At 68.9% G+C, this 52,936-nt stretch carries 54 protein-coding genes and 7 pseudogenes (1 of these 61 only partly in view); 30 read left to right on the forward strand and 31 right to left on the reverse strand.

Annotation, left to right across the window (positions count from 1 at the left end):
* The 3 genes from ACIQ6R_RS35375 to ACIQ6R_RS35385 all read left to right on the forward strand — a co-directional run.
* Positions 1-817, forward strand: partial view of an alpha/beta hydrolase family protein gene (locus tag ACIQ6R_RS35375; protein ID WP_404225995.1) — the 3' portion only. Its footprint begins 611 nt before the window's first position; 817 of the gene's 1,428 nt are visible here — the last part of the coding sequence; the start codon falls outside the window, past its left edge; it ends in the stop codon at positions 815-817.
* Positions 818-1,231: 414 nt separating this feature from the next.
* Positions 1,232-1,426 (forward strand): hypothetical protein, encoded by a 195-nt coding sequence (locus ACIQ6R_RS35380; RefSeq protein ID WP_404225997.1) that lies wholly within the window; start codon positions 1,232-1,234, stop codon positions 1,424-1,426.
* A 96-nt stretch (positions 1,427-1,522) separates the two neighbouring features.
* Positions 1,523-2,032, forward strand: coding sequence for a topology modulation protein (locus tag ACIQ6R_RS35385; RefSeq protein WP_404225999.1), 510 nt, complete (start codon positions 1,523-1,525; stop codon positions 2,030-2,032).
* A 452-nt stretch (positions 2,033-2,484) separates the two neighbouring features.
* Here ACIQ6R_RS35385 and ACIQ6R_RS35390 read toward each other — a convergent pair whose 3' ends face one another.
* The 7 genes and pseudogenes from ACIQ6R_RS35390 to ACIQ6R_RS35420 all read right to left on the reverse strand — a co-directional run.
* Positions 2,485-2,607 (reverse strand): hypothetical protein, encoded by a 123-nt coding sequence (locus tag ACIQ6R_RS35390; protein WP_404226001.1) that lies wholly within the window; start codon positions 2,605-2,607, stop codon positions 2,485-2,487.
* Positions 2,608-2,873: 266 nt separating this feature from the next.
* Positions 2,874-3,125 carry a pyridoxamine 5'-phosphate oxidase family protein gene (locus tag ACIQ6R_RS35395; RefSeq protein WP_404226003.1) on the reverse strand — a complete coding sequence of 84 codons (252 nt, stop codon included), beginning with the start codon at positions 3,123-3,125 and terminating at the stop codon, positions 2,874-2,876.
* Positions 3,126-3,195: 70 nt separating this feature from the next.
* Positions 3,196-3,405 carry a 4-oxalocrotonate tautomerase family protein gene (locus tag ACIQ6R_RS35400; RefSeq protein ID WP_404226005.1) on the reverse strand — a complete coding sequence of 70 codons (210 nt, stop codon included), beginning with the start codon at positions 3,403-3,405 and terminating at the stop codon, positions 3,196-3,198.
* Between the two features lie 45 nt (positions 3,406-3,450).
* Complete coding sequence (locus ACIQ6R_RS35405; protein ID WP_404226007.1) at positions 3,451-4,356, reverse strand: SDR family NAD(P)-dependent oxidoreductase; 906 nt, start codon at positions 4,354-4,356, stop codon at positions 3,451-3,453.
* Positions 4,353-4,562: a hypothetical protein gene (locus ACIQ6R_RS35410; protein ID WP_404226009.1), complete on the reverse strand. Its 210-nt coding sequence runs from the start codon at positions 4,560-4,562 to the stop codon at positions 4,353-4,355. The genes ACIQ6R_RS35405 and ACIQ6R_RS35410 overlap by 4 nt, the downstream gene beginning before the upstream one ends.
* Positions 4,563-5,916: 1,354 nt before the next feature.
* Positions 5,917-7,197 (reverse strand): nucleotide disphospho-sugar-binding domain-containing protein, encoded by a 1,281-nt coding sequence (locus ACIQ6R_RS35415; protein ID WP_404226011.1) that lies wholly within the window; start codon positions 7,195-7,197, stop codon positions 5,917-5,919.
* Positions 7,198-7,551: 354 nt separating this feature from the next.
* Positions 7,552-8,124 (reverse strand): annotated as a pseudogene (locus tag ACIQ6R_RS35420) (transposase family protein); the annotation flags it as partial.
* Between the two features lie 21 nt (positions 8,125-8,145).
* Here ACIQ6R_RS35420 and ACIQ6R_RS35425 point away from each other — a divergent pair.
* The 4 genes and pseudogenes from ACIQ6R_RS35425 to ACIQ6R_RS35440 form a co-directional block, all read left to right on the forward strand.
* Positions 8,146-8,525, forward strand: a pseudogene (locus ACIQ6R_RS35425) (transposase); the annotation flags it as partial.
* A gap of 88 nt (positions 8,526-8,613) precedes the next feature.
* On the forward strand, positions 8,614-9,075 hold the full coding sequence (locus ACIQ6R_RS35430; protein ID WP_404226013.1) for a replication-relaxation family protein: 462 nt from the start codon (positions 8,614-8,616) through the stop codon (positions 9,073-9,075).
* 161 nt (positions 9,076-9,236) lie between these two features.
* Positions 9,237-9,539, forward strand: coding sequence for a hypothetical protein (locus ACIQ6R_RS35435; RefSeq protein WP_404226015.1), 303 nt, complete (start codon positions 9,237-9,239; stop codon positions 9,537-9,539).
* A gap of 254 nt (positions 9,540-9,793) precedes the next feature.
* Positions 9,794-10,432 carry an HAD family hydrolase gene (locus ACIQ6R_RS35440; RefSeq protein WP_404226017.1) on the forward strand — a complete coding sequence of 213 codons (639 nt, stop codon included), beginning with the start codon at positions 9,794-9,796 and terminating at the stop codon, positions 10,430-10,432.
* A gap of 52 nt (positions 10,433-10,484) precedes the next feature.
* Here ACIQ6R_RS35440 and istB read toward each other — a convergent pair.
* Positions 10,485-11,280: pseudogene (gene istB, locus ACIQ6R_RS35445) on the reverse strand (IS21-like element helper ATPase IstB).
* Positions 11,277-12,928, reverse strand: a pseudogene (gene istA / locus ACIQ6R_RS35450) (IS21 family transposase). Before istA ends, istB begins: the two co-directional pseudogenes overlap by 4 nt.
* A 338-nt stretch (positions 12,929-13,266) precedes the next feature.
* On the opposite strand from istA, the gene ACIQ6R_RS35455 reads away from it, so the two are divergent.
* Together ACIQ6R_RS35455 and ACIQ6R_RS35460 are read left to right on the forward strand one after the other, a co-directional pair.
* Positions 13,267-14,793: an ISL3 family transposase gene (locus ACIQ6R_RS35455; protein WP_404226083.1), complete on the forward strand. Its 1,527-nt coding sequence runs from the start codon at positions 13,267-13,269 to the stop codon at positions 14,791-14,793.
* Positions 14,794-14,854: 61 nt separating this feature from the next.
* Complete coding sequence (locus tag ACIQ6R_RS35460) at positions 14,855-15,271, forward strand: DUF4259 domain-containing protein (protein WP_404226019.1); 417 nt, start codon at positions 14,855-14,857, stop codon at positions 15,269-15,271.
* A gap of 402 nt (positions 15,272-15,673) precedes the next feature.
* Here the strand turns inward: ACIQ6R_RS35460 and ACIQ6R_RS35465 are convergent, their stop codons facing one another.
* From ACIQ6R_RS35465 to ACIQ6R_RS35475, 3 genes are all read right to left on the reverse strand, one after another.
* A complete protein-coding gene (locus ACIQ6R_RS35465; protein ID WP_404186920.1) occupies positions 15,674-16,633 on the reverse strand; it encodes a sporulation-delaying protein SdpB family protein in 960 nt (319 codons plus the stop codon).
* Positions 16,630-17,229: an SdpA family antimicrobial peptide system protein gene (locus tag ACIQ6R_RS35470; RefSeq protein ID WP_404186921.1), complete on the reverse strand. Its 600-nt coding sequence runs from the start codon at positions 17,227-17,229 to the stop codon at positions 16,630-16,632. The genes ACIQ6R_RS35465 and ACIQ6R_RS35470 overlap by 4 nt, the downstream gene beginning before the upstream one ends.
* Before the next feature lie 117 nt (positions 17,230-17,346).
* Positions 17,347-18,003, reverse strand: a complete 657-nt coding sequence (locus tag ACIQ6R_RS35475) for a sporulation delaying protein family toxin (RefSeq protein WP_404226021.1) — start codon at positions 18,001-18,003, stop codon at positions 17,347-17,349.
* A gap of 247 nt (positions 18,004-18,250) precedes the next feature.
* Here ACIQ6R_RS35475 and ACIQ6R_RS35480 point away from each other — a divergent pair, with 247 nt between their 5' ends.
* The 3 genes from ACIQ6R_RS35480 to ACIQ6R_RS35490 are packed head-to-tail and all read left to right on the forward strand — an operon-like array spanning position 18,251 to position 19,549.
* Positions 18,251-18,712, forward strand: coding sequence for a DUF1648 domain-containing protein (locus ACIQ6R_RS35480; RefSeq protein WP_404186923.1), 462 nt, complete (start codon positions 18,251-18,253; stop codon positions 18,710-18,712).
* Positions 18,685-19,194, forward strand: coding sequence for a hypothetical protein (locus ACIQ6R_RS35485; RefSeq protein ID WP_404186924.1), 510 nt, complete (start codon positions 18,685-18,687; stop codon positions 19,192-19,194). The genes ACIQ6R_RS35480 and ACIQ6R_RS35485 overlap by 28 nt, the downstream gene beginning before the upstream one ends.
* Position 19,195: 1 nt before the next feature.
* Positions 19,196-19,549, forward strand: a complete 354-nt coding sequence (locus tag ACIQ6R_RS35490; protein ID WP_404226023.1) for a GntR family transcriptional regulator — start codon at positions 19,196-19,198, stop codon at positions 19,547-19,549.
* Between the two features lie 1,183 nt (positions 19,550-20,732).
* On the opposite strand, the pseudogene ACIQ6R_RS35495 reads toward ACIQ6R_RS35490, so the two are convergent.
* The 5 genes and pseudogenes from ACIQ6R_RS35495 to ACIQ6R_RS35515 all read right to left on the reverse strand — a co-directional run.
* A pseudogene (locus ACIQ6R_RS35495) lies at positions 20,733-20,888 on the reverse strand (GNAT family N-acetyltransferase); the annotation flags it as partial.
* Positions 20,889-20,896: 8 nt separating this feature from the next.
* The gene (locus ACIQ6R_RS35500; protein ID WP_404226024.1) at positions 20,897-21,685 is read right to left on the reverse strand and encodes a class I SAM-dependent methyltransferase; all 789 of its coding nucleotides are present in this window, start codon (positions 21,683-21,685) and stop codon (positions 20,897-20,899) included.
* Positions 21,686-21,991: 306 nt separating this feature from the next.
* Entirely contained in the window at positions 21,992-23,272 is a 1,281-nt protein-coding gene (locus ACIQ6R_RS35505) for an MFS transporter (protein ID WP_404226026.1), read from the reverse strand.
* 329 nt (positions 23,273-23,601) lie between these two features.
* A complete protein-coding gene (locus tag ACIQ6R_RS35510; protein WP_404226084.1) occupies positions 23,602-24,372 on the reverse strand; it encodes a transposase in 771 nt (256 codons plus the stop codon).
* Positions 24,373-24,412: 40 nt separating this feature from the next.
* Positions 24,413-25,009: a hypothetical protein gene (locus tag ACIQ6R_RS35515; RefSeq protein ID WP_404226027.1), complete on the reverse strand. Its 597-nt coding sequence runs from the start codon at positions 25,007-25,009 to the stop codon at positions 24,413-24,415.
* A 144-nt stretch (positions 25,010-25,153) separates the two neighbouring features.
* Between ACIQ6R_RS35515 and ACIQ6R_RS35520 the strand changes: the two genes are divergently transcribed.
* On the forward strand, positions 25,154-25,669 hold the full coding sequence (locus ACIQ6R_RS35520) for a winged helix-turn-helix domain-containing protein (RefSeq protein ID WP_404226029.1): 516 nt from the start codon (positions 25,154-25,156) through the stop codon (positions 25,667-25,669).
* Positions 25,666-26,241: a transposase gene (locus tag ACIQ6R_RS35525; protein WP_404226030.1), complete on the forward strand. Its 576-nt coding sequence runs from the start codon at positions 25,666-25,668 to the stop codon at positions 26,239-26,241. The genes ACIQ6R_RS35520 and ACIQ6R_RS35525 overlap by 4 nt, the downstream gene beginning before the upstream one ends.
* A gap of 8 nt (positions 26,242-26,249) precedes the next feature.
* Here ACIQ6R_RS35525 and ACIQ6R_RS35530 read toward each other — a convergent pair whose 3' ends face one another.
* Complete coding sequence (locus ACIQ6R_RS35530) at positions 26,250-26,795, reverse strand: hypothetical protein (protein ID WP_404226032.1); 546 nt, start codon at positions 26,793-26,795, stop codon at positions 26,250-26,252.
* Positions 26,796-27,040: 245 nt separating this feature from the next.
* Between ACIQ6R_RS35530 and ACIQ6R_RS35535 the strand changes: the two genes are divergently transcribed.
* Positions 27,041-27,505, forward strand: a complete 465-nt coding sequence (locus tag ACIQ6R_RS35535) for a hypothetical protein (protein WP_404226034.1) — start codon at positions 27,041-27,043, stop codon at positions 27,503-27,505.
* A 496-nt stretch (positions 27,506-28,001) separates the two neighbouring features.
* Here the strand turns inward: ACIQ6R_RS35535 and ACIQ6R_RS35540 are convergent, their stop codons facing one another.
* Positions 28,002-28,481 (reverse strand): hypothetical protein, encoded by a 480-nt coding sequence (locus tag ACIQ6R_RS35540; RefSeq protein WP_404226036.1) that lies wholly within the window; start codon positions 28,479-28,481, stop codon positions 28,002-28,004.
* Between the two features lie 376 nt (positions 28,482-28,857).
* On the opposite strand from ACIQ6R_RS35540, the gene ACIQ6R_RS35545 reads away from it, so the two are divergent.
* From ACIQ6R_RS35545 to ACIQ6R_RS35555, 3 genes are all read left to right on the forward strand, one after another.
* The gene (locus tag ACIQ6R_RS35545; RefSeq protein WP_404226038.1) at positions 28,858-29,295 is read left to right on the forward strand and encodes a transposase family protein; all 438 of its coding nucleotides are present in this window, start codon (positions 28,858-28,860) and stop codon (positions 29,293-29,295) included.
* A 252-nt stretch (positions 29,296-29,547) separates the two neighbouring features.
* The gene (locus ACIQ6R_RS35550; protein WP_404226040.1) at positions 29,548-29,784 is read left to right on the forward strand and encodes a hypothetical protein; all 237 of its coding nucleotides are present in this window, start codon (positions 29,548-29,550) and stop codon (positions 29,782-29,784) included.
* Positions 29,785-29,786: 2 nt separating this feature from the next.
* Positions 29,787-30,032 (forward strand): hypothetical protein, encoded by a 246-nt coding sequence (locus ACIQ6R_RS35555; protein ID WP_404226042.1) that lies wholly within the window; start codon positions 29,787-29,789, stop codon positions 30,030-30,032.
* Here the strand turns inward: ACIQ6R_RS35555 and ACIQ6R_RS35560 are convergent.
* The gene (locus tag ACIQ6R_RS35560) at positions 30,004-30,627 is read right to left on the reverse strand and encodes a hypothetical protein (RefSeq protein ID WP_404226044.1); all 624 of its coding nucleotides are present in this window, start codon (positions 30,625-30,627) and stop codon (positions 30,004-30,006) included. The genes ACIQ6R_RS35555 and ACIQ6R_RS35560 overlap by 29 nt on opposite strands.
* A gap of 47 nt (positions 30,628-30,674) precedes the next feature.
* Entirely contained in the window at positions 30,675-31,019 is a 345-nt protein-coding gene (locus ACIQ6R_RS35565) for a hypothetical protein (protein ID WP_404226046.1), read from the reverse strand.
* 195 nt (positions 31,020-31,214) lie between these two features.
* On the opposite strand from ACIQ6R_RS35565, the gene ACIQ6R_RS35570 reads away from it, so the two are divergent.
* Positions 31,215-31,364, forward strand: coding sequence for a hypothetical protein (locus tag ACIQ6R_RS35570; RefSeq protein WP_404226048.1), 150 nt, complete (start codon positions 31,215-31,217; stop codon positions 31,362-31,364).
* Positions 31,365-32,121: 757 nt separating this feature from the next.
* Here ACIQ6R_RS35570 and ACIQ6R_RS35575 read toward each other — a convergent pair.
* The 5 genes and pseudogenes from ACIQ6R_RS35575 to ACIQ6R_RS35595 form a co-directional block, all read right to left on the reverse strand.
* Positions 32,122-32,729 (reverse strand): annotated as a pseudogene (locus ACIQ6R_RS35575) (DUF1524 domain-containing protein).
* Positions 32,730-33,104: 375 nt separating this feature from the next.
* Positions 33,105-33,632 (reverse strand): hypothetical protein, encoded by a 528-nt coding sequence (locus ACIQ6R_RS35580; protein ID WP_404226049.1) that lies wholly within the window; start codon positions 33,630-33,632, stop codon positions 33,105-33,107.
* A gap of 148 nt (positions 33,633-33,780) precedes the next feature.
* Complete coding sequence (locus ACIQ6R_RS35585; RefSeq protein WP_404226050.1) at positions 33,781-34,350, reverse strand: DinB family protein; 570 nt, start codon at positions 34,348-34,350, stop codon at positions 33,781-33,783.
* 62 nt (positions 34,351-34,412) lie between these two features.
* Entirely contained in the window at positions 34,413-34,835 is a 423-nt protein-coding gene (locus ACIQ6R_RS35590; protein WP_404226051.1) for a DUF6192 family protein, read from the reverse strand.
* Between the two features lie 1,000 nt (positions 34,836-35,835).
* Positions 35,836-36,150 carry a hypothetical protein gene (locus ACIQ6R_RS35595; RefSeq protein ID WP_404226052.1) on the reverse strand — a complete coding sequence of 105 codons (315 nt, stop codon included), beginning with the start codon at positions 36,148-36,150 and terminating at the stop codon, positions 35,836-35,838.
* A gap of 611 nt (positions 36,151-36,761) precedes the next feature.
* Between ACIQ6R_RS35595 and ACIQ6R_RS35600 the strand changes: the two genes are divergently transcribed.
* The 7 genes and pseudogenes from ACIQ6R_RS35600 to ACIQ6R_RS35630 all read left to right on the forward strand — a co-directional run bounded on the left by ACIQ6R_RS35600 (position 36,762) and on the right by ACIQ6R_RS35630 (position 42,923).
* Positions 36,762-40,010, forward strand: a complete 3,249-nt coding sequence (locus tag ACIQ6R_RS35600) for an RHS repeat-associated core domain-containing protein (RefSeq protein ID WP_404226053.1) — start codon at positions 36,762-36,764, stop codon at positions 40,008-40,010.
* 133 nt (positions 40,011-40,143) lie between these two features.
* Positions 40,144-40,341 carry a hypothetical protein gene (locus ACIQ6R_RS35605; RefSeq protein ID WP_404226055.1) on the forward strand — a complete coding sequence of 66 codons (198 nt, stop codon included), beginning with the start codon at positions 40,144-40,146 and terminating at the stop codon, positions 40,339-40,341.
* 21 nt (positions 40,342-40,362) lie between these two features.
* Positions 40,363-40,926, forward strand: a complete 564-nt coding sequence (gene mobF / locus ACIQ6R_RS35610) for a MobF family relaxase (protein WP_404226057.1) — start codon at positions 40,363-40,365, stop codon at positions 40,924-40,926.
* Between the two features lie 2 nt (positions 40,927-40,928).
* Positions 40,929-41,171, forward strand: a pseudogene (locus ACIQ6R_RS35615) (relaxase domain-containing protein); the annotation flags it as partial.
* A 175-nt stretch (positions 41,172-41,346) separates the two neighbouring features.
* A complete protein-coding gene (locus ACIQ6R_RS35620) occupies positions 41,347-41,787 on the forward strand; it encodes a hypothetical protein (RefSeq protein ID WP_404226060.1) in 441 nt (146 codons plus the stop codon).
* 171 nt (positions 41,788-41,958) lie between these two features.
* A complete protein-coding gene (locus tag ACIQ6R_RS35625; protein WP_404226061.1) occupies positions 41,959-42,276 on the forward strand; it encodes a hypothetical protein in 318 nt (105 codons plus the stop codon).
* Between the two features lie 428 nt (positions 42,277-42,704).
* Complete coding sequence (locus ACIQ6R_RS35630; protein WP_404226063.1) at positions 42,705-42,923, forward strand: helix-turn-helix domain-containing protein; 219 nt, start codon at positions 42,705-42,707, stop codon at positions 42,921-42,923.
* A 374-nt stretch (positions 42,924-43,297) separates the two neighbouring features.
* Here the strand turns inward: ACIQ6R_RS35630 and ACIQ6R_RS35635 are convergent, their stop codons facing one another.
* Entirely contained in the window at positions 43,298-43,954 is a 657-nt protein-coding gene (locus ACIQ6R_RS35635) for a hypothetical protein (protein ID WP_404226065.1), read from the reverse strand.
* 600 nt (positions 43,955-44,554) lie between these two features.
* Here ACIQ6R_RS35635 and ACIQ6R_RS35640 point away from each other — a divergent pair.
* Genes ACIQ6R_RS35640 through ACIQ6R_RS35650 form a run of 3 tightly spaced genes read left to right on the forward strand, consistent with a single transcriptional unit; the run spans position 44,555 to position 46,033 of the window.
* Entirely contained in the window at positions 44,555-44,755 is a 201-nt protein-coding gene (locus ACIQ6R_RS35640; protein ID WP_404226067.1) for a hypothetical protein, read from the forward strand.
* A 2-nt stretch (positions 44,756-44,757) separates the two neighbouring features.
* Positions 44,758-45,399, forward strand: a complete 642-nt coding sequence (locus tag ACIQ6R_RS35645) for a sigma-70 family RNA polymerase sigma factor (protein WP_404226069.1) — start codon at positions 44,758-44,760, stop codon at positions 45,397-45,399.
* A gap of 4 nt (positions 45,400-45,403) precedes the next feature.
* Positions 45,404-46,033: a hypothetical protein gene (locus ACIQ6R_RS35650; protein ID WP_404226070.1), complete on the forward strand. Its 630-nt coding sequence runs from the start codon at positions 45,404-45,406 to the stop codon at positions 46,031-46,033.
* A 668-nt stretch (positions 46,034-46,701) separates the two neighbouring features.
* Here ACIQ6R_RS35650 and ACIQ6R_RS35655 read toward each other — a convergent pair.
* The 4 genes from ACIQ6R_RS35655 to ACIQ6R_RS35670 all read right to left on the reverse strand — a co-directional run bounded on the left by ACIQ6R_RS35655 (position 46,702) and on the right by ACIQ6R_RS35670 (position 52,041).
* Positions 46,702-46,938, reverse strand: coding sequence for a hypothetical protein (locus ACIQ6R_RS35655; RefSeq protein WP_404226072.1), 237 nt, complete (start codon positions 46,936-46,938; stop codon positions 46,702-46,704).
* A 1,011-nt stretch (positions 46,939-47,949) separates the two neighbouring features.
* Positions 47,950-50,808, reverse strand: coding sequence for a Helicase associated domain protein (locus ACIQ6R_RS35660; protein ID WP_404226073.1), 2,859 nt, complete (start codon positions 50,806-50,808; stop codon positions 47,950-47,952).
* Positions 50,805-51,296, reverse strand: a complete 492-nt coding sequence (locus ACIQ6R_RS35665) for a hypothetical protein (protein WP_404226074.1) — start codon at positions 51,294-51,296, stop codon at positions 50,805-50,807. Before ACIQ6R_RS35665 ends, ACIQ6R_RS35660 begins: the two co-directional genes overlap by 4 nt.
* Complete coding sequence (locus ACIQ6R_RS35670) at positions 51,286-52,041, reverse strand: ankyrin repeat domain-containing protein (protein ID WP_404226076.1); 756 nt, start codon at positions 52,039-52,041, stop codon at positions 51,286-51,288. The genes ACIQ6R_RS35665 and ACIQ6R_RS35670 overlap by 11 nt, the downstream gene beginning before the upstream one ends.
* 185 nt (positions 52,042-52,226) lie before the next feature.
* On the opposite strand from ACIQ6R_RS35670, the gene ACIQ6R_RS35675 reads away from it, so the two are divergent.
* Entirely contained in the window at positions 52,227-52,526 is a 300-nt protein-coding gene (locus ACIQ6R_RS35675) for a hypothetical protein (protein ID WP_404226078.1), read from the forward strand.
* Positions 52,527-52,936: the final 410 nt, after the last annotated feature.

Genomic DNA, 52,936 nt, shown 5'->3' on the forward strand with positions numbered 1-52,936 from the left:
CGCAGTCGCCGGCGCGCCGGTGGCAGACGGCAACGAACGTTTTCCGGTCGTGCTGTTCTCCCCAGGACTGGGGGGCGTGCGCACCCAGAATTCGGCATGGGCGGAGGAACTGGCCAGCCACGGCTATGTCGTCGCAGCCCTCGACCACCCCTATGACTCCGCCGCCGTCGTCCTCGCCGACGGCCGGACCGTCCGTACGGAGGTGACCGCGACGGGCGACGCCGACCGTGACGAGGAGAAGGCCGTGCAGTGGACCGAGGTCCGGGCCGCCGATCTGAGCTTCGTCCACACCCAGCTGGACCGCGTCGCGCGAGGCGAGATCCCGGGGCCCGTGGGCGGTCGGATGGACACCGGCAGAGTGGCCGCCACCGGCCATTCCCTCGGCGGAGCCGCCGCCTTGCAGGCGGCTCGCCAGGACGCTCGCTTCGACGCCGTGATCGACCTGGACGGCTTTCCGCACGACCCCGCCCCGACACGGTTCCCGCAACCGGTGCTGGCGCTGACCCAGGACACCGGCCGGGACATCGACCCGGACTACCTTCCGCGCCTCACGCGCGTACTCGGCCTGAGTGGCTCGACCAGCTACCGGCTCGCCGTGCCCGGCTCCGCGCACCTGACGTTCACGGACGCGCCGCTCTTCCTGCCCCCGGTGGAGTCGATCGTCGGATCACGCGGCCGTACCGACGGACCGCGCATCACCGCCGCCGCGTCCCTGGCCTTCCTCGATGCCACGCTGCGCGGTCGGCCGGGGGACCTCGTCACCGTTCTGGGAACGCTGGGAGAGCTGGGCGTGTACGTGCCGCGCGGCGGTACCTGAGGACCGCGGGTGCCTCGTCGCCGTGCAGCGGCGCATGGAGAGCGACCGACCGCGCTCGACCGGCTCCGGTCCGGGCCCGGTCGGCGCAGCGCCTGAAGCGGCTCGGAGACGACCGGGACGAGCCCCTCGACCGCTTCTTCGCCCCGGCCGCCGCCCGCGTCGAGCACCTGGTCGCCGGGAAGTGGACGAAGACCGGCCGCTGGCCGCACGTCCGCTTCGCGGGCCGGATCCCGTTCGAGGACGCCGTCGGCGTCTACGGCCGGTCCCTGGCCACGGTGCTCATGCTGCCCGAGCGGTACGCCGCGGTCGGGCAGATGACCCAGCGCATCTTCGAGGCCGTGCTCGCCGGATGCCTGCCGCTGGCCCCGGCCGGATATCCGCTTCGCCGACCGGTTCGTCCTGAAGGAGCTGGTCGTGCGCTCAGGCGGCGACGTGCTCGAACCCCTCTCCTACCTGCGCGAGATCGCCGGCACCGAGCAGCACGCCGCCCTGATCGCCTCATGTGTGGGCCCGCTGCGCCTGTTCGGCCTGTGCAAGCAGGTCAACACCCTGGAGTCCGTCCTGCACGGCCTCCTCCAGGCCACCGCGACCGAGCGGGGAGCTGCCTGATGCAGACCGCTCGATCGACCACGGCGCGCGGATCCTCCGGGCGCGTCCCGGAGGATGGGTCCGCCGGACACCCGAACCTCTCTACGCCGGAGCACCATGAAGAAGGTCGCCATCGTCGGCTGCGGAGGCAGCGGCAAATCCCACGTGGCCCGCGAACTGGGCAGGATCCTCGACGCCCCGGTGACGCACCTGGACGCCGCGTTCTACGACGACGAGTGGAACGCGTTGGCCATGGACAAGTTCACCGACGTCCAGCGCGAGCTGGTCGCGCAGCCGCGGTGGGTGATCGACGGCAACTACAACTCGACGCTGCAGGTACGGCTCGAAGCCCGCGACACCGTGGTCCTGATGGACGTGTCGACCGCGGCGGCGCTGTACGGGATCTTCTCCCGGCAGATCCGGCACGGCGCGGGGTACAAGGGCAACGGGGTGCACAACCGCATCCACTGGGGCGTGATCAAGTATGTCGCCACGTACCGGCGCAAGATGCGGGCCCGCGTGATGGCGAAGATCGAGGAGTTCGGCTCCGGCGCCGATGTGGTGCTGCCGGCCAACCGGCGTCAGACGCGCCGCTGGCTGCGGAAGGTCGCCGCCGAGCAGTCCTGACCGGCCCGCGCCCCCGGCAAGGGGGTGTGGCATGAACGAGCCCAACCCGTTCCTGGACCCCGTCCGGCAGCCGGAGCTGTACGGACACGCCTCGCGGCTGGCCGGGCGGACCAGCGCCCTGATGCGCGCCAAGACCGCCGGACACCCGGTGCCCGAGACCATCGTCAGCCTGGTGCAGACCCATCACGCCCGGCCGGACCGGCTCGGCGCGGCGCGGTGCTCGACATCGGATGCGGCCGCGGCACGAGCAGCCTCACTCTCGCCGAGCAGCTCCGGCTGGTCCCCACGATCGCCGGTCTGGCGAGCCGGTGATGGTCGTCCATGTCGCGCCCCGCGCGGGGAAGTTCACTCACGTTCCTGTCGGCAGATGACACTCGAAGGCCAGCCGGTGCGGCCAGGAACCACTCCCGGGGCGCCATCCATTACGAGCGGCGCGACCAGATTGGTCGGGGCTACCGATGGGCCGCCGTCAGGCGGCCGCCGAAGATGATGTCGAAGGCGTTCAGCGCGGTCTTCCGGCGCATCGTCCAGCGGTGACGTCCCTCGCCGCTCGGGTCCGGGCTCATCAGCGCCATGAGACGCTCTTCATTGCCGCCCTCTCGGAAGGGGAAGTGGCCCTCTCAGGGCCTGGCGACTGCGGGCGTCGACACTCTCGATCGCCATCCCGAGCCACCCGAAGAGTGGGCCTCGCCCCGTGCTGCTGAACACACGAGACGCTGAATCCTGAGGATTTGTGGCCGAGCTGCCCAGGAGCAGACCGTAGTTGTGCGTGCGGCTTGTCCAAAATCGCATGGGGTAATGCCTCCTGTGCTGGGGCTGGAAGGGAAACGGGCCGTCCGGCTCAGCTGGCACGGACGCGGGTCGGTCTGAAGGTCACGACGAGGCGGTCCTCGGCGGCCTGAGCACTGAACGTCAGGTTGCGGTACTTCTGACGGGCGGTGGCCAGGGAGGTGCGCAGTACGCCGTCGTCGCCGTAGTGGACCCAGATGGCCGTGGACTGGACGGTGCCGTCGGCATTGGTCGTGCTCAGCACGACCGTCTTGCCGTTGAGCAGGTCGAGGTGCGAGTCGGGAATGGTGAGTGTGTCGTTCACAGATGCGAGCCCGTTCGTGCGTGGTGCCGGGCCCTGCGGTCGGACGCCGGGCCCGGCAGGGTGGCGGTGGTCAGGCGTCGCCGTTGAGCAGGTCGGCGGTCAGGACGTTGCCGGCGACTCCCCAGCCTCCGTCGGCGACTTCGTCGACGAGGACGACGGTGGTGGCACGGGCGCGCTCGCCGTAGATCTCCGCGCACAGATCGGTCGTGCGCTCGACGAGCTTCTTCTTGTCAGCGGCGGTGATGGTGCCTGCGGGAACCTTGAAGTTGGCGAAGGGCATGGCTGTTTCCTGTGAAGTGAATTGCTGGTGTGGTGGGTGGCCGGTTCAGAGGCTTGCGTGCGGCGTGAGAAGTTCGGCGATGCCGACGCGCCGGAAGAATTCGGCCCGGATGCGGTCGTACACGGCGGAGACCACCTCGCTGCCGTCACGACTGGGGTCGACGTGGGTACGCAGCGGTCGCTCCCCGTGCCGGAGCGCGACGACCCGGGCGATCTCGTCGGCCACCTCGTCGGCTCCGTGTCCGGGCGGGAAGATGTCACCCAGGGCTTGGGTCATCGTGTCCCTGAGCCGGCCGTAGGGCTCGTCATAGGCGGCGATTCGCTCGGTGTCGGCCGGTGTGCCGGCGTGCGTGAAGTGATTGGTGCCGCTCGGAAAGGCTCCTGGGATGACGAGAGTGGTCTCGATGCCGAACTTGATCAGCTCGGCGGCGTAGCTCTCGGCGAGGGCGTCCATCGCCGCCTTGGCGGCGAAGTAGGGCGCCAGGAAAGGGGGATGCCCGCCGCGGGTCGAGGAGGAACCGACCCACACGAGCAGCCCTCGGCCCTGACTGCGCATGATCGGCACCACGGTGCGGTTCACGCGCTGCGTGGAGAGCACGTTGACGTCGTAGACGTCGGCGAGCTGTGCGGCGGTGAACGCCTCGGCGGGTCCGAGAACCATGTGGCCGGCGTTGTGCACCACCATGTCGACCCGTCCCTGTTCCGCCATCACGAGGTCGATGGCGCCATCGATCGAGTCCTGATCCTGGACGTCCATCTCCACAGCCGCCGCCCGCACTCCGCGTTCACGTGCGAACTCGTCGAGCGCTGCCACGGCGGACGCGTTGCGGCCGGAGACGGCGCGCATGCCGGCGTAGACGCTGTGCCCGGCCTCGACCAGGGCCCGTGCGGTGAGATCCCCGAAGCCGCTGGACGCGCCGGTGACGACCACGACGTGCCGTGGCGGCGTCACAGCGTGCCGCTTCCGACGCACGGGGTCCGCCCGTTCATCCAGTGCCCCTTCGGGCCGGGGGCGGCGGTGGCGCGGATGCCGGCCGGGACGGCCGTGTGCTTCCGGGCGAGGCTCCGGCGGACCGTGCGGCCGATGGCGCGCGGTACGCCGGTGACTGCGGCATCCCGTGAGGCGGGTGCCGGTTCCGTGGGCGGCGTTTTGTTCATGCTCTCACGATGCGGGACACCGGCAGGCGGATCCAGGGGAGGACATCCCCTGGATCCGCCTGCCGGACGGGTTGAGACTGGATGAGACTGGAGAGGTGCGCTCTTTCGACCAGCAGACGGGAGGGGGGTTCGACCCTTGATCCTGGACACACGAGGCAGTGGGTCCTGAGGATCCGAGAACGGACGTCTCCTGGTCATTCCGAGAACGGACGTCTCCTGGTCATGAAGAACTGTCCGCCGCAGTTCAAGGCGGCCGCGGCCGCGTTGAACCAGTCGCGGCCCGAGGCGACGATCCGGCGGGTCGCTACCGATTCGGGGATCAGCCGGAGACCCTGCGGAACCGGGTCCGGGCAGCCGGCGCGGGCCGGGCGGAGGTGGCGCCGGGTGGAGGTGTCGGCCCGGAGCCGCCGACAGCTGCGGACGCATCCCGGCGTCCGCGTGGTGTGCAGGGATGGCTCGCTGGTCTACCGGCAGGGCATCATCAAGGGCGCTCGCTCCGGACGCGGTACAGGCCGGTGATCGTTTTCATTTGCGGCAGGAGCTTTCCAAGCGAGTGACGGACGTGGCCGCTGCCCACCGGCGGCGCCTGCCCGCCGCGGTTCCCGCTCCTGAGCCGGCCCCGGCGAGCACGGCGGCATCGCCGGAGCCGACCGATACTCCGGCCCGGCGGCACGCGAAGCGGCTATTCGAGGCAGTGCACGCGATGACCGGCTCCGGCCGCTCGTTCAGCGCAGTTGCCCCCGAGCCGGGCCTGAACCGGCGCGTGGTGGCCCGATACGCCCGCGCCACCAGCTGGCAGGAGCGCGCCCGCCGGATACTGCCTGTGAAGTACCAGCCTCAATCCCCAAAGGGTGTCGCACAAGGCCGCGAACTGGTTATCTCTCTTTCATGGCTGAGGTGTTGGGGGCCGAGCAGGTGCGGGTGGAGACGTCCACGGGGCTGCGGGTGACGCAGTTTTCGCGGTTGCCGGTCCGCGTAAGCTGGTGCCAGTGGGGCCCGGTGCGGACCTCGATCGGCGCCCGCAGGCTGCCTCGATGCTCAAGCCTCCCGCGTCCCCCGGGCCCGGCTGCCTTCTCCCCGGTCGCCCGCAGGTCGACCTCTGAGCGCCAGCCACATCATCAATAGGCTGCGGAACCACGATCTCCCTACCCGTGCGGCGCGCGACACGGCGTGGATCACCGCCATCACCGAGCTGCTGCCGATCGTGGTCAGCGACCTCTTCGGGCTCTCGTCCGCCACGACCGTCCGTTGCGCCGCGCCCGCGCCCGCGGCACCGGAGCCCGTGACGAACGGTCAGGCCGGTCACCGTCGACGAGGCCGGCCGAGCCGCAACGGGCGGTCGTGAACGGAGAGGTCACGTGCCGTCGACGATGTCGAGAATGGCGCGTACCGGGTCTGCGGCCCGGTACTCTGCGCTGAGGTCCCGCGCCCGGCGTCGGAACTCCGGCTCGTCAAGCACCCGCCGGACGGCCTGTGCGACCGCGGCGGTTTCCGGTCGGTCGGTGCGCAGGTCGACACCGACTCCGAGGTCCGCGACCCGGGCGGCCACCGCGGGCTTGTCCTCGCTGCCGCCTGCCACGACGAGCGGCACGCCGTGCTGCAGGGCGAGCTGCACGCCGCCGTATCCGCTGTTGGTGACCACGACGTCGGCCAGTGGGAACAGCGCGTCGAACGGGATGAACGACTCGACGTGTGCGTTCGACGGCACGCGCAACTCGCCGGGGACGATCTCGCGTCCGCCCAGCCCGGCCACGACGAGCACGTCTTCGTCGGCGAGTGCGTCGAGCGTCGGTTGGACGAGATCGGTCAGGTCGTGATTGGCCACCGTGCCCTGGGTGAGCGCGACGACTCGGCGCTGCGAGAGCTCGGGCCACCACGAGGGCGGCTCCCATGCGGTGGGCGGCTCGGGCGGCAGGGCCCCGACCAGCCGTAGCGTGGGCGGCGCATCGATCCGGGGGTACTCGAAGGACGGGACGGTGAGCTGAGCGAACACGTCGGGCAGCAGGACCTGCGCGTCACTGATCATGGGCAGTGTGGCCGTCGCGCCCAGCCCCGCCATGACCTGCTGGGCGTCCGCGGTGGCGCCGGCGAGCTGTGCGGCGAGTTCGGCGTTGAACGCCGCAGCCGCTCGCCGCACGTCGAGCCCGGCGCGCGAGGGAGGAGGCCCCATCATGGTCAGCTCGGCCCCGCTGAGGGGCAGAGGGAAGATCCCGAGGCCGACGGTGCGCCGTGGTCGGATCCCGGGTGCGCCCAGCAGCTGCGGCCACGTTCCGTAGAAGGCGGCCTCGTGGATGACGGCGGTGTCCGGCTGCTGTGCCAGCACCTCCTGCAGCACGGCGTTCTGCGCTGGTGCCATGTTGGTGAACCAGCCGAACATGGCCTCCAAGGAGGCCGGGCCTGGCGGCAGCTCGTGCAGCCACGGCTGCAGCTCACCGAGGCGGCGGTCGTCGAAGTCGGCCGGTCCGGCCAGCGGGATGAACGCCGCTCCCGCTGCGTCGGTCTGCCGCGCGAACCGGCTGCCGCTGAGGACCGTGACCTGTCGTCCGGCCGCGACGAGGTGGCGGGCAAGGTTCAGGATCGACCGGACGTGACCGGTGAGTGGGGTCGCGGCGAGCACGATGGGGGCGGCTGTCATGAAGGGCTTCCTCGGGGTCGACGGAGGTCGGCCCGGGGGGGGCGACCCGATGAACCCGATCCTGGTCCCCTTGCTTGGGGAAACCACCGGACATCGACCGGACAGCGCCGGTACGGGCGGACGGCCGGGCTCAGTCCTGCCCGGGAACGTTGTCTGCTCGCCGGGCAAGGTCCCGGAACCGTTCGCCGAGTTGGTCGGAGTCCAAGACTGCATTCGAGCCTGCCACTTGCTCCCACCATTGCGCTGATGCCACGTCACTGAGGTCGTCCGCCAGGGCTGCGGCTACGCCCGCCAAGTGTGTCCGCGACCGCTCGTCCTGCTGGGTGGGCGAGTTCGGCGGCGGCGACGAGCATCACGGCGGCGTACCCCCACGGTGCCGCCCGCGCCCTGGTAGCCCTCGTCTGCCCAGCAGACCAGGCCCCTCTCGCTGAGGGCGTCGATGATGCCGTGGATTCGGGCGGCCTTGATGTCGTGCACGGCGCCGGACAGAGCGGGCGAGGCCCACAGCAGCCTGCCCTGTGGATCGGCGATGACCTGCACGTTCATACCGTGCCTCTCGTGTTTGCCGAAGTAGGAGGCCCGGTCGGCGGCGATCCGGTCCTTCGGCAGCAGCGGCACGTCGAGGATCCCGAATGCCTTTGCTGAGACGGCCGCCACCGCTGTGGCGAGGTCGGGCGCTCGCACCGCGAGCAGTCCGACGGCTTCCGCGATGTACCGGTACACCGTGCTCACACCCACCTCGAACCCAGCCGCGGGCTGAGCGTATGTGTGCCCAAGTTGCAGGCGTGCCAGCACCAGCAGCGCCTGGCGGCCGGCGGACAGACGGCGCCACCGAGTCTCGCGTGCCGTCCGTTGGGTGGCCAACCGCTCGGTCAGCAACCGCGGGTGCTGGGTGGACAGGTCGAGGGCAGAGGGACAGACAAGCACGTGCGGTTCCTGGTGGTACAGGCTGTCGACTCCTCGTACGTCCGCGCGGCCCGGCGGGGCCCAAAAGCGGGCCCAGCCCGGTCGACCGCACACGGCCGGGCAGCGAGCACCACCTCATCATCGACGGAAAGGGCATCCCGCTCGCGGTGTCACTGACCGGCGGCAACCGCAACGACGTCACCCAACCCGGGCCACTGCTCGACAAGATTCCCGCCGTCGCGGGCTGGGTCGGCAGACCCCGACGACGCCCCGGCGCACTCCTGGCCGACCGCGGCTACGACCACGCCAAGTACCGTCGCCTGCTCTGGCAGCGAGGCATCCGCCCCGTGATCGCGAAGAGGGGTGAGCCGCACGGCACCGGCCTGGGCATCTTCCGCTACGTCGTCGAGCGCACGATCGCCGGCGACGAAGGCCGGCGCGGGCCTCCGCGGCGAGGCCCTGCTCACCGGCCGGACGACAGGCAAGCGCAGCGCGGCCAGCAAGACGGGCTTGCGCGAGCACGGCCTCGCCCTGGTCGACACCGTCATCGCCTTCCACCAGGCGGAGATGGCCGATCAGGCCGACTGGCGGGTGGAAGTCGCCCACCCCACCCCGGCCGGGAACCTCGTGCCCGACGCCGTGGCGCTCCTGGCCGACGGCTCCAGCGCGTTCGTGGGCATCGACCGCACCATGTCCTACGCCCGCCTGCTCGCCAAGCTGGAGCGCTACGAGTCCTACCGCAGCGCCCCTGCGTCCGGGCGCGGAATCGTCGCCCGCGTCCCACGCAGCCATTGGCAGGAGACCTACGCCGGGCCGTCCCTGGAGCGGGCCTTCCCGCCGCCGCTGTTCCTCTTCGCCCCGGGCCCCTCGCCGTGCGGCCCCGGAAACGAGGGAGGCCGCCTTCCACGACCGTGCTCGGCCGAACTGGCGGATCACCGTGGCGACGACGATCCTGCACCAGCTCACTCATGACGGAGCCGACCGGCCGGTGTGGCGGGTCGTCGGCCACGGTGAGGGCCGGCGGGCGCTGACGGCGCTGCCCAAGCCGCGGTGAGCACGGCGGGCCCGGCCTCCACCCAGGCCGGGCCCGCCGGCTCTGTCCAGCTGTCGGTGGCGGCTGGGAGGCTGGTCGGATGAACGATGGTGACGAGCAGCTGCTGCGCGGCCGGGCGTACGGCCACGACCACGACGGCCCCAACCCCGGCCCGCTGCCGCACCAGACGTACGCCGTGCTGGTCGGCGGGCCGCTGGGCGGGCTACTGCTCGACATCACGGGCTGGCGGCCGGAAGGGATAGACGACGGTGTCGTCCTGATGACCGAGCTGGGGCGGTGGCCCGGCGAGCGGGCGCTGTACGACCCGTGCCCCGACGCCCCGCGCCCATCGGTCGGCCCGGGTGTGGTGTGCCGCTTCTACTACTCCGGCGACACGCCCTGACCCTGGCTTCGATCACTTCTTGCGACAGCGTTTGTTAACGAGTTTTGACGGCATCGTCCGGTCGGGGGCTTCGCGGATCGTCACGAGTTTTGACGGCACTTGCTGATGAGTCGGGCCGGCGGGTTGCGACAGGGCTGTCACAAGCCTCGAAGATCGCTTGACCTTGCCCCAGGGGGAGAGTCGACAGTGTCTCTGTCGATCTCATGAGCGGGCAGTCTGTGCTCGCTGGTCAAGGACGAAGAGGGGGAGTTCGCGTGACCGCGACCTGCGTCATTCTCGACATCGGCGGCGTGCTGGAGATCACGCCGGAAACCGGATGGGTGCAACGGTGGGAAGAGCGGCTGGAGCTGCCACTGGGCACTGTCCATGAGCGGATGCGCGACGTGTGGCGGGCTGGGAGCGTCGGGAGCATCAGCGAGCGCGAGGTGCACGAGCAGGTGGCGGTCCGTTTGGGGCTCGACGCCCCCCAGGGTGAAGCCTTCATGGCTGATCTCTGGGCGGAGTATCTGGGGACGCCGAACGAGGACCTCATCGACTATGTGCGTGGGCTGCAGGGACGTTGCAGGCTGGGCATCCTGAGCAACAGCTTCGTCGGCGCCCGGGAGCGGGAGACGACGCTGTATCACTTCGACGAACTGGTGGAGCAGATCGTCTACTCCCACGAGATCGGCGTCGAGAAGCCCGACCCGCGGGCCTTCGAGGCCGCATGCGCCAGCTTGAACGTGCGGCCGGAGAACTGCCTGTTCATCGACGATGTCGCAGTCAACGTCGAGGCCGCTCAGGCGGCGGGTATGCAGGCGCACCTGTTCGAGGACAACGCGCGGACCATCACGCGCGTCGCGGCTCATTTGGACGCCGGGCCTTTGGTTCCCGGGCGTGTCCCGCTCGCGTGACGTCGGCCTGGCCGGTCTTCAGCGGTTGCCGGCCAGGCGTTGAAGGGGTTGATCAGCCCGCCGCGGTCTGTTCCGCTCGCGCCCGTGTGCTGGCAAGGCGGTAGGAGTCGGTGCCCGTCTCGATGATGGTGCCGTTGAAGGTGAGGCGGTCGACGATGGCCGCGCAGAGACGAGGATCAGTGAAAGTCTTGGTCCAGCCGCCGAACGACTCGTTGGAGGCGATCGCGACGCTGTTCTTCTCCTCGCGTTCAGTCAGGACCTGGAAGAGGAGTTCGGCGCCGTGGCGGTCGAGTTCCATGTATCCGAGCTCGTCGATGCAGAGAAGGTCGACGCGGCCGTAGCGGGCGATGGTCTTGTTCAGCTGCTTCTCGTCGGCCGCCTCGACCAGCTCGTTCACCAGCTTCGTGGCCAGCGTGTAGCGGACGCGGTAGCCCTTCATCGCGGCCTCGGTGCCCAGGGCGATAAGCATGTGGGACTTGCCTGTGCCGGAGTCGCCGATCACACAGAGCGGCTGGCTCTTCTTGATCCACTCACCGCTGGCGAGGGTGTGGATGGTGGCCGGGTCGATGTTCGGGTTGGCGTCGAAGTCGAAGGATCGCAGGGACTTCTCCCGGGGGGAACCCGGCCGCCTTGATCCGCCGTTCGGAGCGGCGCCGTGCCCGGTCGTCGCACTCGGCCATCAAGAGCTCGGCGAGGAAGCCGCGGTAGGTCATCTGGTCCTTGGCCGCCGCGGATGCGATGTCGGGGAACTCGGCCCGGATCGTCGGCAGCCGCAGGAGACGGCAGGCGGTGTCGATCGCGGCGTCGGCGGCCTGCTCGGTCATGTTCCGTTGGCGGGGCAGGGTCACTGGGCTTCTCCCTCACGGTGGGTGCTGCCACTGGTGCGGTGGCGGCGGAGCAACTGGTCATAGGGGGTCACCGAGGGCAGCGGCCTGGTGTCCGGCGGCAGGTGCGCGAGCCGCCACTCGTGCAAGGACGTGACGGTCGCCGACGACTGGCCTGCCGGATGCGGATCGCGCGGGGCAGGAAGGGCGGTGGACTCGTCCTCGGTCTGGGCGGCCTTGCGGGCCTCTAGAGCAACGGCGTCCGCTGTCAGCGCTCCAGCCCGAAGGGCCGTGGCCAGGCCGGCGGCCAGGTGTTCGTGCGCGATATGCCGACCCAGCAGCAGCACTTCGATCAGTGCTCGGGTGCCGTCCCTCTCACCGTGGACCTTGCGGGCAGCGGCCCACCAAGCATCATGGACCGGGGTGAACCTCCCCGCCGAGCGGGCCTGCTCCAGGGCCGTTGGGCCCGGGAAGGCGCCTGGTTTGGGCACCAGGGCCTCCAGGTAGTGATCCAACTCCAGACGGATTCCGCACTTGGCGATCAGACGCTCATGCCGGGCCACTTCCACGTTCTGGTCGTAAACCACCAGGTGAGAGGCGTGCAGCATGACCCGGACCTTCTTGCCGATCAACCGGACGGGGACCGAGTAGCGGTTGGTGCGGACGGTGATCTGGCTGTAGCGGTCCACCCGCGGTGTGAACAGCCGGCCCGTTTCGAACGGCTCGTCCGGCAGGGGCGCCAGCAGCGGCTGTTCGACGGCGAAGTACTCGTCGATCGTCCGCGGCCTCGCCCCGATGCGACGACGTCCGTCGTGGAGGTCCCACTGATCGACCAGTTCGTTCAGTTCGGCGAGCGAGCCGACTTCCGGGACGGGCGTGAAGTGGTTGCGGCGGAAGTAGCCGATCTGTCCCTCGACCCCGCCCTTCTCGTGGGCGCCCTCGATGCCGGGTCGGCAGTAGAAACTCTCGATGCCGAAGTGGGAGCGGAACGCGATCCACCGGTCCGTCTCCACCCGGGCCCGGCTGAGTCCCAGGACCTGGGCGACCGCGGACTTCAGGTTGTCGTAGCGGACCTTGTTCCGCGGGACACCGCCCAGCGTTTGGAGCGCGTGCACGTGGCCTTCGAAGAACGCTTCCTGCCCGCAGGAGGCGAAGACGCGGTGGACGGCCCTGCCCGAGTAGGACAGGCGGAAGGAGAACAGGTAGCAGGTGACCAGTTCGCCGGCCAGCCACACCTTGACGTCGCCGAAGTCGACCTCGGCCTCCATGCCGGGCTGGTGGGACTGAGGGACGAACGCCTCCACCGGCGCCTTCCCGGACGCCGCCAGGATCTCGGGCTTCCGGTCGGCAACGTAGCGACGGACCATCTGGTAAGAGATGTCCTCGGCACCGTTCTCCTCGACGAGCCGGTGGAAGATCCGCGTGACCGTGTGCCGCTGTTTGCGCGGTGCATCCAGGTCCGCCCGCAGCATCTGGTCGATCACGAACTTGTACGGATCGATCGCGGTAGCTCGCGGTGGGAGCTTCTTCCGGGGTTCAGGCCAGGCGGAGTTCACGGCCTTCTGCACCGTCCGGTACGTCACCCCACCCCGTACTTGCGCTCCAAGGCTCGCATCGAGACACCAGCCCGGTGGTCACGCCGGATCGCCGCATACAGCTCGACCTTCGACATCTGCGGCATGACCAGCACCTTTCACCAGGAGCATCCCGATGCTGCCCTGGCAAGGACCGCAGTGCTGTCAAAACTCGTGAACATCACCCGACCGTGGATCGGGGTGCCTCCCAAACCCGTGAACAACTGCTGTCGCTACCCGGGTTCTGGCTCGCTTTCCGTGATGCATGCACGCTGAGTGACGACTGACGCTCCGATCAGACTCCGGGAAGTTGCCTGAAAATGAGCAGGGCAGATTTCGATGTCGTCGACAGTGCGGCGTCGTGGAAGAGACATCGCCCCGGCTGGAGGGCCTGCTGTTACCGTCCATCGCGGACGTGTCGGTGCTGTCGCTGGACGTGAGCCACGAGGCGGTACGCATCGGCGTCTGCAGGACGGCGGCTGGGGCGGCATGCCCGGACTGTGGGAGCGAGTCGACCCAGGTGCACAGCTCCTATCTGCGGTTTCCTGCGGACGTGCCGAGTGGGGGACGTCTGGTGGTCCTGCAACTGCGAGTTCGGCGGTTCTTCTGTCCGGACTCTTCGTGTGCTCGGCGGACGTTCGCTGAGCAGATACCGGGACTGACCCGGCGGCACAGCAGGTGGACGGAGCGGTTGCGGTCGACTCTCGCCGCGGTGGGTCTCGCCCTCGCCGGCCGGGCCGGCGCCCGGATGGCACGGGCCTTCGGGGTGCCCATCAGCCGCAGCACGGTGTTGCGGCTGCTCGATGCATTGCCCGAACCCGAAATCCCTGCTCCGCGAGTCGTGGGTGTTGATGAGTACGCCACTCGGAAGGGACGGGTCTACGGCACGGTACTCGTCGACGTCGAGACCCGCAGACCGGTGGATCTGCTGCCTGACCGGGAGGCGTCCAGCCTGGCCGCCTGGCTGGCGAAGCGCCCCGGGACCGAGATCGTCTGCCGGGACCGCGCGCCGTTCTTCGCAGAGGGCGCCACAGCCGGGGCGCCCCAAGCGACGCAGGTCGCCGACCGCTGGCACTTGTGGCACAACCTCGGGGAAGCCGCTGAGCGGGCGGTCGCCCGCCACCGCCAGTGCCTTCGCGTGCTGGTCCCCGATCGCGAGGGGAAGGCCGACGAACCGGCGCCGCCCGTCGACAAGACAGACTCTCCATGGCGGAGCGAGCGATTCGCCAACCGCGCCCGAGACAGGCACGCCACGGTCCACGCGCTGCTGGAAGCCGGCCACAGCCGCCGTTCCATCGGGCGCCAGCTGAACATGACCCACCGCACCGTCAAGAGCCTCGCCGACGCCGCGAAGCCGGAAGACCTCTTTCGTGGTCAGTGGCAGCACAACCGGACCTCCGTCCTCGACGAGTACAAGCCCTACCTGGACGAACGCTGGGACGAGGGCTGCACCAACGCCTGGAAGCTCTGGGAAGAGATCCTTCCCTTGGGCTATCGAGGAAGCTACGGCCGGGTCAGCGCCTACCTGCGAGAGAAACGGACCTCGCCACAACCGGTCACGGCGCAACCGCCGGCACCCCGCGTGGTGACAAGATGGATTCTCAGCCGGCCCGAGACGCTGACCGAGACCGAACAGCTCCGGCTCAAAGCCGTCCTGGCCAACTGCCCTGAACTCGATGCCCTGACCGGTCACGTTCGGTCCTTCGCCCAGATGCTCACCGAGCGCCAGGGCGAACGGCTCCCTCAGTGGCTCGACGCCGTCCGCCAGGACGACCTGCCCAGCCTCCACACTCTCGCAGCAGGAATCGACCGAGACCGTGACGCGGTCACCGCCGGACTCACCCTGCCCTGGAACTCCGGCGTCGTCGAAGGACACGTCAACAGGATCAAGATGCTCAAGCGCCAGATGTTCGGACGCGCCTGCTTCGCACTGCTCCGCAAGCGAGTGCTCCTCGCCCCATGACCGATGTCAGAGGCACCTGGAATTCTGCCTCCATCCGAGACAGCCATACCAGGAGCCATGCATGGGAACGTGGGGAACCGGCCCGTTCGACAGCGACCTCGCCGCAGACTTCGTCGATGAACTTGAGGGACTCACCCACCAGCAGGTCATCGACGTGCTTGAGCAGGCATTCCAACGAGTCACCAGCTCAGGAGCACGCGTCGATGGCGGAGACGGCGCCCAAGCCGTTGCTGCTGGTGCCCTCGTCGCCAGCACCATCCCGGATAGCCCCATCGCGATTGATCCAGACGACGGTCCGAGGGAACCGCTGCCCAAACTACCGGCATCGCTCCGCGCATCGGCCAGGCTCGCACTGGACCGGGTACTCCAGGACGGATCAGAAATGGCGACGGGGTGGGTGGACAGTGCCGACGCCGACGAGTGGCGCCAGGAAGTGCAACGGATCCTCCAGGCACTCGAAGCACCCACTGATCACTAATCGTGACCACGTCACGGAAAGCGAGCCAGAACCGCTACCCGTGAACAAAGTCACTGACCCCGACCGCCGACACCCGCGTCCGGCCTGCCCTGTTGCTCCCAGTTGCTTACTTGGCACTGAACGGCCAGCCCACCCATCCGCGGACGCCCGTGCTGCCTCGCGGTGAGACGGCCGACGACGCAGCGTGATGAGTATGTGCCGGTACGCCCGGCGCTTGCCCCGCCGGGCACGACGGCGTTCACAAGGAAGGTGGGGGAGGGCATGCGGTGGCCGAGGCTTCCTGGGGGTGGCTGAGGTGGGGCCCGGTTGCGGCCGACAGTTTCTGGCGGGTCTGGTTACGACGGTGAGAAGTGCCCGGCCGGGGCGGGGGCGTACGGCCCCCGCCTCAGCAGTGGACGATGCCTACTGCGGTTGAGCTTGTGGAGTCGGCTGCTGTTCCTGCTCCTGACCAGCGTCCGGATCGTCCTTGTCCCGGCGTGGCCTCGACGGGGTCGAGGCGTGGATCGTCGAGCCGAGTGGCAGACACAGGACGACGATGCCTGCGGACATGGCCAGGGCGAAACTCCACAGCCCCATCGTCAGGGCGATGGCCAGGTGGAAGGTGATGCCCGCGCCCATGGCCCACCAGCGCAACCGCTGAGGCAGAAGGAGACAGAGGACGAGAGATCCTTCGATGGCCAGAGGTATCCACGTCATCAGCGCTACGCCGAGCGGGGTGGAGATGACAGGGGCGACCAAGGTGTCGAGCCACGGTGCGGGCCCGAACTCGAGGTTGTTCCCCCAATACCACATCGCTGTGCCGTTCTGCCATTCCTGGTGCGGGAGCTTGGCGACGGCCGCCTGTAGGTAGACGACGACCATTTGCAAGCGGAGTACGACGAGCGCGCTGACGCCGACCAGGGCGAGAGCACGACTGGCCGTCGTGTCGATCGTCCGTTCGTTGTCCGGCTGCCAGTGCCATCGGCGACGGTCCCCGAGAGCCGGCAGCATCAGGAGTATCGAAAGGATCAGTGCGATCTGGTCCCCGCCGTCGACGATGGCGATGCCCGCGAAGACGCTGTAGTTGATGTAGGCGTGTGGGAGCGCGGTGAACCGCGGGCGCCATCCGGACGCGACGACCAGGAGCGCTGCGACGCAGCCCCACTTGAGCCAGGTGAGGTGTGAGTAGTTGTCCGGAGCCAGGCAGAACAGGCTGGCAGAAGTGGTCGAGTCGCACAGGGGGTAGTCCCCGACCGTGGCCACGGGGCGGAACAGGGCTTCGGCACTCGAGGCGGCGAGGGTGCCTGCGGTGCCCAGGGCAACCAGCGTGCGGGCGAGTCCGTAGACGTTGGTCCACGGCAGCACAATCACTTTCTCACTCATGGGCACTTCACGTTCCAGACGGCTACGCGCTTCGGGGTGTGCTGGTCCGGGGAGAAGTGACGCCATGCCCAGGGGACCGGATGCATCTCCGCTACGGCGGCCCGCCCGCACAGGGTGGGCGAAGGCGAGGAGTTGGTCAGAGGGATCGTCCGGTCAGCCGCACGCCCCAGGCATTCGTCCAACGGCGCCGACGTGTCGCACTTGGTCCACTCGATGCCATCCTCGTGCAGGAGCAGCGCGATCTCGATTCCCTGGGACCGGGAGGCACGGTCGAACCCGAAGACGTTGCTCGCCCGGGAGTGCGGCGTCAATGAGGCACTCTCCCACTGTCCGCCCTGGAAGCGGTACGGCGCGTACTGGGGGTCGGTGGCCGACTTGGTGAAGAAGGCCCACCCCTGTGGTGCGACGACCGTGGCCACGCTCCGGGCGCCGTCCTGGCCGGGTAGGGAGATCACGTTGTGAGGAAGGAAGCTCTGCGCCACGTACAGGGCCACGACGGTCCAGCCCACGGTGAGCGCGGTGACCCAGGGGCGCGGGACCGGGACACGCTGGGCGGGCCGGGCAGGACTGATCCGAAGACTGCGGGATATTCGCATGATCTCGAATTTCCAAGGGGATTGGCGATCGGCGGACACAGCTGTGAAGAGTCTTCCCAGGAGTGACGGGCCTCTCCAGGCGCCTTGGAGAGGCCCGTCACCTGCACCGGAAGTGCCTCAGGCGGCCAGAACCTTGGTCAGCTCGGCAACCTGTTCGTCCTTGGAGAGCTGGTCCCCGCCGCTGGGGGGCGAGAACCAGAAGTTGACCTCATTGGCCACGTTCGCCGCGGCCTGGAGGTTGACGGCCACGGAGACGTTGACGGCGCCACCCAGGTTCACGGCGACGAGTACGTTGACGGCGAGGACAACGGTCGCGCACTGGCCCACGCCCTGCCCGGCGTCCGGGCCCTCGGCCTTCGCGGCCAACGACTTCATGATGTCCCGGGCCTCGTCGATACCGCTCTGGACCTTGTTCGGGTCGCCGGAGCGGAGCTTGGCCGCGAAGCTGCCGAAGAACTGCGGCCTTTCCTTCTGGATCTTGTCGAGAAGCGCCGTGGCAGCCCTCCTCTGCTCCGCCGTACTGTTCTGCTCGCGCAGGGCGGCCACGTCGACGAACTTGCCGGAGTCGGCGAGCTCCTGGGCCACATCGCCCTGGGCGAAGGTCAGGCCGGCGAAGAGCGCCCGCCCCTGCGCGGTGGCTTCGGCGGGGGTTGCGGCGGCCGCCGCGGCGTGTGTTCGGGGCGCCGCGGGGTTGGCCATGGCCCCTTGGACAGCGATGCCGCTCAGCGCGAGCACGGCAACGCCTGCCACGGCGACACTTGCGCGTCTGTGCATGTGTAACTCCCCGTCATCGATGGATGGTTACTTCCCGCGACGCTGTGATCACGGGCACCAACACGCTAACAACGACACCCGAAAGCGCTATCGATTTCCTGGGTGACGAGCCACCGAGGCGCAAGATCACGCCGTTCTCCGATCGCTGCACATCACATACGGGAATCCGGGAACACCATCCGAGATGTTCTAGTTGCAGGCGAACAAACAGATCGCCTGCAAACTACATAGAAGGGATGAGGCACACATGACGACCAGGGAAGCACCCCGCACCGGACTCGGGCGCCGCATCGTGTCGACCATCACGCCGTACGTCGTAGGCGCGGCCGTCACCGGCGTGGCCTTTCTGCTCTTCAGGGGCTCCTTCGCGGACGAGATCGCCACCCATTTCACGCTCGACGGGACAGCTGACGGATTCGCCTCCCCGGGAGCCGCATTTGGCCTGTATCTGATGATATTCGGAATCGAAGCCGCCGGTTCCGCAGCCGCGCTCCTTTCGATCAAAGGCCCTTGGACAGGACGTTCGCTGGCTGTCTTCTCGTGGGGACTGTCCGCGGCAACGGCCTACCTCTTCGTGGTGGTGATGCAGGCCAGTACTGACCTCCAAGGGGGGACGGCTCAGCTCCCGTCGTACCAGCTCGCCATCGCCGTCGTCGCCGGCCTCGCCGCAGGATCTGCGGCATGGCTGATCGGGCGGAGGCGTCCGTGAACCGGCCTCCGACACGCGGCACCGTCGCCGTCTGGCACCGCTCCGTGACATCCGGCTGGATGCTCGCGACCGGCGCGGTCGCTATGATCGGCCTGCTCGTCATCGCCGTCCTCGTCGGGGCGCACCGGCCCATGGCGCTCTGGCTGCTGATCATTCCCGCCGCCTTCCTGGCCACCGGAGCCGTCACCATCACGGTCTCCCCGAGCGGCGTGACCGCGGCTTCGACGTTGTTCCCTCTCCTGCGCCGACGGCTCCCCCTCGGCCGGATCGAGAGCGCCACAGCCCGCTGGACCCGACCCGCCGAACTTGGCGGCTGGGGTTACCGCTGGAACCAGGGCCTCAGCGCCGTCTCACTGCGCGAGGGCGACGCCCTCTGGATCACCCGCACCGACAAAAACCGGTTCGTCATCACCGTCGACGACGCCGAAACCGCCGCAGCCCTCCTCAACCAGCTACTCGACCAAGACAACGGAACCCAGTGACATGCTGGTCCAAATCGATCACGCCTCCCCGGTCAGCCTCGGCGAACAGGTCGCCGCAAGCGTCCGCCGCGCGGTCGCCGAAGGCACCCTCCGCAAGGGCCAGCGACTCCCCGCCGCTCGAGCCCTCGCCAAGACACTCGACATCAACATGCACACCGTGCTCCGCGGTTACCAGATCCTCAAGGAGGAACAGCTCATCGAGATGCGGCCTGGCCGGGGAGCAGTCGTCAGCGCCGCTGCCCCCGGCCACGCCCTCGCCGTCGACGCCTGCCGGCACTTCGTCCGCCTCGCACGGCAGGCGGGCCTGTCCGGCCCCGAAACCCTGAGCATGGTCCAAACCCAACTCCACGCCTGACGCAACCCCACATCAGAGCCAGGGCCCGCCCATGCCGAGGTCGGAACGCTTCCAAGCGAGTGAACCAACGCCGAAGGGCCCCACCTTCAGCACCCTGCCAATCCCTGCAACCATCGCCGCAATGCCCTGCGAGGGCGGCACATACGGACGGCAGCGCTCCAACGGCGAGCCCTGCCACAAAGGCGGCGCCGCCCCGCGCCGCCGCCCCGCCCCTCTCCGTACGGCTGTTGTGGCACCCTTTCTGTGAGGCCGCCCCTCGGTGCCGGCGGCACGCTCCGAGCTGCGCCACCTCACCCGCGCCCACGGAGCCGACCGGGCCGCGTGACCGGTCGCTCCGGTCCGACCAGGAGCACGAGGTTGCGGCAGGGGTTGCGCCTGTCTGTTGTGCTGGATGTTGCGCCAAGGGTGGTGCTAGGTGTTGCGCGGCCCGCAGGGCCGCCCCCGTGTCCGCGCAGGTCACCACGCCGTCTTGCCATGGTCGGCCTGCTGACATCCCCGTTGCGGCTGCTCTGCCCATGTCCCTTGGCTGGAGTGAAGGAGGAAGGGACGTGCGGGATGGGCGACGCGGCCGTGGCCGGGGATCGGGGGCGCTTGGCGGGTTGCGCGTCGGCTGGGGCCTCCGCGCGTGCCGCCGTCGTACTGCGAAGCTGTCAGGCGGGGGACGTCGGTGGGGGAGAGGGCGGGGCGGGCGCGGTGCCGGCGCGCGCGATGGCGCCACCGGCCGGAGGCGTCACGGGCGACATCGACGCCGACTTCCACCACCAGCCCGGGCTCGACCAACGTGACGCCCAGTCGCTCCCGGCTGCCCCATCCGGCGGAGAACGACCAGCCTGTCCACGGATGCCCGCGCCGTCCCGCCTCGAGCAGGCCGGCGACCGCGGTGCCTGCCGCTCGGGCGAGGGCCGTGGTGTGACCGACGTACTGGAGGCGGCCTTCGGCGTCGTACCTGCCGAGCAGCAGCGTCCGGGGCTGAGTCAGAGGGCCGGTGACCGCGCCGACGATCGCCTCACTTGTCTCGCGGACCTACTGGCGAAGAGACAGTATTCGATCCATGCACTATTCGCGCAGCGGTCCGTGGCAGACGGTGTGCAAGGCCCGCCGTATCGCCGATGCCGGAGCTACGGGCGAGCCTTCCTAGGCCGCTGTCCAGGGGCGCCGGTCCTCCGGCCTCTGGCGCGCCGTAGGAGAACCTGTATCCGGCGAAGTCGGCGAGATGGACGTAGCCGATGCGCTGGCAGAGGGCGTTGCTCGTGGGGTTGTCCGGGTCTGTGAACAGGACGACGTCCGTCGCCCCTGCATCCTGCGCCGCCCTACTCGCCTCGACCGTCACAGACGACGAAAGGCGGATCAGCGCGTCGGCTCAGACGTGCCGCGCGCCTGGTCGCGGCTGGCGACCACCAGGTATGCATCGCTCTCGGGGTCGAAGGTGGAGGACTGCACCGTAAGCCCGACACTGCGCAACTGCGCCACGAGGTCCTCGTAGCGGTAGGGCCAGATGGACAACCGCTCCGAGCAGGCTCGCACTGCACCATCCGGATCGATCTGGGCGACCACGATCTCGAGGAAGTGTTCCTGCTCCCAGCGCTGCTCGATCTGCCAGTAGTAGCTGACGACCGCCTCGCGGTCGTTGCGGCGGATGAGCCGATCACGGACGTCTACCCGTGAGCCGGCGGAGCGCACGAGTTCCCAGTTGCGTGAGTGGAGCACAAGGCGTCCGCCCGGATTCAGCAGCCGCGACATCGCTTCCAGTGCGGTCAGGCGCCCGGCTGCGCCCTCGGCGTGCCCGAGCGAGTTGCCGACGCAGAACACCAGATCGAACGTGGAGCCTTCCAGGTGGTCGGGCAGTTCGTCCCAGCTCGCGCGGAGGGCTCGAAGCGAGACACCCTGCTCGTCGGCGGCCTTCACGGTCCGGCGAACCATCCCGCTGCTGGCGTCTGCGGCGACCACGTCAAGGCCAAGACTCGCGAGACCGACGGCGAGCTGGCCGGTTCCACACGCACAGTCGAGGACGCGCGCGTTGGGCGGCAGAGAGCCCATGACATCGCTGTAGTAAACCGCGGCTGCCTTGGCAGGGGTCAATCTGTCGTCCCCGATCAGCCACTCGTACACGTCGGAGAGCGCCCCATAACCAGCCACCGCGATACCTCCATCACTTGACGACACGCGGGCTCCTCGCCTGCGATTCGGACCTTGCGCCTCGCACTGTGCCGGGCCGTGTCAGCGAAGCATCGAGCAGGACCCAACCACTTCCGACCGTTGAGACTCCACCGGATTTCGTGGGAAAGCACGACGCGCCGCACCGACTCAGGTTGTCACTCCGCCGGCGCCCCATCGGCCACGATGGCGACTGCGGCCCGCAAGCGCGCGTTCACTGCGGAGCGCTTTGCAGGCACGGACACCCAACCGAGCGGACGGTTCTCGTCCTTGCAGCCCGGGAAGCCGCTACGCGGCCGGGCTGTCTGTGGCCGGGGGCGGAGCCGCTTCTGTCGTAGGCGACGGAACATGCCCGTTGGACAAGCGTGCCTTTCGCCATGGCAGAAGCAGCGCGCTCGCCATGCACAGCAGGCCGGCGATGAGCAGGGCGCCGCGTACGCCTGCGGCGCCGGCGATGAGGCCGCCGGCGATCACGCATGCGGCCTGGCACGTCTTCGTGCCCACTGACCAGGAGGTGCCGACTCGGGACATGAAGGCGTCCGGTGTGGCCGCCATGCGGTAGGTGGCGAACGACGGGTTGAAGACCCCGGCGGAGAAGAGCAGGCCGAAGTCGGCGGCCACGATGACAAACAGGCCGAAGGCACCGGAGGGCGTCAGCGGCAGCAGGATCGTCCACAACGTACGTGCCACCCCGGACACCAGCAGAACGCGACGCTGTCCGAATCGCCGGGTGAAGAGCGGAGTCAGGCGCGAACCCAACACACCGCCCAGGCACGGCAGTCCCAGAGCGAGTCCGTACTGCCACGGCGCCAGACCGAGGTCATCCAGCATGAGGACGGCCATCAGCGGGGATGCCATCATGACGGATCCGCCGAAGAGCAGCGCGTTGAAGAACAGCGGCCGTAGTCCTGGGTGGCGCAGGAGGTACTGCCAACCGGCCGCGATGTCCCGACCCAGGTGAGCGGTGGCGGCACGTGCCGGTGGCGCGGATTCGGGCTGCCGGATACGACGGATCCCCACAGCCGATCCGAGGAAGGACAGCGCGTCGACCACCATCGTGGCCGCCGCGCCCAGTGCCCCGATCAGAAGCCCGCCGACGGGCGGGCCGGCACTGACGCTGATCCAGTTGGTCGTCTCAAACAGGCTGTTGGCACGAAGGCGGTGCTCGGGCAGGACAAGTGCCTTCAGATGCGCGCCACTCGCGGCGTCGAACGCGACAGACGCCGCCGTCTGGAGAACGCCGACGACACACAGGTGGGTGAAGGTGAGCTGGTCGAAAGCCATGGCGACAGGAACGCTGACCAGCAGCATGCAGCGGGCCAGATCGGCGGTGATCATGACCGGCCGTTTGTACTGGCGCTCGATTCGCACACCGAGCGGCAGCGCGATCAGCGCGCTGGCCACCGCAGACAACGCTGCGAGCACCGAGACCTGGAGTGCCGAGGAATCCAGCACCAGAAGGGCGAGCAGCGGCAACGCCCCCATGCCCACGGCACTGCCCGCTGCGCTGACCGCGTAGGCGCCCCACAACCGCCGGAAGTCCCGCCCGAGCGTGCTCCGCCGTACCAACCGAACCTCCCGAGACGCGCAGGCGCTCAGGGTAGTGAGGCGGACCAACGACCACCTCGTGATCAAGCCATCAAGGCTGGTCGGTCACAGGTCCCAAGCTTGCTGCCCAGTCCTATCAAAGCCTGACACGCACGCCTCAGTGAATCGTTGGGCGCGGGCGCGAGCGAGCTGCGGCCAGGTAGTCGGACCAGTTCTCGCCGGCCATGGCTGGGAAGCGTTCTGCGGTTCTCGGCTGGAGGCCGATCAAGTCGGAGAGAGTGCTAAGGGTTGTCCCGTAAATGATCTCCGGGTCGCCTCGGGCATGGTTGATCACGGTGAAGCCCGTTGATCTATCCGGTGAGGACGAGGTTGTGCATCCGGGCGATACCGAGCATGGCGTGGTGGACGCCGTCGCCTTTGAGGCGGCAGTCGCGGAGGATCTTCCAGGTATTCATGCGGGCGAAGACGTGCTCGACCCGTGCCCGGACCCGCTTGTGGGGCCTGTTGTGATCCTCTTTCCAGGCTGGGAGTTCGGTCTGGCCGCGCTCCCGACGGTGCGGGATGACGAGTCCGGTGCCCGGGTAGCCGCCATCGGCGATCGTGAGGGTCTTGCCGACGGCGGCCTTGGCGCCGGGCTCCTCCCATGCCTTGCAGTCGTTGCGGTTCCCGGCGAGCGGTCGGTCGACCACGACGATCAGGCGGGTGACGGCGTCGATGACGACCTGGTGGTTGGTGGAGTACCGATAGTTCTTCGACCGCTCGGCGATCGTGTGATCCCGGGTGGGGACCAGGGTGCCGTCCACGATGAGCACAGTGTTCTTGGCGAACCGCTTGCGGGGCCGAAGCGCGAGCAGGGGGCCGAGGTGGTTGATGACTCGACCGGCCGTGGACTTCGAAACGCCGAATAACGAAGCGAGCTGTCGCAACGTCAGGTGGGTACGCCAATAGGCCGTGACCAATAACACCCGGTCCTCCAGCGGCAGGCTCCACGGCCGGCCTCGGTGGACTGCATCTGCTCCATCGCGCCGCAGTGTGGTCAGCAGCTTGCCGAAACAGTGCGGGCTCAGCCCTGCGAATGGGGCTATCCAGGACGGCTCCGAGGCCGTGATCACACCAGGCACGACAGAGATCATTTACGACCGGCACCATCTGGCGGCAGTCTCAGCCGAGGAGGTCCTTCCAGAACGGCACGGACGCCTGCGGAGCCCAAGGCGCATCCTCGTCAACCTTACTGAACTCGCGGTCGATGTAATCGGCCAGATCGTGGCCGTAGCAGATGATGTCGGTTCCCCACACCGACAAGACCGGATGCCCCGGGGTGTGGCGACCCGCAGGTATGAAGCGGTGCGCGTATACGGGAACGAGTTGCGGCGCTTGCGCAAGTACCACTCGGGTCACCTCCACGGCCTCATCATTGGTGGCGGGACGCGCCCCCAGGGCCGGATGCCAGCTGCCATGAGCGACGTCGGCCAGCACCTCTCGTGCGGGCCACTCCAGCCGATGGCGCAGGTCGTCTAGATCCGCGTGACGCCAGTCGGGCCAGGGCTGCTGCCACGTTGCGCCTTCCTCGGGAGGTGAGGCAACAGGCAGCCCTCCCGTCAGGAAGGCACGATGCTCTGGGGAGAACTCAAACCCATAGGTCGCCTCGATCCGGCTGAACTCTTCATCCGTGAGCCCTGGAGCTATCTCACAGCAGTCCGCCTCAGCCAACCGCCGCGCGGCCTCCGCACCCAACCGAGCGCTATCAGTGTCGATCACTCCGGCACCGTACGCACACTGCTCGCACGGCATCGCCACTTTTCGAACACCGGCATGGGCTTCCAGGTCGTTGCGGGACAGCCCTTACTGAGTTTTTCGTTAGTTCTGTGGTGGTGGGGGCTTCGGTGGTGTGAGCATGATGGTGTGTCTTCCAAGCCGCAGGATGCTGTTGCTGATGTCTCCGTTCTGCCGTTGACGCGGCCGCAGTTGGCCGAGGCCCGTCGCATGCGCGCGGCCGAGTTGTTCGAGCAGAGACGTCCTTCATCCGAGGTTGCCCGGGCAGTGGGGATGCACCCGGAGAGTGTGCGCCGGTGGAAACGCCTGTGGGAGCAGGGCGGGGCTCAGGCGCTGCGGCGGCGTCCGGCTACCGGTCGGCCGCCCAAGCTGGACGACGTCCAGGTCGAAGCGGTTCGGACTGCGCTGGAGCAGGGCGCCCGGGCGCACGGGTTCGAGGCGGACCTGTGGACCTTGGAACGGGTCGGTGTGGTGGTTGAGCGGGTGACCGGGGTGACGTTGGCCCGGGCCTCGGTATGGCGTCTGCTGACCGGGCGGCTGGGATGGAGTCTGCAGCGGCCCAGGCGCCAGGCCGTCGAGCGGGACGAGTGCGAGATCGCCCGATGGGTCGCCCACGAGTGGCCACGCATCAAAAAGGGGCGGTGAAGAAACGTGCCTGGATCGTGTTCCTCGACGAATCAGGCGTATCGCTGCTGCCCGAGGTGCGTCGCACCTACGCACCCCGCGGCCGCACCCCTAGTCTGCGGCACCGGCTGAACTGGAAACGAGCTTCGATGGCCGCCGCGCTGGGCTACCACGCCGCCGACCCCGAACGCGGCCCGCGGCTGTGCTTCCACCTCAAGCCGGGCAGCTACGACACCACTTCCCTGATCGATGTGCTGGAACAGATCAAGACCTTCTACGCCGGTGAGCCGGTGGTGCTGGTATGGGACGGACTGTCCGCCCACTGGAGCCGGGGCATGCGGGCCTGGGCGGCCGAGCAGGACTGGCTGACGCTTGAGCGGCTGCCGGCCTATGCACCCGAACTCAACCCGGTCGAACTGCTGTGGTCGGCCATCAAGACCCGCGAGCTGGCCAACCTCGCCGGCGACCACCTCGCTGATGTCGCCGACGCCGCCGAACGCGGCATCCACCGAGTCTGCGCCAGCGAGCAACTCCCGTGGTCCTTCCTCACCCACACCGGCCTGACCATTCATCCCCAAACACCACAGAACTAACGAAAAACTCAGTAGGGGTGGTTCTGTACAGGGGTACCGGGTGCGAAGTGGTCGACGGCTGCGGTCAGCTGATCTGTGTTGAGGCACCACCCGTTCACTGCCCGGGAGGACAGTACGACGTCGGCCGATACAGGAACGAGACGCCTTATGGCAGCGCGCGCCTTCGGGCCATCCCCCGGCAAAGGGGGAGCGTCCTTCCGCCGCGTGACTCCGACGTATGGCAGGGACGTGCCGCCCTCGGTTTGGCGCCAGAGCACGAAGCCGGTGATGTCATCCCAGGGCACATGAGTGGTGGTAGCCCTATATCTGGCGGGGCTTCCGCCGAGGAGCACCCCCGTCTCGTCTACCCTGAGCGCGACCTTGCCGCTCATTGCTGTGTACGCCATGAACAGCCCACCCGCGCCGAACAGCGGCAAGCCCAGTATCTGCCCGAGCAACGGTATGTCCGGCAGCAGAAGTACCGCGGTGAAGACAGCGGAGAGCGCCACGATCCCGGCCGTGCGCCGATCCCAGCCGTAACGTGCCTGATACACGGGCGAAGATCTGTCAGTCATGACGGAATCCTGGCAATGTCCGGATCTTAGGGGAAGCCCTTCGGTGGTGGCGCTCAAGATTCGTTGACACAAGCTCAAGCTACGATGACACAGGACACCCGGAGCGCCCCGAGCCTCGCTTCAGGCCCGAATCGACGTGACAGCGTGACACCCGGGCCCAGCGGGCCCGGACGGGTCTGTCCTGTGACAGCGAACCTGGACCGATTGACACCGGGGTTGGACCACCTATGGCGAGAATGGTGCTCATGCAGAGCAACGAGGAGGACATAGAGCCAGCGGACGGGATACGGTTGTCCGACGAGGCGGCTGAGGACCTCTCCAAGCTGGTGAGTGACCTGACGGGACTGATGGTCTCGGTGAAGGTCGAGGCGGAAGCTCCCGTAGCGGGGGCGGCCGTCCGGTTCGCTGAGCGAATTCGTGCAGAAGTCGGCCAACCGGATTGCCGCATCCAGGAAGACAGCGACGGTGCAGACGCGGTGCTGGGACCTATCAGCGGGGACGACGACGATCCTGGGCCCGCGTTGAGAGCCGCGATGACCGCTCTCGGTGGCAACTGGGGGGATGTTACCGTCACGACGTACACCGCGGGGCCGGTGCACTACGTCGTCCGCGCCGCCGAACAGAGCCCGGACGAGGCCGGTGCCACACGGATCCATCTATGGGCGGCAAGCGCATGGGCACTCGTCCGTTACGCCGAAGAACACGGATGAGCTCCCGCGCGCCGCGCCATCAGGCAACACACTGACCAGCGGCGGGACCGGTCCGGCTTCGATGGCAAACGGTCCAGGTTCACTGTCACAGGACAGGGTCATCACGCTCCGCTCACACCCTCGCGTCAGTGAACCTCTGCCATCTTGGTGTGTGCTGGTCGAGGGGGCTGGTGTGATCGTTGAGGGTGCTGCTCGGGCTGGTCGTGGGCGGTAGCCCTGCGTCTTTGCCTGGCCGTTTCCAGGTCGCTGGCTCGGGCGGGTTCGTAGGCTCGCGGGATGACGGAGATCGCCGAAGTGTCCGCCCATATCGCCGCCCTGCGTACCAGGCTGGACGAGGAGGACGATCAGCAGCCGAGGGTAAGCCGGAGGCCGAAGCCCGCGATGACCGTACCGCTGATCCGATCGAGAATCCGACGTACGGCCGGACGCCGAAGGTTTGCGGAGTGTTGGCCATCCCGAGAGCTCGGGGTGGCCAGGGCGTTCTCGTCGACTGGGTTCAGATGAGCTGTGTCCTGCCAAGGCTTTCGGTGTCTTCGTCGCCGGTGGCGGCTGCCTGCGCGTACCTCAAGGCACTCGTGGTGACAGTCTCTCCGAAGCACACGGACCAGGAGTTCGCCCCGACTCCTGACTTGGGGCAGGACCAGGTGGTGCCCTGCCAGACGCCGGCGGAGTTGTACAGGCTGACGGTGGCCGAGACGCGATAGAGGTTGTCTTGGTTGTTACGTACTATCACCGCGCCTTGTACGGAACCGCCGCTTGCTGACCTGATCACGCAGACCTGTGCGCCGACGTTGGTGTCGAGCCTTACGGTGCTGGCGCATTTCCACGTGCTGGAGCTGGAGGTGATCGGGTTTGTGTTGCCGTAGGCACGCCAGCTGCCGTCGGTGGCTGAGGCTGGTCCGGCAGTTGCCAGGCTGAGTCCGATTGCGGCCGTGATGGTGGCTGTGGTTCCCGCGAACAGCCGTGCAAATCGCATGTGGTTGCCTTCCGGTTTTCTTTCTGGGATTCGGGCGGCCGTGGCAGTTTGCGGACCACCGGCAAGAGGTCGTGTTGCTCCCGGGGCCGATCAGGGACTGCCCGTGGAAGTCCTCAGTATGGAAGGTCGCTGCCGCCGGCTGCACCTGCAACTATTCAGGGTCTTGCGGCTGCAGCTCGCGGGCCGATCGGTGATAGGAGCCGCACCGTAGTGAGGTGGTGACGGCGAAGTGTCGGGTCCACGTCGTCCTGCTGGACGGCACCCTGATCCGCACCCGACTCCGCACCGGGAAGGACAACCGCCGCCACTACAGCGGGAAACATAAGGCTCACGGTCTGCTCTTCCTCGCGCTCACCGACGACAGGGGCCGGCTGCTGTGGCTGTCGGCGGCCCGCCGGGACGCTCCTCGGAGATCACCACCGCCCGCTACAACAAACTCGTCGAGCACCTGCATGCCCACGAGTTGGACGCGATCGGCGACCTCGGCTTCGTCGGTCTGGACACCGTTCCGGACAATCCCGTGGTCATCACCGGTTACAAGGCCGCCCGCATCAAGCCCCTCACCTTGGCGAAGAGGCAGGTCAACGAGCTGATCGCGTCCGTCCGCGCGGTCTGCGAGCACGCCTTCGCCCACCTCAAGAACTGGCGCATCCTCACCAAGCTGCGGATCTCGCCCCACCACGCGACCACGCTGCTGCGGGCCTTGCTCGTGCTAACCCGCACCGAAGTCGCCCCTGCCGGACGATCTTCAACTACGACAAGCGCCCTCGACCAGCACGAGTCCACGCTCGCCAACCCACACCAACCCCAGTGACCTGCGGATTCGAAGTTGGTGGATCTTCAGTGAAACACGAAGCCCCAGCACCTGAACAGCCACGGGTGAACAATGGACCTGTGTCATCAACCCATCGTTTCCCCAGGTCGTCGGGACCGTCTGTGCCACTGTTCAGCTGTGTCATCTGTGTCATCTGTGTCACCAGGCGGGGTTATGCCCGTACCGTCCCGGAGCGCCCCGCCTCGGCGATACGGTGGTGGCACACGCCAGATGACAGCCCAGGAGCCCCGGATGAGCGAGCAGCCGGCCCCCGCGCCCGCTCCCGACCGCCAGCCCCTCGATGAGAACGCCGCCGCGTCCGTCCGCGCCTACGCGGCCGACCAACGCGCCCGGGTCGACCTCCTCGCCTCGGTCATCGAGGACATCGCGGAGCACGGCTACCCGGCCGCGGAGTCCGGTGTGCTGTGGGAGGAAGCCCGCGACGCCCACCTGGAGCGCCTCACCGGTGAGCAGCCCCGTGTTGCCTGAGCATGAGGCCGCGCCGCTCCCAGGTCGTCCTGGTGGAGCCCGCCCTGAGTCAGCTGGCGAAACTGACGGCGACCGAGACACACCGTCTGGACCGCGCGTTCGTCGCGATCAGCGTCAACCTCGAGCTGGGCACGCCGGTACCTGACACCCTGCTGCGCGACTACGTCGACGACATCGACGGGGGCCGCGTCATCTACTACGTCACGGCCCTTCGGCAGATCACGATCGTCGCGTACGTTGAGGCGTAGGGGCCTCCCGAGCACCCATGCAGCGCCCCGGACCATCAGGTGGTCCGGGGCGCTGCTGCATCCCGCTGCACGTTGCAGCGCGCGGTGCTGCTCGGTGGCCGCGCCGGAGCAGCCGGGCGCGGACGCTGCGCGACCGGCGCCCGGGCGGCACGCGGGTGCTGCCCGTGCAGCAGGCCGCGTGCTGCAACGCAGCGGCGCCGTGCAGCGACCTGTCGTCGGTCTGCTGCACAGCGCCGCTGCCCGTGGCCCACTTCTCCATCTCGCTCGGGTCCTTCTTCAGCAGAGTGTCGTGGCGGGACTGGGCGGTGGCCCGGGTGACGCCCATGGAGCTCGCCAGCGCGCCGTACGAGCCGCCCTGCGCGGCGTGCTGGCGTGCGGTCGCGTCCCGGACGCCTTCCAGGCGATTGAGCAGTCCCGTGGTCACCGTGATGGTCGTGGCCAAGTCGTCGGTGCTCGTCCCGCCGGCGCGCAGCTGCGCGAGGCCGCGCATGACGGTGCCGAGCAGCATGGCGTGCTGCCCGACGTCGTCGCCCAGCGCCTGGGCGTCGTCGGTGGAGAGCGGGATGGTGAGGTCGGGGACGGGGTCGGTGGTCATCGGCGGCCTTCCAGGGGCAGGGGCAGGGGCGGGTGCTGGGCTGGGTTCTAGAGCCATTTGAAGGCACGCCGGACGTCGCCCGCGGCCCCGGCGAGGTTGTCGGCGTGCAGCCGCTCGCCGAAGTCGTACGGGTCGGCGGCGGACTCCATGACTCGCTCGGAGGCGGTGTCGAAGACGCTGGCGAATGCCTCGTGGACACCGGCGGCCTTGAGGGCCTGGACGATGTCGTCGTGGTCGGCACCTCCGCGCCGGACAGCGTCGGCGAGCAGGTTGAGCGCGGCGGCCGCCGCCGGGGCGAGCACGGCCAGGCCCTTGCCGGTGGTGCCTGCGGTTCGTTCGGCCGCCGTCTCGACGCTGCTGATCCGGGCGAGGGCCGTCGACTGCTGCTCCATGGGGAACTCCATTCCGGTGCGTGGGTGCGAGAGGGGGCGGCTGTGGTGACCGAGGTCGCCAGAGAGCGATGACATTCCGGGTCGGCGGCCCCGGCAGCACACGGGTCAGGCGGTCCGGCTGAGGTAGCCGGCAGCGGTGTCGAGGTGTCGTGGGCGACCTTCGCAGCCTCGCGGGCAGCGGCCAGATGCTCGCTGATGGCTTACGCGTCGCGCAGCGCGTACGTCAACGTGACCATCTCGTCAGCCGCAGCGCGCACCGCCTGGTCCTCGATGAGCAGCCGCAGCGCGGGCCTCGATCCGCTCGGAGCCGGCCTGCTTGAGGACGGCGTCCCGCGCGGCCCCTAACCAATATCCACCGACGGAACCGCCGCAAGGACGCACACCAGCCTACAAAGCCCGCCCAGCACTCCAGAGCGCGAAGGACCCACACCGTGATCCCCCGCAACTGGCCAGGCATCAACGAGGCCGACATCGCCCAGCTGGCCAACGTGCCCATCGCCACCTGGCGGCGCCGTGACGCCCCCGCCTTCCGACAACGCGTAACCCAGCCTCTTCCCCCACAGCCGCATCCTGCTCTACGACCGCGCCCAAGCTACCGCCTACCTCGCCGGTCACCGCCTCCCCGAACTGCCCGCCGGCGAACACTCCGACGACCTCCTCAACGACCAGGAGGCGCCGAACTCGGCATCACCGCCAGCACCGTCCGCGCTTACGCCACGCAGGGCTACCTCCCCCGGCACGACCGTCTACAGCGTTCGTGTCTGGACCCGCCGCGACATCACCGAGCGCCGCGCCAACCCACCCGGACTGGGTCGAGGAGGCGGACGCCCGCCAGGCGCTGCAACGGGTCCCCGCAAAGCTCACCCCTATGAAGGCGCCCCCCGCCTGCGCACCGCCACCGAAGCCCTCCAGGCCACCGCCGAGTCCCTCCGCCATTCCATCGCGGCATCCCTGGCCCAACGGCACGGAGGATGCACGCGCACCTGGGAACGACTCCTCGCCCAAGCCCGGCCGGATGCGCATCCACGGATGCTATAGAGTGAGGTGAGCAACGCTCTGACCTGCAGTTTCAGGTGATATGCGGCTCAAAGGTGGCAATGCTCTATGTGTCGGCTGAGGGTAGCTCCAGGCGATGCAGAGAGACCCAGCCCGGCGGCAACCGGGCTGGGCCCTCCACGCAGTTCACGAGCCCGGTCGAATCCGCCGTCAGGCGCCAGCGCAGCTTCGTGCCGACCCACTCGGCGATGTACCGGCAGTGCGCCTCGGCGGTCGCCGGCATTACTGGGCCGGGTCCTGATCGGCCTTGGACCGGTTCGAGCGGGTCGTGACAGTTACCAACGACGCAGCCGCACCCTGGTCGTTGGCGTACGCCTCACGCCGCTGGGCCGTCCACGAGGCGGCGCCGCTGTCGCAGCTCTCGGCCAGAGGCACCATGTGGTCGGTCTCCAGGCCGGAGGCGGAGGCCACCGATACCTGGTCGTAGTAAGACCACCAGCTTCCGCCCGACAGTCGGCATCGGGGCCCGACCGTAGGAAGTTCGACGGCCTCGGCGATGAGAATTTCGTTGCGGGTGGAGCAGCCGTCGGACGGATCGGCGCCGCTGTTCCAATGGCGGAAGGCATCGCGGTCATATCCTTCACGGGACTCGGTCGCGACGGGCAGGACGGCGAGGAACGCGGCGGCCAGGCCGTGCAGTACAGAAGTGAGCAAGCACCGTTATAGCGGCCAGCGACGGGGCGCGATCATCGGTTCGCCGAGTGCGCCGTCCGTGTGAGTGCAATGGTCATACCGGACTCCAGCCCCGACGTGGCCGCAGCTGACCATTGGACGAGCCGAACTGCTCCCCGTGGTGAGTGCGTGGAGTTGGTCAAGCGGCAGCCGCCAGCCGCGGTCTTCCGGCCGCCGTGGCCGGCGACCGAAGCCGGTACCCGACTACGGGGCACGGGTCGCGGTCGAAACGCTTGTCACTCGAGATGCTCCGGCGCGCAGCGGCGCGGAAATCGATCCCCTGAGGGCTCGCTGCGCAGGGGACGGTTGCAGGCGGGGTCGGATGCCGCGACGTCCGCAGTTCCGTTCGCAGGATCATCAGTCGTCTTCGACGTCGAGCGGGGACGGGTCGCTTTCCCAGGCCAGATCGAGGACGTATCGTTCTGTATGGGGGGTGTGCCGCCAGTCGTCCGGAAGGCGGGCTTCCGGCCCGGATGCGGCCAGATCGCGCAGCGTCGCTTTGTGATAACTGCCCATGGCCTGGCGGCCGGTCCACCAGGCGGTTCCCCGGTACACGCCTGGGCGGGGCAGGGTCATGTCCCCGGCGGGACCGTAGCTGAGCTGGTTGACGACCAGGGCTCCGGTCTCGGACTCGAGGGTGATGGCGGCGTGGCCTTCGACGTCACCCGGAGCAGGGGGAGGTGCGTCCCAGATGCGGATGTCGACCTGGGCGGGGATGTCGGCCTGAAGGCTGTAGAGGTACAGGTGGTAGCCGTTGCCGGCCACCACCTGCCGGCGTGCGGCGCCCATGGCGGCTTCGTCGTCGAGGTAGGCGTCGGCGTCATACACCTCGATGAAGCGGCGGCCTGGAACGGCGTTGACGCTGTACTCGGACAGGAGCCCCATGAACGGGCCTTTCTCTCATTGCCTGTTTCTGAGCTGGGCATGACATGACTACCTGCGGCGTCTGGGCGTTTGCCCAGCTCAGAGTTCGAACGGCGGGGTTTGGGTGGCGGGGGCGGTTGGTCGACTGCTGCTTAGCACCACACCCGGCTCATATTCGGTGCCGTGAGGCTCCGTCCTGCCGGCGGTAGAGGTCGCGCAGCAGGGAAATTTCGGCGCCGTGATGGATCAGCTCCCTGTTGACGTGCAGGACCCTGTTTTCCATGGGAAACGGCTCGGGACTCATCGCGGGCGGATTGTCTAGGTCGGCGTCCGAGAGTTCTCGGACCCCCGCGTTCCATCTCCCGTACATCTCATCGAGTTGTTTTAGCGCCTCGTCAGCGGTCCCCGCGTAGGTGAACGTCTCGGCGTCGAAGCCCTGGCCGTCGAAGTACCATTCGACCCGACAGGCCAGGCACGAAACGATGATGTGCGCCAGCCGCCAGGCAATCGTGGTCACCGGCGCCGGCGCCGGCTCCGGGGCAGGGGACGCGAAGTCCATTGTCCACTCCCCTGAACCCGCCGACATCGGTGCGGCTGACGTGCCACGTGGGCGGATGCTCCAGCAGCAGCGCACCGGCTCCCAGAAGTACTCCTCGTCGGTAAGACCGTCCAGCCGTGGCCGCAGGTTCTTGCGCCAGTACCAGTCCAACTGCTCCGCGAGCCGCTCGCTTCTTGTCATTGCCGCACACTACAGACCGTCGAGCAGAGCGTGCCGGCTTGGTGGACGCAGGAAGACTCCGGCTATGTCGTCCGGCAGCGCGACCTGGGATTTCTGGGCAACAGGACACCGGTATCGATGTTGCCGGTTGCGCTGATGAAGTCGTCGTGGTGCGAGAATTGGGCTGACTTGGCCGCGACCTGGTCCTCGCGGGTCAGTTCCTCCACGACCCGGACCTTGTCCTCGTCCTTGACCTGCGCGACGACCTCCGGCCGCCGCAGCAGGTCGCCGGTGACACGTCCCGCGACCCCGTCGTCCTTGGCGAGCGAGTGGATCGCGCTGACCTTCTCCTGCGGGGTGACGGGCTTGACGACTTGGCGTCCGACCCGCCGGTTGGCCGAGTCCGGCGTCCAACGGGACTTACCCTCAGGCAGGTTGAGGATGGTGGTGAACCGTTCCTCGTCGTCGGCGATGGCCGCAAGGATGTTGTGGACCGTGAACGACACTCCTGGAACCCGCCGCTCCTTCGGCCACTTCGACGCGGTCCACCGGGCCTTGTCCACCATCGCGTAGGACAGCCCGATGTCTCGGCCAGGCGGAACAACGAGTCCTTGACCCTGAACAGCGCGTCGCTCCGCTCCTGGCCGCCGGCCTCGCGCATCGGCTCGTCTTTGAGTGCGTAGTCGCCGACCGTGAACTGGATCCGGCGGCGGTCTCCACCAGTTTCCGCAGCTCGGCCACCATCTCCGCGTACCGGTTCACGCTGCCGACCTTGTCGGCGCTCTCGATCTCTTCGGTCATGGGCTTCTCACCCTCAACCCACCCGTGGCACGGCTTGGGGCCGCGCCGCGTACCCGTCTACGACCAGGCCCAGGCGCACGCTTTCCTCAACGGGCAGCCCATCCCCCGCTGCCCACCGAGTCACACCCCAACGATCCACTCAACGACGAGGAAGCCGCAGCCCTGCTCGGAGTGACACCCAGCACCGTCCGCGCCTACGCCAGCCAGGGCTACCTCCCACGAGACGCAACCGTCTACAGCCTCTGCCGCTGGACCCGCCGGGACATCGAGACTCGCCGCGACACCCCTCCCCGCCAGGGGAGGGCGGCGGACGCCCCCTCGGCACAGCCCACGCCTACGAAGGCGACCTCCGGCGTGGGTGGGTGGCGTGGACGAGGTGATGGACAGGGCAGCGAGGAGCGCGGCGACCAGGCGCGTAGCACAGAGGTGACCATGTGCCGTTGATTGCGGCCGGCGACGGGGCGCGGTCATCGGTCGTCGAGTGCGCCGCCCGTGTGAGTGCAATGGTCATACCGGGACCGACCTCGACGTGGCCGTGATGGGGGTGGGCGAGGAGGCCGGCATCCGCCGGGGTCGGTCGTCAGGGGAGCCGGGTGGTGCCCCCGCTCCGGGCGCCCGGCCGGCCCCCTGCCATCGTCGGCTGCCCCGGTGCCCCTGCGGTCGGTGGGCCCCCCGGCCCGGTCTCATGTGCAGGGGTGGCCGTCTCTACGCTGCCCGGTCCCAGTCTTCGGGGATGGTGTCCTCCTCAGGAGGGGGCTGTATGGCCTTCTCGCGGGCGCGGAGCATAGCCCAGGCCGGGACGGCGAGGCTGGTGAGGTACCAGGGCAGCGGCCACACGCAGGACCACCATGGTGCTCGAGGGGCGAGGGCGAGGTCGAGTGCGGCGGTGGTCATGCCGGCGGCGAGGGTCCAGCACAGCAGGCGTCCGGTCCGCTGGACGGCGCGGGTGATCCAGGGTGTGGTGGGGGAGTGGCGGCGGGTGGGGCTGGAGCAGGGCATGCGTCTGCCCAGAGCGTTCATCGGGGAACGTCCTTCAACAGCAGGGGTGGTTGCCGCGGGCTGGGGGACCACGCATGCAGGACGGAGAAAGTGTGCATTCCGTGAAGCCGCATGCGTAGCGATGCCTCACACCCGCCATATGGTCTGAGACAACTTGCCTGGCCAGGGCCTTGCGCCCATGACCGGCAACGTTGATCGGTGAGCGCCGCCCGACAGCGCAGGGGGCAGGCCTGAACCTGGCCGGAAGCGGCTGGTCGCTGACCGTTTGTTCTATGAGGAAGGCCCAGGTCGCAGCTGCTCGGTCAAAGTGGCAGTCGAGATCGATAACAGAACCATCAATTCCGCCCGCACCGCATGGCGGTTGAGGTGGTAAAGCTCTGATTTGCCGCGCTGAAGCGGCGGGGCTCATTCCGGCGCGCATGCAGCAGGCGTTCGAGGGGACGCCGTGCCGGTTTGTGGGTTTCTTGTGACAGCTTGTGTGCCGCTGGTGGCCACCTGAGTCACCTGTTCTGACTGCCCGTCTGACTTCCTGTGGGGGGAAGCTGATGCACTCGCGTGCTGCGCGCACGCCGTTTCGGCGTGCCCGGAGAACACACAGAACCGCTCTGGTCTCGGCGATCACCTCGGCCGCCGTGGTGATCGCGGCCGCGCCCGGCCTGGCGGCCGGTCCGAAGCCCAGGCTGCCGGAGCCGGAGAGTCCGTGGACGAAGCCGACGAAGGTCGAGGCTCCCGCGACGCCGGCCGGCCCGGTCAAGGCGCCGGAGTCGGAGGCGGAGGCGAGACCGTCGGCGGAGGTCGCGGCCTGGCGGGCGGCGCAGAAGGCCCGCGCTACGGGAGAGGAGCCTGCCAAGAGCTCCCCATCCCGCTCGGCGGCTGCCGCGGACGCCGCGGCGGCCGCCAGCTACCTGCCCGAGGGGCAGGGCGAAGTGCCCTGGCACCAGATCCTCGACACCCGCCTGAACGATGCCCTGGTCGCGCGGGTGAACGTCTCCAACGGCAACCTGATGCTCGCCGCCACGGACTTCGATATCGCCGGTGTCGGCCGTAAGCTCCAGCTCACCCGCACCTACAACTCCCTCGAGGCGCCGTGGGGGAAGGTGTCGCAGCGCTGGTGGCAGGGATACGAGCGCTACCTGCAGATCAACGACGGTGAGGTGGACGTCTTCGACGCCACCGGCAGCCTGCTGCGCTTCACCGCGAACGCGGACGGCACCTACACGACGCCGACGGGCTACTCGAAGGATCTGAAGAGGAACGCGGACGGCACCTACACCCTCACCGACCGCAAGTCCGGCACCAGGGACACCTACAACGAGCACGGCACCCTCACCAAGGTGACGGACAAGAACGACGGCACGATCACCGTCGACCAGCACGACGAAGGCGCCGAGCACAAGGGCTTCAAGCTCACCGAGACCCGCTCCGGACGCTGGATCGACCTGGTCAAGACGGACGCGAGCCAGTGGCAGGCCAAGGACCACACCGGCCGCACCGCCGTCCTCGACCTCGACGAGGCCGGCAATCTCGCCAGGGTCACCGACACCGCCGGCAAGGCCACCGCCTACGAGCACGACTCCTCCCGCCGGGTGACGAAGGTGACCACGCCCGAGGGCACGGTCACCCTGTTCACCTACGATGCCCACAACCGCGTCACTTCCATGCAACGGGTCACCGGCACGTCGGGCAGCGGTCACACGGGGCCGACCTGGCGCTACGACTACAGCGCGGCCACCCCGTCGGACGCGGGTACGACGACGGTGACGGACCCGGACGGTGACGAGACGGTCTACACGCACAACGCGGACGGTGAGGTCACCAAGGTCACCGACCCGCTCGGCCACTCCCGCCACTCCACGTACAAGAACCACCTCACCCAGACCGCGATCGACGCGATGGGCACCGGCGCGGACGGCACGGGCGGCAACACCACCACCTACGGCTGGGACGCCCGCAACAACCCCGTCTCCCAGAAGCTGCCGATGGGCGCAACGGCGTCCGTGTCGGCGTACCAGACGATCGCGGGCACCGACCTGCCCAGCGACATGACCGGCGCCAACGGCCGCAAGGACTCCTTCAAGTACGACACGAACGGCAACACCCTGTCGGTCACCACTACAGGCACCGCTGGCGCGACCCGTGAGTACACCTACAACAAGGACACCCCGACCTGCGGAGGGTTCGAAGGCCAGCGCTGCACCGCCAAGGACGGCAACGGCAAGGTCACCTCGTTCACCTACGACGGTCACGGCAACCTGGTCAAGGTGAAGCCGCCGGCACCGCTGGGGGAGACCACGTACACGTACGACGCGCTGGGCCGGGTGGAGACGGTCAAGGACGGCCGCGGCATCACCGCCGTCTACGGCTACGACTCCCGCGACCGCGTGCGCGAGGTCTCCTCGACCAACTTCACCGTCACCTACTCCTACGACGGCGACGGCAACGTCAAGACCCGCACGGACGCCTCCGGCACCACGAAGTGGGCGTACGACAAGCTCAACCGCGAGAGCGTGCGCACGCTGCAGAACGGCGCCCAGACCGCGCTCGCCTACACCCCCGGCGGCGACGTCGACCACTACACCGACCCGACCGGCACGACCGACTACACCTGGGACAAGGCCGGCCGCCTCGACCACCTGACCGCGCCGGACGGCAAGAAGACCGACTTCGGCTACAACAACAACGACAAGCGCACCAAGACCGTCTATCCCGGCGGCACCACCCAGTCCGTCACCATCGACGACAACGGCCGCCCCCAGCGGATCAAGACCACCTCCGGCACCCAGACCTTCATCGACCTCGCCTACAGCTACAAGAACACCGCGGGCAAGGACACCACCAAGATCCGCACCCGCACCGACAACCTCACCAACTACACCACCACCTACGACTACGACTCCCAGGACCGTCTCCGCTACGCCCTGGAGGCCGACGCCGCGGGTGCGCGGAGGGCGTCGTGGCTGTACTGCTGGGACGACGCCGGCAACCTCAAGAGCCGGGACGGCAGCAAGAACACCTGCCCCGGCGGCACGAGGTACACCTACAACGACGCGAGCGAGTTGACCGCGAAGAACGGCTCCACCGCAGGCTGGTCCTACGACAAGCTCGGAAACGAGACCGCCGCCGCAGGCAACACGCCGCGCACCGGTGAGACCTGGACCGACTCCAGCCAGTTGGCCGGCATCACCGCGGGCGGCAAGAGCTACGACCTGGTCCACGCCGGCACCACCAACGCCGAACGCACCAAGCTCGGCGACACGTGGTTCCACCACACCGCCCTGGGCCTCGCCTCCACCACCACCAACGGCGTCGACACCGGATTCATCCGCGAACCCGCGGGCACGCTGAACTCCATGACGACTGGGGGGAAGTCCTACTACTACCTCACCGACGCCACCGGCAACGTCCTCGGCCTCGCCGACGCCACCGGCAAGCGCACCCACACCTACGCGTACAGCCCCACCGGCCTGCCGCGCACGACGCCGACGGAGTCCGTCCCCCAGCCGTACCGCTACGCGGGCGCGTACGCCGACCCGACCGGCCTGTACAAGATGGGCCACCGCTACTACGACCCCACCCTCGGCCGATTCACCCAGCCCGACCCCAGCGGACAGGAAAACAATCGCTACCTGTACGCCGAAGGCGACCCCGTCAACCGAACCGACCCCACCGGGCTCTTCAGCCTGGATGAGTTCCTCGACACGGGCAGTAGCGTTTTCGGAGCGCTGAGCGGTTGCTATTCGGGTATTCAGGCAGCCGCACAGTCGGGCTTCATAACCGCGGGCACCGTGCTGGGCGGTGGCGTGGGGGGTGTCGCAGCAGGAGCGGTTGGCTGCGTCACGGGAGGAGCCATCGGATACTTCGGTGGGGAATTGATCGTGTAAGCACAGGCTGGCGTGCGAGCGGTCAATTCAGGTTCTGCCGCGTCGTGGCACCAGGGCGACTGGTGACTCGATGCGGCAGCCGCATCCTCGAAGGTTGAGTTCTGAGTATTCCGCTGGAAGATAGGAAATGTTTGTGAGTATGAAGGTGAAGTTTCAGATATTCATTGCAGTGGGCTATGTGGCCAGCATCGCCATGCTGGTGACCGGGTTCACGGCAGACGGAATAAATAAGGCGGTTGCGTTCACCCTCGGAGTCGTCGGCGCCTGCGCGTCGGTCGTGCTGACTTTCCTCACATGGCGTGGCTCGAGAAAAGGGAAATCTTTGTATTGATCAGAAACTCGTGGGGTTCTCGTGGACCGCTACTACCTGCGCGAGACCGTCGTCGGCGACGGCCGCCGCCCGGCGCGCACGCCGCTGCGCGCCGCCCAGGAGCAAGCCGGCGTCCCGGTCGGTCGCTGGATGGGCCGGGGGCTCGCCGCGCTCGGACTGGCGCCGGGTGAGAAGGTCACCGAGGCGCAGATGCGGAACCTGTCCGGCGAGCGGGGCCGCCACCCGTACGCGGACCGGATCGAGGCCGGCCGGCTCGCCGCGGGTGACTCGGCGAAGAAGGCGTTCAAGGCCGGCGCCCTCGGACGCCGGGTCACGGTCACGGGCGTCGACTTCGTGTTCCGGCCGCAGCCGACGATCTACCTCCTGTGGGCGTTCGGGGACGAGGAGACCCGTCTGGCGATCGAGGCCGCGCACGAGCGGGCGATCGAGCGGGTGCCGGAATGGATCGAGGACGAGGTCGCGGTGATCCGGTACGGCAAGGACGGCATCTACCGGGTACGGCCGCCCGGCGGTCTGGTCGCCGCGCGCTTCCGCCACTACGAGGCGCGCTCTGGCCGGCCCTTGCTCCACGACCATTGCTTCTGAGCGTGAAGGGGCAGCGCCTGGACGGGAAGTGGGGCTCGATCCACACCACGGCCCTGCACCAGAACACGGTCGCGGCCTCCGCGCTCTACAACGAGCTGGTGGCCGCTGAGGTCTGCGAGACGCTGGGGCTGGCGACCGAGCCGCGCACCGTCACCCCGGGGCGCCGCCCCGTGATGGAGATCGCCGGGGTGCCGCACGAGCTGATCCGCTGGACCTCCCGGCGCAGCGACCAGATCGTCGCCTGCCTGGAAGAGTCTGGAGCACGAGTATGTCACCGCCGTCGTCGACGACGGCGAGCCGCGGTTCCTGCCCGTGGTCTCCGAGCGGGCCCGCGCGAAGATGAACCAGATCGCCGTCCGCAAGACCCGTCCGCCCAAGCGGAAGACCCAGCCGCTCGCGCAGCTGCGCGTCTGATGGAAGGTGAGCGCGATCCTCACCTCCAAGGTGGCCGCCGACGTCATCACCTCTCTCCTCGAGCACGCCTGCGCCGCAGCCGTGGCGATCCGGGCCCGCGTCGCGGCCGTGGTCGACGTCGCCCTGGCGGCCGCCGACGTGACCGCGACGGTGTTCGTGATGAACGACGGCGGCCGTTTCCACCGCCGGCACCTGCTCGCCGAAGCCCGCCGCCATCTCGCCCTGGTCCTGCGTGGCCGCCGCCGCGACCCCGGCCTGGACGAGGAGATCGTGGCCGCCGCCATCTCCACCCACTGCCTGGACACCAGCGAGCCGAAGACCACCATCGGCCTGCTGGCGGACTACCGCCTCTACAGCACGGTGGCCCCTGGCCGACCTTCCCGCCCGCCGCCGCCCACCCACTCCTGCGCCCGATCCGGACCGGCAACCCCCAGCCGATCCCGGTGAGCCGGCTGCGCTCCGGCCCCCAGGCCAGGACGCGGGGGAGTGGGGGATACCCCGCATCCCGCTCCAGCACGAGCGGGCCGTCCTCGCCGGTGCCGTGGTGCGGGAGGAGCTGCGCACCACCACCGCCGTGCGGGGCCGGGCGTACGAGTCGTCGCCCACCAGCAGGCAGCGATGCCCGAGCAGCTGCCCCCACCCGGGCCGGCCGACCCCGAGCACGACGACCAGGAGCAGGAGCCCGGCCGCCGCGAGGCGATGGACCTGAAGGCGTTGCGGGCCCTGCGGGAATCCCGCACGGACGTGGAAGCCCTCGATCTCACCGACGAACGCCTGCGCCACCTCCAGGACGCGTTCACCGAGGCGGCCGACCGGGCCCACACCACGATGAACCGCTACGTGCGCCGCGACGCCAAGCCGCCGCACCCGGACGACCAGCAGGCGCACCGGCCACAACAACCCGGACCGCACCGAGGCCGGGAGGCCGGCCACTGAGTGAACCCGATGGTGCGCACCCGGTGCGGTGCACCGACCCACCGGGTGGAAGTGGACGCCATCGACGGGAGTGGGGCCGCGCATCCACCCGGCGCGTTTCTCCTTGACCTCGGTTCAGGTCAAGGAGAAACGCACCGTCTCCATGCGGCCTCTCGGTTTGGAGTCGGTGGTGATGAGAGTCGGGTTGGTGGTCGGGTGGTTGGTTCATTGGTGCTGGTCAGTGGGGTGTTGAAGGGAGGACTGACACTGTCATGAGGCGAGAGGTTGATGGGTGGGATCGCTGTAATGGGGCTTTATCGCATGGCGGCTGATGGTGTCTCAGGTGCGCAAGTTCTTATGCGGTGAGGTGGGCCCGGTCGGTGTGATCGCGTGGGGTGGACCAAGAGGTAAGGGCCGGTCGTGGGCCTGTGCTGCCGAGGGCGTCGGTGGTGCGTCGTCTGCTGGAGCGGCGGCAGGCGGGGGAGCTGGCCACGCGGCATGTGCGTGCGGTCGCTGAGACGGTGGGTGTTTCGGAGCGTACGGTCTGGCGCTGGCTGGAGCGGGCGAAGGCGCCGGGGCGGGCGGAGGCGCCGGTCCGGCAGGATACGTGGTGTCGGACGAGGTGTGGGAACTGCTGGGCGAGGCGGGGGGCAATGCCTCTGAGTTGAGGCGTCGGCTGGTGGCTGCCGGTGGTGAGGTGCCGGTTCCGTCGATGTCGACGTTGAGCCGGGTGATCCGCAGGGACCGACGGGCGGGGCGGGGGCCTCGTCGTCCACGTCCCTCCCAATGTCCGACCGTCACACATTGTGGCAGTGAAGGCACATGGGCCCGCCCGAGGGCCATCGATCGGAGGCTGCGCTCAACCCGACAACTGAAGCACTCAGTCACAAGCGCCCGGATCCGGGCCGTCCCAGGCCCGCGCGCCCGTGCCCGGCTGCCCGTGCTCTCCCGCCCGCTGGGCCGTGTTCACCGCAGCGCACACTGCCCAGCGGGCGTCCTGTTCTGTGACCGCCTGAGGTGTTTCCTCTGACCTCGTGGACGGTCAGCGGGCGGCCGTCAGCCGGTGTGTGGCCAGCCGGGGACGCTGTACCCGCTCCCGTGCGGTGGGCGGGGCTCCTCCGGCCGGTGTGCGGGGCTTGTTCGCACTCCCGCCGGCTGTGGGGCCGCCGCGGCCCCGGCTGGAGAGGGTCTTCACCTCGACCGCGATGTACTGGCCGTCGTGCGTCGTGAACAGGTCCGGCTGCCAGGCGAGTGGAGCGTTGGGGCTCTTCCCGTTGAGGGAGGCTTGTGATGCCAGGTAGCTGTGCATACCGAGTGCGACGGCCTCGTCCAGCGCTGCGGGCGGCAGCAGTTCTGCCAGCCGCCTCCATGCCTGGCTGTTGGTCCGCGTGCCCGGCCCGCCCGCGCGGGCGGACGCCATGTGCAGCAGGCGCCGCTCGACGGGGCGGTCAGCAGTAGCGGGTTCTTGCGGCAGTTCGTGCGTTTCGGTGGCTTTGGCGAACGCGGCTGTCCAGGCGGCGTGCTTGTCGGGCGGGACGCCGCAGCCGGCCAGGAACGCCTTCAGTTGCTGCTCGTCGGCGGGGACCGCGTCACGGTTGACGATGCGGGCGGCGCTGCTGATAGGCAGGGCGAGCGGGTTACCTGAATGGTCCCGGATGTCCCGCAGACTCGGCGCCCCTGCCGCCTGGCTGAGCGTCAAGAGCGGTACTGCTGCAAGTCAGTTGGGGCAGACGAGCCGATGCAGGGTTTCGTAACGCACGTCTGACCCGGCCCCTGCAGACGGCGTGTCCGAGCCCGGCGCCGAGCGGAGGGGTGTTTTTTTTGGGGGCGACCGTTCCGTTCTGGATGGAGCCGCGTCCTGGTCGTGAGGGGTGCTGACGCGGGGTCGTGCGTCCGTGGTGCCCGGTGCGCCGGTGACACGGCCCGCCCGCTCTTGTACGGGCATGGCGCGCCAATTGTTCAGTTCACGAAACGTTCCAACCCTGTGATGCCCATCACAAGTTCGAGGGATCGACAGGATGTCCGGTTGGACGGGAGCAGCCCCTTCCGGCGGGCGTGTGGCATGCGTTCCCGCAGGTCACGTCTGGTGCCTGAGCGGTAACTTAATGCTGTGGTCTATGCCTGTGCGTGGCGGGGTGATCACGAGCAGTCAAAATTTGGTCGGGAAGGGCATGCGCGTTTGGCCCCTCTCATCAGAAATCCTGCATCCGAGGACCCAGAGCGGCGTCCTCCGCAACGTCATCTCCCCTTTGTGTCAGGCGAGTTGACGCTGCGTTGGCAGGAGAGGACCAGGGTCCCGATGACCGTGAACGATCTGTTCGTGCTGCTGGCGGCCGCCACCGCCGTGCGCGTCTTCCTCCCCGACACCGTCGCGGGACTGCGCCGGCTGCTGCGCGCCAGCGCCCGGGTCGGCGTCGCCGAGCTGCTCAGTACGCAGCCGGCCCGCCCCGCGGCCACCGAGGCCCTGGCCGCGGTGCCCGCCCGGGATGAGGAGGCATGACGATGGCCGTCCCCGAAGACAGCAACACCCCCTACACCCTCCCCACCCCGACCAAGGAACTGAACACCTTGCAGGGCATCCACTACGAGATGCCGTCCGACCTGGACGCCTTCTACCGCATGTACGCCCGCCCCCAGCTGCGCTACGCCGCCACCGTGCTGGGCGACATGAAGGCCGCCCAGCAGGTCGTACGACGCCTGTACGGCCACCTCGCCCTCAACTGGTCCGTCGTCCTCCTCCAGGACGGCGGGCCCGAGGCCTACGCCTGGCGCGTGCTGAAGATGCGCGTCGAGATGCACCTGCGCATGAACGTTGGCCCCTCCGCCGACGGACGCAGTACCACCCCAGCCGGAACCGCGCGAACCACCGCCGTCCACGACGCCGTGCGTGCCACGCTGGAACACATGCGCACGCAGTTGGCGGCCATAGAGTCCCCCCTCGGCCTCTACACCGCCATCGCCACCCTGCCGGAACGCCAGTTCGACGTCATCATCCTGCAATACGTCCTCGGCTACCCCTGCAAACAGGCCGCCGACATCATGGGCATCACCGTGGCCACCGCCCGCACCCACCGCCGCCTGGCCCGCAAGCGCATCGCCACCAAACTCGGCATAGACCTCGGTGACGACGAGGAGAAGGAGTAACACCGTGCCGCGCAGCATCGACGACTACCTCGACCAGGCCGCCCTCGCAGACACCGTCACCGACGCCGACCTCGACGCCCTGCACCGCGAAATCGTCCGCGACGTCACCGCCACCCTCATGTTCGGTGCCCGCCCCGCCCCCGAAGGCCACTACCCCACCGCCCTCACCGGTGCCGAACAAGCCCTGAACGCCCTGTCCGCCGAACTCATCCACAGCACCGAGGCCGCCGAACACCTCGCCCGCATCGCGGACGCCCCCTCCGACGCCGACGGCGCCCTCCACTTCGGCTGCCTCCTCAACCTTGCCCAGGAACCCGACAGCGCCCTGTGGTGGTGGCAGTTCGCCGCCGGCGCCGGCAACGCCACCGCCGCCTACTGCCTCCACCTTTACCACCTGCTGCGCGGCGAACTGCGCGACGCCGACCACTGGGCCCACCAGGCGCTCAACCTCGACACCGACATCCACCTCACCCCCACCCTGACACCGACCCCCGTCCGCTGCCTCGCCCACCCCGCCCGCGCCCTGCGCGAAGCCGTCGAACGCCTCAAGGTCGAAGAGCTGGCCGGCGCCCCCTTCCACCACCCCGACCACCGCCTCGCCGACCAGATCGAGGAACTCGCCGACGCCTGCTGAACGCACGCCCTGCCACCAGGGACTGCACGACCCGGGTGCACCGGGACAGCTCCCCTCAACCACGTCGCGTACCTGCGGTACGCGTTGGTCTACAGGGCCTTCGATTCCCTTGGCGACCTTGAGTCCGCAACAGAGGAGCTCCGCGCAAGCACGGCCTGGAGACAGCGGCCATCCCCTGGTGCGGCAGCGGGAGAGTCCACGGTGATCCGTACAGGCGCCCCGCTGATGGAGAGGGGCGCCCCGTAGACCCCTCCGACTACGGCAAAGGGGCAGTCCGGCCGCGGTGAGATGGCTAGCGTTTTCTTCCTGGTGATCCAAAGGGGGCGGGATGCAGACGACGTCGCTGCGCAAGGGTGAGAACACGGTTGCTCCTCGGCATTGAGCGCTCGCTCCCGCCACGATGCCTCAATGCGCTCGTGCTCGTCATGGGCGACTCGGTCGTGGCGGCTCTTGCTGTCGGTGACGGCGGCCTGGACGAGGCCGCGGGCGTCGGGGTCCTCGTAGAGGAACGTGGAGGAGACGCCTGCGCGCTTGACGATCGCCCGGACGGCGAGACGGCCACGTTCACGGCAGAGCTGGCCGATGGCCTTCTCAACGCGAGTGAGCTTGGTCCTGAGTCTGGCGACGACGGGCAACTGTCGCTGCTGCAGTCTGGTCGGGGGCTGAGGTCACGGCGCCTCCACATCGTCGTCTTTGCCGAGGGCGCCGGCGTCGCCCCCGTGACGGGCCAGCTCGTGAGCTCGGAAGGCGGTGGACCAGACGCGGCCGAAGCAGTCCTGCGGTCGGCGAAGGTCGAGGGTGAGGGCTTCCTCCAGGAGGTCGACGGCGGCCAGGGCCCTTTCCAGGCCATCGATCGCGATCGGTCCGGACGGTCGTGGTCGGGGCGACCAGGGACCCCCGACCATGAGGCCGACCGCGGCGGTCCTGCCCCCGACCACGGCTCTGAGGCGGGCGTGTCTGAAGTGACACACAATTCGAACAAGAAATCTAATGCCGGTATGGACGTGACCGACTTCCCCGACGACCTGATGCAGACGCAAGCCGCCTGGAACGCCACCTACGACGCGCTCGCCGCACCCCGCCCCCGCGACACCACCGCCCTGCGCCGCCGCCTGCTGCTCCTGTCCGTACGACTGTGGCGGCACCCCTACTGGGAGACCGCCCCCAGTGCCGGTGGCACGGTCCGAGCTACGCCACCTCGCCCGCGTCCACGGGGCCGTCCGGGCCGCCTGACCGGTCGCCCCGGTCGACCAGGAGCACGAGGTCGCGGTAGGTATTGCGCCTGTCTGTTGCGCTGGGTGTTGCGCCAAGGTTGCGGTAGGTGTTGCGCGGCCCGCAGGACCGTCCCCGTGTCCGTGCAGATCACCGCGCGGTTTTGCCGTGGTCGGAGTGCCGATTGCGGCCGCTCTGCCCATGTCCCCTGGCCGGAGTGAAGGAGTAAGGGACGGGCGGGATGGGCGGTACGGCCGCGGCCCGGGGATCGGGGGCGCGCTCGGTCGGTTGCACGTCGGCCGGGCCCGCCGCGCCGCACCCGCCGACGGCCCGGCGGCGGGGCCGGGACGGAAGTTGCTGGCACCCCGGTGCTGTCCTCCGGGCGCTGAGTCCCCACCAAGGAGTGAGGCGGGACGCTCCCGCCAGATGGAGGTACTGCTGTGATCGTTCGCTTCGCGGGCGGCCCGCTCGCCGGTCGCGAGCTGGAGACCACTGACGCCCCGTGGGCCGGAGGCTGGCTCACGGCCGGTGACGCCGACCCGGGGCCTGTACGCCCCGGTGCACCGCGACCCGGCGACCGGCGTCGTGCTGGCGGAGGTCCGGGTCACCATCCCGCGTCGCCGGTAGAGGCCCACCGGCGCCGTGACGTGCGAGACCCCGGGCCCTGACGGCGGGCCCGGGGTCCGGTCAGAGCCGAGGGGCGGTCAGTAGTCGTCGCGCTCAGAGTTCGGTCCGCACCGCTGGATGAGGTCGCAGGTGCAGGTCCCGCCTTCGTACTGCGGCTTGTCGCACTCCTCGTGGTGGTCCCACGGCTGCCGCTCCGCCGGGGCCGCCGACAGAGCGGGCTGCGCCGAGGCGGCCTCGACGGCCGGCACCACGCCCGCCCACTCCATGCCCAGCGCGGCGAGGGCGGCGCGCTGCTCGGAGGTGAGCTTGTCGCGCCTCGACTTGGTGTTCGAGAGCCAGACCCCCAGCTTCACCGGCACCGGCTCTGCCTCGCCGTCGACCGCGACCTCCACGACCGCGCCGCGCGGGACCGGCCGCTGTCCCTCCCTCTCCACCCACTGCGCCAGGGCTGCCAGCCCCCGCTGGAACGCCGCCTCGGCCTTGCTCCCTGCCTTCTTCGGCCCCTTGAGGGCTGCGGCCAGAGCCGGACGGAGCTCCGCCGAGGCGGCGGCCGTCACGGGGAGGGTGGCGCCCTGCACGCCCAGCTTGGTCAGCCGCTCCTGCTGCTCGCTCGACAGCAGTCTCCAGTTCCGGCGTTGCCGTTGGAGCCATCGTCCGATGTCGTCACCGTCCATGAGCACGCCGGGTGCGATGTAGGGCAGGTGCCCGTCGGCGTCGACGAGGTCGGCGAGGACGCGGTAGTGGCGCTGCCAGTTGAGCGGCCAGGGGCAGTTCCAGTCCGGGTCGATCGCGGCCAGCTGCTTCGCGCGCTCCTCCGCCCGCTTCGGGTCCTTCCCGAGACCGCCCTTCCGCCGCAGGTTGGCCATGTGCTGCCCGACCGGGACCATCGCCTCGCCTTCGCCCCACACGGCGTCCTGACGTGGAGCGAGGTGCCCGGTGGCCCGGTGGTAGGACCGGAGCGCGGCGAGCTTGTTCTCCCACGCCTCCTCGCCCGGCTCCCAGACCATCCCGGCCTCCGGGGCGTCCAGCAGCGTCTTGCGCCGTTCCTGCAGCTCCCCGGCCCGCAGCGCCTTCCGCTGCTGGTGCACCCATCGGCCAAGCGGAAAGTCCTTGGTGACGCCGACCTCGACCTCGACGTCATACGGAACGGCATAGAGGCCGGTGATCTCGTTCTCCCTCCGCCACCGCAGCAGGGCCTGATAGCCCTCCAGCCACACCAGGGACTCCGGCCGGTAGACCCGGGTGCGCAGGAACGCGGCGATGGTCGCGGCGTCGCGCGGGCTGGAGAAGTGGAGCAGCGCGGCTTCGGCGGCGGCCTGCGTGTCGTTGTCCTCCTGGTCCTCGCCGTCGCCCTCACCGCCGGCCCCGACGATCCGCCCCTCTTCGTCACGCCGGACGTGGACCTTGCGCTTGCCGCTCGTGAGCGCGCGGGAGGCCAGCTGCTCGACGAGTCGTTCATCATGCGAGCGCAGGCCCTGGAGGACCGCTACAAGGGGGCGGAACGAGGCGCTGGCGACCATGTCCTGCGGGTCCTCACCGGGCTCCAGGAACACCGGCACAATGATCCGCGCGACCTTCGTGGAGCCGTCCTTGTTGAGCCGCAGCGCGCGGCCAATGTTCTGCACGATCTCCACCTGTGAGCCGCGGGTGTCGGCGAAGCAGACGGCCTCCACGCCCCGCTCGCCGGTGATGTCGACGCCTTCGCCGAGGACGCGCACGCTGGCGAGGAAGGCGCGGTGAACCCGGCGCCCGGCTGCGTCGACGCCGTTGGCGAACTGGCGCAGGACCTCGCGTCGCTCGGTGACGAGGTGGTCGCCGCACAGCCACGCCGACCACACCCGCTCCGGCGGCACGTGTCGGCCGCCCTCCAGCTCGTAGAACTCCGCGTCGATCGACGACTTCGGCAGCTTCTCCGCCTTCGCCAGGTCCTCGTCCGAGGCGTCGTTCCTGTAGAGCTCGGCCGCCGTCTCGGGCAACTTCTCCGCGAACGCCGCGGCCTCCTCCACCCTCTGGTGGAACGTCATCACCGTACGCAAGTTGTACGCCGCGGCGTGCTCCAGAAGTGCGGTCTGCAGCAGGGCCAGTCGCCGGCCTCGCTGCGCCTCCTCCGACTCCCCGTGAACCGGCGAGGGGTCGTGGATCTCTAGCACGTCGATCTCGAACCCAGCCAGGATCTCCCGCTCGATCGCCTCGGAGAGCCCGAGCTCGGCGAGCCACGCGCCGTACGTACTGTCCGGGTCGTCGGCCATGGTCGCGAGCTCCACGTCCTGGCCGGCGGCGCCCCTGCTCGGCTGGGGCGCCGCCAGGATGCGCGGGGTCGCGGTCAGGTAGATCCGAAAGTCCGCCGGGATGCGGGCGTTGTCGTGGATCGCGGCCCACGGCCGACCTAGATCACCTGCGGTTGAGTGGGCTTCGTCGATGATGGCGAGCGCGAAACCGTCCATCTGCTGTCCATACAGCCGCTCCCCGCCCGCCAGAGCGGCTTCCAGCGGCCCGCGAACCTTCCGCTGGCCCGTTGGATCCTCCGGGTCCTCGCGGTCCACGAGGGATGCGTAGGTGGCGAACACGACCACGGGTCCGGTCCCGGCCCACAGCGCGAGCTGGATCGCATTGGTGGTGGTGCGCACTCCCAGCGAGGTGAGCACCGCGTCGTTCTCCAGCGAGCACACCGCCACCATCGGCGCCCGATGACCGACCGCCCGCCACGCCTGGGCGGTCTGTGCGAGCAGGTCCAGGGTCGGCACGGTCACCAGGATCCGCCCGCCCGGGAAGCACTCCAGCGCGCTCGCGGCAGCCGTGATCGTCTTGCCCGAACCGGTGGCGGACACCAGTGTGCCCCGCGCCCCCTCAGCGGGCACAGATGATCTTGCAAAGAATTTGACCCATTCCCGGATTGCGGTTTTCTGGGTCACCTGATGTTCCCGGAGGCTGATCACGACATTCGATCCCTTCTTTTTCCGGGCGAAATCAGGTTTCTCCACCACGAGCTCACGGAAGCACCGGACCCGCCAGAACCAGAGGCGGAGAGCGGGTACCTGTCGATGCCGCCGCGGGCGGGCAGCTCGTCCTCGAAGTCGCAGGCGGCTACGGCCCTGAAGCCCCCGCGCCACAGTGCTTCGAGCACGGCCGTGACGGCCTGCACCACCGCCTCGGCCGGCGTTCCCGCGGTGGCCTCGCATTCCAGCACGGTCGGCCATTGAAGGAAGTCGAAGGGGTGGGCGTGCTGGCCTGTGGCGTAGTCATTGGGCTCGCCTTCCACGCGCACGGGCCCGACTACCAGTTCCGCGCCGTCGTCCTCGACGAGGCCGAGCAAGTCTCGAAGCCGGCCTACGACCCGCGGAGCGGCCTCCGCGTCCACGTAGATCGAGGCATCGCTGTAAGCGGAGTCCGGATCGAGGGGCGAAGGCCCGCGGTCATTTGTCACGCGCACTCCCTGGAGTCTCCGCCGGGGCCAGGGCGAGGAAGCGCTGGAGGAGCCGCTTGATCGGCTCGTGGTGGTAGTACTCGGCGACCTGCAGGGGCGTCTCTCCGTCGATGGCCGGCAGACGCGGATCAGCACCGTAGGCCAGCAGGATCGCGGTGGAGGCCGTATTCAGGGGGTAGTCCGTCTGTACGTGAGCGTCGCCTTCCAGGCCGATCGCATGAGTCAGCAGCGTCTCCCCGAAGCACACCTCGTCCGGATCCGCCCCGGAGTCCAGGAGGATGGAGAGGACCTCGTAGTCACTCATCTCCACGGTCCTGTGCGCGGGCGTCCACGACTCCACCTCGACGGAAGCCCCGCGACCACTTCCACGCCCACTCCCGGAAGCTTCCGCCGGTGCGAGGAAGCGCTCGAGGAGCCGCGTGGCCGGCTCGTGGTCGTAGTCCTTGGCGCACTGCAGCGGAGTTTCCCCGCTGGCAGACGGCAGGCGCGGGTCGGCTCCATAGGTCAGCACGATTGCCGTGCCGGCCGTGTGCAGGGGATGCCCCGACTGCAGGTGACTGTCACCTTCTGTGTCGATCGCGTGAGTCAGCAGCGTGAGCCCGAAACATACCTCGTCCGGATCGGCCCCAGCGTCCAGGAGCCTGGCGAGAGTCTCATACTCACTCATCTCTACGGCCTCGTGCGCCGGCGTCCACGGCTCCACTTTGGGAAAAGAGCTCGGCCTCAGCGCATCGGAATCCATCATGCTTCCCTCTCCGCCGGCCTTGCCAGGACGTTGCGGACACCTGCCTACTGGGGTGTCCCTGCTTTACGCCAATGCTACATTCTGCATCAAATCGAGATGCAGTCTTGCGGAAACCTCGACCAAGCCCTTCCATGAGATCTCGTCCGACCCTGATGGCCGGCATGTATCGGGGTACACGGTGCCGCATGGCACCGAAGACCGAACGCATCCAGTTCCTGCGGGCCGAGCGGCAACTGCGCCGCATCCGCTCCTTCTACACTGCGGCCATCCTCCTGTGGGCAGGGTCCGCGGCCTGGACCGGCTGGCAGGCCCCGGGGAGCCGTCAGATGTGGGTGTCCGTCCTCCTCTTGGCCATCTTCACCGTCCTGCTCGTCACCGCGAGCCTCACCCTGCGGCGCCTCGCCGTTCCCGCCACGGGCCGGCCCGTACACAACGCTGCTGCCCCGCACAGGCTGCCGAGCACCCGCCGTCACGCCCCTGCCTGAGGGCCCATCACTCTTCCCACGAGTCAGCCCGGGCCCCTCGACCCGGGCGTGGGCTCCGCCCCACAGTGGCGGAGCCCACGGTCTGCTGACAGTCCACTGCCGGAGCACCACACCCTGTCCCTGCAGGCGCCCGGGCCGAAGGCCCGTTGACGAGCCGCGCAGCGGGTCCGTCCTGTGGCGCGCAGCGCCACCAGGTGACTGGAGCGCAGCGGAAGCCACCATCGGGGGCCGCAGGCCCGCGCAGCTCCGGGAGCGCAGCGGACGGAGCGTCACCAGACCGGCGCAGCCGGTCTGGTGAGCGGGACGCGGAGCGGCCCGCCAGCGCTCACGCGGAGCGGGAGCGCAACACCCGCGCGCAGCGCGGGTGTTCGCTTGCCCATCGCGCAGCGATGGGGTACCCGCTCCGCGGG

The organism is Streptomyces sp. NPDC096048 (assembly GCF_044763415.1).
GTDB lineage: Bacteria > Actinomycetota > Actinomycetes > Streptomycetales > Streptomycetaceae > Streptomyces.

Coding starts and splice junctions, on each gene's coding strand:
- ACIQ6R_RS35675 (WP_404226078.1), top strand. CDS start 52,227: ATGGCACCGAAGACCGAACGCATCCAGTTCCTGCGGGCCGAGCGGCAA.
- ACIQ6R_RS35400 (WP_404226005.1), bottom strand. CDS start 3,405: ATGCCCTTCGCCAACTTCAAGGTTCCCGCAGGCACCATCACCGCCGCT.
- ACIQ6R_RS35570 (WP_404226048.1), top strand. CDS start 31,215: ATGGCTTACGCGTCGCGCAGCGCGTACGTCAACGTGACCATCTCGTCA.
- ACIQ6R_RS35470 (WP_404186921.1), bottom strand. CDS start 17,229: ATGCGAATATCCCGCAGTCTTCGGATCAGTCCTGCCCGGCCCGCCCAG.
- ACIQ6R_RS35490 (WP_404226023.1), top strand. CDS start 19,196: ATGCTGGTCCAAATCGATCACGCCTCCCCGGTCAGCCTCGGCGAACAG.
- ACIQ6R_RS35485 (WP_404186924.1), top strand. CDS start 18,685: ATGGCTGATCGGGCGGAGGCGTCCGTGAACCGGCCTCCGACACGCGGC.
- ACIQ6R_RS35640 (WP_404226067.1), top strand. CDS start 44,555: ATGACCGTGAACGATCTGTTCGTGCTGCTGGCGGCCGCCACCGCCGTG.
- ACIQ6R_RS35550 (WP_404226040.1), top strand. CDS start 29,548: ATGAGCGAGCAGCCGGCCCCCGCGCCCGCTCCCGACCGCCAGCCCCTC.
- ACIQ6R_RS35670 (WP_404226076.1), bottom strand. CDS start 52,041: ATGATGGATTCCGATGCGCTGAGGCCGAGCTCTTTTCCCAAAGTGGAG.
- ACIQ6R_RS35540 (WP_404226036.1), bottom strand. CDS start 28,481: ATGCGATTTGCACGGCTGTTCGCGGGAACCACAGCCACCATCACGGCC.
- ACIQ6R_RS35415 (WP_404226011.1), bottom strand. CDS start 7,197: ATGACAGCCGCCCCCATCGTGCTCGCCGCGACCCCACTCACCGGTCAC.
- ACIQ6R_RS35475 (WP_404226021.1), bottom strand. CDS start 18,003: ATGCACAGACGCGCAAGTGTCGCCGTGGCAGGCGTTGCCGTGCTCGCG.
- ACIQ6R_RS35535 (WP_404226034.1), top strand. CDS start 27,041: ATGCAGAGCAACGAGGAGGACATAGAGCCAGCGGACGGGATACGGTTG.
- ACIQ6R_RS35645 (WP_404226069.1), top strand. CDS start 44,758: ATGGCCGTCCCCGAAGACAGCAACACCCCCTACACCCTCCCCACCCCG.
- ACIQ6R_RS35480 (WP_404186923.1), top strand. CDS start 18,251: ATGACGACCAGGGAAGCACCCCGCACCGGACTCGGGCGCCGCATCGTG.
- ACIQ6R_RS35465 (WP_404186920.1), bottom strand. CDS start 16,633: ATGAGTGAGAAAGTGATTGTGCTGCCGTGGACCAACGTCTACGGACTC.
- ACIQ6R_RS35460 (WP_404226019.1), top strand. CDS start 14,855: ATGGGAACGTGGGGAACCGGCCCGTTCGACAGCGACCTCGCCGCAGAC.
- ACIQ6R_RS35435 (WP_404226015.1), top strand. CDS start 9,237: ATGAACGATGGTGACGAGCAGCTGCTGCGCGGCCGGGCGTACGGCCAC.
- ACIQ6R_RS35580 (WP_404226049.1), bottom strand. CDS start 33,632: ATGGGGCTCCTGTCCGAGTACAGCGTCAACGCCGTTCCAGGCCGCCGC.
- ACIQ6R_RS35555 (WP_404226042.1), top strand. CDS start 29,787: ATGAGGCCGCGCCGCTCCCAGGTCGTCCTGGTGGAGCCCGCCCTGAGT.
- ACIQ6R_RS35625 (WP_404226061.1), top strand. CDS start 41,959: ATGCCCGAGCAGCTGCCCCCACCCGGGCCGGCCGACCCCGAGCACGAC.
- ACIQ6R_RS35530 (WP_404226032.1), bottom strand. CDS start 26,795: ATGACTGACAGATCTTCGCCCGTGTATCAGGCACGTTACGGCTGGGAT.
- ACIQ6R_RS35565 (WP_404226046.1), bottom strand. CDS start 31,019: ATGGAGCAGCAGTCGACGGCCCTCGCCCGGATCAGCAGCGTCGAGACG.
- ACIQ6R_RS35655 (WP_404226072.1), bottom strand. CDS start 46,938: ATGGTCGGGGGTCCCTGGTCGCCCCGACCACGACCGTCCGGACCGATC.
- ACIQ6R_RS35585 (WP_404226050.1), bottom strand. CDS start 34,350: ATGACAAGAAGCGAGCGGCTCGCGGAGCAGTTGGACTGGTACTGGCGC.
- ACIQ6R_RS35385 (WP_404225999.1), top strand. CDS start 1,523: ATGAAGAAGGTCGCCATCGTCGGCTGCGGAGGCAGCGGCAAATCCCAC.
- ACIQ6R_RS35560 (WP_404226044.1), bottom strand. CDS start 30,627: ATGACCACCGACCCCGTCCCCGACCTCACCATCCCGCTCTCCACCGAC.
- ACIQ6R_RS35390 (WP_404226001.1), bottom strand. CDS start 2,607: ATGGCGCTGATGAGCCCGGACCCGAGCGGCGAGGGACGTCACCGCTGG.
- ACIQ6R_RS35410 (WP_404226009.1), bottom strand. CDS start 4,562: ATGAACAAAACGCCGCCCACGGAACCGGCACCCGCCTCACGGGATGCC.
- ACIQ6R_RS35595 (WP_404226052.1), bottom strand. CDS start 36,150: ATGAACGCTCTGGGCAGACGCATGCCCTGCTCCAGCCCCACCCGCCGC.